The following is a 57671-nucleotide window of genomic DNA, read 5'->3' on the forward strand; positions in this document are numbered from 1 at the left end:
GTGGACGACCCTCTGGTGTTCCGGTTGTCACGCCAGTGGCATTGCCGGGTAGCTATGGTCGGACGGGATAACCGCTGAAAGCATCTAAGCGGGAAGCCCCCTTCAAGATGAGACATCCCTGAGACCTAGAGTCTCCTAAAGGGCCCAGCGAGACCAGCTGGTGGATAGGCACGGTGTGGAAGCGCTGCAAGGCGTTGAGCTAACGTGTACTAATGGCCCGTGAGGCTTGACCCTATAACACCCAAGGGGTCTGGTCGCGATGATAACGAACGAGTGTGAACGCACTCAAAACACCGGATACGCATCCGCCAGCCAAGGCGCTGACGGAAAGAGACGATCACACAACACGTCACGAACACATCAGCATGATATGCATTACCCGTTACGCCTGACGACCATAGCGAGCGTGAACCACCTGATCCCATGCCGAACTCAGCAGTGAAACCGCTTAGCGCCGATGGTAGTGTGGGGTCTCCCCATGCGAGAGTAGGTCATCGTCAGGCACTTATACCGCAAAAAACCCAGCCGTTTGGCTGGGTTTTTTGTTGCGCGCTCGATAAGCGCGCCATGACCCAAGCCCCGTGCACAACAGCGTGCACGGGGCTTTTTTGCTCTGCTTTTACCAGTCAATAGGTACACGGGCTTGAAAAGGCTTTGAGAGAGGAGTGTCCGTAGTGCCGGGATGGAGGCAGAGAACAATCGACTGTTTATTAAGCCTCTTAAGCTCAAATAGCGGCGGTTCTCAACAGCATATTATGCGCGGCTTTACTAGCACGATAGCTATACCAGCACCAGCCACCATACCCATTGTCAGTGATAGATCCGACACGAGCAGAAAGGCTGGCAATAATGGTAGCGTGCTTGCCTTGTAGAGAAGGCTTTAGAGCAGCGAGTAGCAGGGCTGGGGTTGCCGCATTAATATGCATCACCTGGGCAAATGATACTTCATCCAACTGCTTTGCGGAGATGAAAGCAGGCTTTGCAGTATGGCGCTTCCTATACCGCCATTTGCACCTGCCACAACGGCGGTGAAACCTTCTGGAAGATGAGGCAGCATAACAAACTCCGATGGTGAACGATGTTGTTCCCATTGAAGCGCTTTGTATAGTATTTGTCTATAATTGCTTGTTAAGCAGAGGCATTAATGCGGCCCGGCTGAGCACTATTGCGCCCGTTGGGCTTGTAGAGCGTTTTTTCTGCAATTTGGCGAATGTAGTCCAGCATTTCCTGGTTATGCTTCATACGCAATGAGAGCATTTGCCCGGTTAATGCATTCATTCGTGAAACTCGCTCACTTTTTTCTAGCAAGCTTTCCCAGGTTGCTAGGCAGTCAGCATCTGTGGCCGCCAGCTTCGCGCCAGGACCGCCTTCTGGATAGCCAAGTTTTGCCTGTACCCCGCGACGTAATACCTCCATGCGTTCTAGTTCTTCTAGAAGCGCCTGTTTCTTACCCGCGATATCAGTCAATATATCGCCGTCAATACTGCCTTTAGTCAACTGCTCTTGTTCGCTGGAGAGTAAAGCAATCAAATCCTCGAGGCGTTGCAACTGACTGGAGAGTAGGCGTGAAAGGCTCATAGGTAGATTTACTGATCTTTCAAGTTGGCAATTAGACCATCCGCAATACGGTCGGCACGCACTTCGAGCCGTCCCTCACGAATAGCATCACGAATTTCCTGTACCTTAGCCATGTCGATATCCTGGCTGCTATCGATGCTAGATTGGCTGAGCTGAGTCGCTTCACGGGTAGTATTACCCGTTTCAGGCTGCTTTGCTTCACTTACCTTCTGTGCGTCATCACGCTGCTGCGCTGGAGTATTGCGAAGCAGCGGATTAAGGTTATCAATTTTCACGTTGTTGGCCTCATCGTCAACGTTGGGGCGCCGCGCGCTGTATGACTATCTATCGGCCTAGATGCTAAACACTTTAGGTCTTAGGCTAAAAATCCACCATTAATGTGCCTTGGCCGATCACCCGCGCCGTCATTATTTCACGAGAACCAAAACGCACACGAATGGTTTCTCCTTGTGCCCCATCAGCCAGTGCCTCCCCCTCTCGAGAGACACGAAAGCCTGCTCCTTCTGCTATGACTGTTACGCGCTGCCCGCGTTCCACGAGGCTAGGTGCTTGCAGGAAATGCGCCTGAAACGTGCTGCCACTACGGATAGGCCGCTGAGCTACTTTGCCGACAATATCGGCCTGGTCGGTCAGCGTTTGGCTAGATAAATCGCTAAGGTTGCCTTCTCGCTGGTCGAGCATAGCTGCGGTAACCAACGTGCCTCTATCAATATCTTGGCTTGCCACAACGTAGCTGCCAATGACACCCACTTCTGCCTGAAGGTAGCGTACTTGACGCCCATCAGCTCCACACCTAACGCCTACAGAAACACGCCCAATAGGAGCTTGGTTAGGGTTAGTCAGAAAGGGCGTTGGCTGTATGCAGGTGGGTAAATGGGGGGATGGCGGTGCGATATTGATGACTGCCTCTTGTCCCAGGGCCTGTGCTTCTTGATAGAGAAATTGTTGGACGCTTTCAACAAGTGACTGATCGCTTGTTTCTGCCCAGGAGGGTTGGGATAAGCCAACACATAGCAGTAACAACAATGTCTTAACTGCTGAGTAGCGTGCAACAATGTGCAGCAAATAGCGCATGGGTAAAGTCGCCCAGTATAGAAAATCAGATGGTAAACATCAGCATGGGAGTGTAATGCAAAAGTATCCTACGCATCATGGGAAATGCTGGTGTAAACGGTAGCTGTTCCATGCTTTAAGGTGAAAGAGAGGGGCATATTATTCATCATCAACAATTTCCGATTTATTTTGGCCTCACGGCGAGCGAGGGTCGGCATGATTGATCAGCTTGAATCTGCCTTTAACTTCCACCAGCAGGCGCTGGGCCTGCGCCAAGCACGTCACCAAGTGCTAGCCGCTAACATTGCCAATGCGGATACGCCCAACTATAAGGCGCGCGACATTGACTTTGCTAGTGAGCTGAAAAAAGCCGTTGAAGGCGGACAGTCTCAACAGCAGCCAAATGGCGGCTTAGCGTTAGCGCGTACCTCCGAACAGCACTTGGCAGGAGAAGGCCCCGCATGGCGTGGTGCTGGAAACACCGAGCTGCTCTATCGTGTTCCTGATCAGCCGAGCCTGGATGGTAACACCGTTGACATGGACCGTGAGCGAACCCAGTTCGCGGATAACGCTGTGCGCTACCAGGCGGCGCTCACCATTATGAACCGTCGTATTCAGGGCCTGAAAAATGCGATGCAACCTGAATAACCTAGTAATAGGAGAGAAATAAGCGATGTCGATGTTTTCAGCGTTTGATATTGCCGGTTCTGCGATGAGCGCCCAAGCGCAGCGTATGAATGTAACGGCAAGCAACATGGCCAATGCCGATAGCGTGGCAGGGCCCGATGGTGAAACCTACCGCGCAAAGCAGGTGATGTTTGAAACCCAGGCACAGTCTAACCGCTACGGTGTCGGCGGCGTCCGGGTTACTGAGGTTGTGGAAAACGATTCACCGCTGCGCATGGAGTATATGCCGAACCACCCAGCGGCTGATGAAGATGGCTACGTTGCTAAGCCGAATGTTGAGCCGGTCCATGAGATGGTCAATATGATTTCGGCATCGCGCTCCTATCAGGCCAACGTCGAGGTTTTCAACACAACCAAACAGATGATGGTTCAAACGCTATCGCTCGGTGAGGGCTAACGATGAGCACAATTAACCCAGCAACGTTATCCAATATTAATGGTGGTGGCGTTCAACTACAGCAGAGCCAGTCAGAAGAGCTACGTAATAGTTTTATGACGCTGCTTATCACCCAGCTTCAGAATCAAGACCCTCTGAAGCCGATGGAAAACGCGGAGATGACGTCGCAGATTGCTCAAATCAACACCGTCAGTGGCATTGAGCAGCTCAACTCTACGTTGGAAAGTATTACCAGCCAAATGAATGCCAACCAGGCGCTGCAGGCGAGTGGGCTAATTGGCCAAGGCGTCATGGTGCCTGGTCGTCAGATCATGTTGGAGCAGGATGGTGAAGGCCAGCCTTACTCTACGCCCTTTGGCATTGAGCTAGCGCAACCAGCAGCAAATGTGCAGGCAACGATTTTGGGTCAAGGCGGCCAGGTAATCCGTCGCTACGACTTGGGGTCTGTTGAAGAGGGCGTGCAGTCTTTCCAGTGGGATGGAAAAAATGATCAGGGTGACGTTGTCGCCAGTAATCGCTATACAGTTCAGCTAGAAGCAACGGATGCCGAAGGCGAAGTGATTGAGTCTACTGCCCTTAACTACGCCATTGTTAATAGCGTGACACCCAACGATGGCAATGGCGGTGTTCGGTTGGACCTTGGGGCCATTTATGGGCAAATCAGTCTGAATGACGTAAAACAAATTCTTTGATGTATAGAATTTCCCATCTCTAGGAGAAAAAAATGAGCTTTTCTCAAGCATTAAGTGGCCTGAACGCCCAATCAGAAAACCTGAAGATTCTCGGCAACAATATTGCGAACTCGCAAACCGTCGGCTTCAAGAGCTCGGGCGCTATCTTTGCAGACGTGTTTGCAGGTGCTAATAGCCAAGTGGGCTTAGGTGTCAAGATTGCAAACGTGCGTCAAGACTTTACGGCTGGCGATTTAGAGGCAACTGGACGTACGCTGGACCTTGCTGTAGCGGGTGAAGGTTTTTACCGTGTTCAGCTTAATAGTGGTGAAGCTGCGTATACGCGCAATGGCCAGTTTAGCCAAGATAATCAAGGCTTTTTAGTAAATGCGGCCGGGCAACGACTGACGGGCTATGGGCTGTCAGAACCAAACGATCCTTTTTCGCCTGTTATTGCTGGGGGGGCACCGACACCCATCAATATTTCTTCTGCTGATATTCCAGCTAAAGCAACGGCTAACGCAGCGGCTACCTATAATCTAGATGCCAGTATCGTACCTGGGCAGAATCTACAGCAGTCTTCACTTCAGGCCGTTGACTCGACTGGAAATCTGCTCACCGTAGATGGCGATGGAGCTTACGATCCTGCAGGCGATCCTCTTGAAATAGATGTATCTTACCATTACTCCAACAGTTTCACGGCTTATGACTCTCTAGGTAATGAGCGCAATATAACGGTTTATTATGAGAAGGTAGCCGACAATACTTGGAAAGCGTTTCAGGCCGTGGACGGTAAGCTATCGTTCACAGGCGGCTCTGGTGCAGCATCGACCAATATGGATAACGCCTTTTGGTTAAAATTCAATGGTAATGGTCAATTGGCCACCTATGGTGATTTAGACACAGCGGCGAGTGGTGCCCGGGACGAAGATACCGTCGTTGGTGTTGCTGATGCAGGGTATGTTCTGACCTTTGGGTCACCGGGAATACCTCCAGCGATTAACGAAGATAGTGCTTCTACAAACGGAAGTGATCGTGCTGATGCTTTCGATGCGACAGCGATAGATAATCCCGGGGCTACCAAGGCCTTTGCTGAACTGGAATTTCTAGTTGGGGATGGCGCGGAAGCGTTGAGCTATGACTTCACGCTTACGGGGACAACACAGTTTAACAATAATTCCGTTCAAAATACGCTGACACAAGATGGCTATACGTCTGGCAGTTTGGCCGGTCTAGAGGTGACGCGTGAGGGGCGTGTGATTCGTATCTATACCAACGAGGAGCGCCGCGACGCCGGGCAAATCGTGTTGGCGAATTTTGCTAACAAAGAAGGTTTGCAGGCCATTGGTGATAACGCCTGGCGTGAAACTAATGCTTCAGGTATTGGCATTATCGGTACGGCGGGCACCGGTGTCTTTGGCACCATTGAGTCAGGCGTGTTGGAAAACTCCAACGTTGATCTCGCCAAGCAGCTAGTCGATACCATCGTAGCGCAGCGTGCCTACCAAGCGAACTCGACGTCGATCAGCACTCAGGACGAGCTCCTGCAGACCATTATTAATCTTTAATGATTGATTAAGGAGTTGATGCTGTGGATCGCATGCTATACACCGCCATGAGTGGCGCTAAACACACGATGGAACAGCAGTCGGTAGTGAGTAATAACCTATCGAATGTGTCCACCGCTGGTTTTCGTGCTCAGTTGCAGGCTGCGCGCTCGGTACCCATTGAAGGCGCGGGCACCCTGCCAACAAGGGTGGCGGCGGTGACAACCACGCCGGGTACTGATTTCTCACAAGGCCCCATCGAGCGCACTGGACGTATGTTAGATGTGGCCATGCAAGGAAACGCCTGGATGGCGGTGTTAGCAGAAGATGGTACAGAGACCTATACCCGTCGCGGTGATCTGCAGCTTGATAGTGACGGTGTTCTGTTGAGTGTAGGCCGCCCTGTAATGGGAGACGCTGGGCCGATTGCTGTTCCACAGGGCGCGCAAATCTCATTTGGGGCAGATGGGACGATTAGTGCCATTCCTCAAGGAGAGGGCCCTGAGGCAATGGTGGACGTTGGCCGCATCAAGCTCGTTACACCGGATGAACAGGCCCTGGAGCGTGGTGAGGATGGTTTGTTCAGGGCGCCTCCTGGCGATGATGGTGCGCCAGGCGTACTTCAGGCTGATGAAGAGGCGCGTCTGGTAAGCGGCGCTCTAGAGGGCAGTAACGTCAGCGCCGTGGATGCCATGGTCTCCATGATTGACGTGGCGCGCCGCTACGATATGCAGATGAAGATGCTAAGTACGGCGGATGAAAATGCTCAGCGAGCTAACAGTATTTTATCTATTCAGGGCTAATCGCAGCCACTCAGCCAAAGGAATATATGTATGATTAAGTCTTTGTGGACTGCCAAGACCGGGCTGGAGTCTCAGCAAACCAAACTAGATGTTATTTCGAACAACTTGGCGAACGTCGGCACCAATGGCTTTAAACGTTCGCGCCCGGTATTCGAAGACCTGCTCTACCAAAATATGCGCCAGCCTGGGGCCCAGAATAATATTCAGGACCGGCTACCGTCTGGGATGCAAGTAGGTACGGGTGTGCGTGCGGTTGCTACTGAGCGTTTACATACCCAGGGAAGCCTAGAAGAAACACAAAATTCTCGTGACTTGGCCATTGAAGGGAACGGTTTCTTTGAGGTGTTACTGCCTGACGGTACGGCGGGTTATACACGAGATGGTAGCTTTCAACTCAATGAAAATGGTCAGATGGTGACAGCAAACGGTTACCCAATTGAGCCAGCCATTTTCCTTCCTGTGAATGCACTTTCTGTCACTATTGGTGAAGACGGAATCGTCAGCGTTCGCCAGCCAGGGATTGCAACGGATACAGAAGTGGGGCAAATCTCACTCAGCACCTTTATTAATCCCGCTGGCCTCGAAAGTATTGGTGGCAACCTCTACCTTGAAACAGGCGCATCAGGCGCACCTAATCAAGACATCCCAGGCAACAACGGTGCCGGACGACTGTTCCAGGGATATGTGGAGACATCGAACGTGAACGTCGTCGAAGAGATGGTCAATATGATCCAAACGCAGCGTGCCTATGAGATCAATAGTCGTGCTATCTCTACCAGCGATGAAATGCTAGCGCGTCTAAGCCAGCTCTAATGTCAAAGTTCGTCAGGGCTTCTTAACAGGTCGCGCTATGCTGAAATCAAACTTTAAGTTACGCCGCATCGTGATGGTGAGCTTAGCACTGCTGGTGTTATTGACGGCAGGGTGCGCGCAAATCCCGCGTGCCTCTGTCGTCGGCGAACAAGAGCAAATCACTATCATCGACCGTCCGCCACCTGTTCCTAATGGCTCTATTTATCAGGCGCGTCGCGGCTATCAGCCTCTTTTTGAAGATCGTCGGCCGCGCACGATAGGAGACATTCTGACCATTGTGCTGGATGAAGAAGTCAGTGCTAGTAAGAACTCTCAGTCCAATGCCAACCGTTCGGGCAGTGCCAGCCTCAACTTGGCCCAACTTCCCGACGTGCTGGATACACTGGCGGAGTACGGTTTCGATGTTGAGGGGGCCAGTGATTTTGCGGGCGGCGGTGGCTCACAGGCCAACAATACGTTTACCGGTACGATCACCGTGTCCGTATTGGAAGTCATGAATAACGGGAACCTGCGCGTGCGCGGCGAGAAGCAGATCGCGATCAATCAGGGCACCGAGTTCATTCGTTTCTCCGGTGTCGTGAATCCTCGCACGATTACCGCGCAAAACACCGTGCCGTCGACTCAAGTCGCCGATGCGCGTATCGAGTACGTGGGCGATGGCTATATCAACGAAGCGCAGCATATGGGGTGGCTGCAGCGCTTTTTCTTGAATGTTTCGCCGTTCTAGGCGTGTCAACAAGCTCGACAACAGAGACCTGGTGAAATGGCTATGCAGTGGAAGGTGTATCAACGGATTCAAGCAACCGCGCGCTTTGCGACTCTGTTGGCTCTCTGTTTTGTGATGCTGCCAGCACACGCCGAGCGGGTGCGCGAGCTAGCGAGCTTTGCTGGTGTTCGTGATAACCAGCTTGTTGGTTATGGCTTGGTGGTGGGGTTAGATGGCAGCGGTGACCAAACCACCCAAGCGCCGTTCACCAGCCAAAGTTTAACCAACATGCTGTCGCAGTTAGGCGTGACCGTTCCGCCTGGAACCAACCTTCAGCTGCGCAACGTCGCTGCTGTGATGGTGACTGCAGATCTGCCACCATTCTCCCGTCCAGGGCAGCGTCTCGATATCGTTGTTTCTTCGATTGCCAACGCCAGTAGCCTGCGTGGTGGCACACTATTGATGACGCCACTGAAAGGTGCCGATGGCGATACCTATGCGATTGCCCAGGGCAATATGTTAGTGGGCGGCGCCGGTGCGCAGGCGGGTGGTAGTAGCGTACAGATTAACCAGCAGGCCTCTGGTCGCATTCCGAACGGGGCTCTTGTTGAGCGTGAAGTGCCGCTCAATCTTGGTGGCAACGGTGGGATGCTAGAGTTGCAGCTGAACGACGCTGATTTTGGCACCGTTCAGCGCATGGTAACGGCAATTAACAATGAGTTCGGCCAGTCTGTTGCCTATGCACGCAATGGCCGAGTCATTGCCCTCGATGGCCCAATGGATGCCAACGCTCGGGTTAATTTTATGGCTCGGGTTGAGAATGTTCAGCTAACACCAGCTGAGGCGCCCGCCAAAGTGGTGCTCAATGCACGTACAGGCTCTGTGGTTATGAACAGCGCGGTTACCCTGCGTAGAGCTGCAGTAGCCCACGGTAATCTGTCGATTATGATTGATACCCAATTTGGTGTTAGCCAGCCTAACCCACTCGGGGAGGGTGAAACCGTTGTAGTGCCTGATGCGGATATCAATATTGAGCAGCAGGAAGCCTACCTGCAAATTGTTGAAGGAGCAGACTTGGCAGACGTGGTGAATGCACTGAATGCATTAGGTGCGACACCTCAGGATTTAATGTCGATTCTGGAAGCGTTAAGAGCATCAGGCTCTTTGCGTGCTGAGCTGGAGATCATCTGATGAGCATGGGCGATATGACCAGTCAGTTCGCGCTGGATATGAACGGCTTCCAGCGGCTGCAGCACAATGCGCGCGTTGATCCTGAAGCGGGCGTGCAGGGCGCGGCGCAGCAGTTCGAAGCGCTCTTCATTCAGATGATGGTCAAAAGCATGCGGGATGCCACGCCGACCTCGGGGCTGCTGGAGAGTCGCGATACGACCTTCTATCAGTCCATGCTCGATCAGCAGTGGTCTCAGGTTATGGCTTCCCGGGGTATCGGCTTGGCCGATGCGTTGGTGGAACAACTGCATCGTCAGGGCGTGGTGGGGCAGCCAGCCTCCAATTCTGACCAGGAGCTTCAGGCGCTGATTGCTGGCATTCCCCGCGGCACACCGCGCGTTCTGGACAACCCCCTGCAGCCCGATAGTGGCCAGGCTCCCGCGTCGGGCAGCGGCCGTTTTTACGATGAGTTGGATGCCATTCGGCAACAGCCAGCGAGCAGCAGCGCTTCCGCTTCGCTTGTAGAAGCCCCGCGTACAGCAGCCTCTGGGCATGACCATGTCACGCGTTTCATGCAAACGCTGGCCATGCCTGCCCAAGCGGCGAGCGCAGCCACGGGCGTGCCTGCTGAACTCATTTTGGCGCAGGCCGCGCTCGAAACCGGCTGGGGACGCCATGAAATCGCGACCCAGCAGGGGCATAACAGCTATAACGTGTTTGGCATCAAGGCAGGTAGCCAGTGGCAGGGTAAGACCACCGACATCGTAACCCACGAATACGTGAACGGTCGCCGTACGCAGGTCGTCGACACCTTCCGTGTCTACGACTCGTTCGAGCATGCCTTTACCGATTATGCCAACCTAATTGGCAACAATCCGCGTTACGCCGGTGTTTTGCAGGCGTCTAACGCAGAGCAAGCAGCGCGTGAGTTACAGCGTGGCGGCTATGCCACCGACCCGCGCTATGCCGATAAGCTGGTATCGGTAATGAATACGATGGGGCCGCTGAGTTCTGCGGGTAGCCTGTTGGCGGATTCTCGCTAGGTAACTACTCAAGTTTTTCTGCGCACTGCCGATAAGTAGAGAATCGGCCTAAGGAATTGAACCATGAGCATGTTTTCGATCGGCTTAAGCGGCCTCAATGCGGCGCAGAATGCCCTCAATACAACGAGCAACAACATTAGTAACGTCTATACTCCTGGCTACAATCGAGAGATTACGGTACTCAATGAAAGCCGGAACAATGCCGGTGTCCGCGTTGCAGATATTGAGCGTCAGTTCAATACGTTCGTTGCCGCGCAATTGAACAATGCCAAGTCGCAATCAACAGCCCTAGAGACCTACAATACGCAAATCTCTCAAATCGATAACTTGCTTGCAGATCGTGAAGCAGGTCTCTCTCCTTTGATGCAGAATTTCTTTTCCGCTCTTGAGGATTTAGCAAGTGCTCCTTCGGATCCTGCCGCCCGGCAGGGCGTGCTTGGCACTGCGGATACGCTAACGGCTCAATTCCGTTCGTTTGATGGATATCTGCAGGATTTACAATCAGGCGTTAACGGCCAAATTAAAGACGAAATTACCCAAATAAATAACACCACAAGCCAGATTGCTAATATTAACCGTGAAATAGCACTTTCGCGTGCACAGCTTGGTGAGGCACCAAATAGCTTGCTGAATCAGCGCGACCAGCTGATCTCCGAGTTGAATGAAAAGATGAACTTGCGTCTTAATATTCAAGATGGCAAGACTTACAATCTTTCTCTTCCTAATGGGCAGCCGCTCGTCACGGGGGATACTGCCTATAAACTCGAAGCTGTTACATCACCGAATGATCCACAACGGATCGTCGTTGGCTACCGTGAAGGGGCTCGTGGTAATGGCAACCTTGTCAGCCTAGATGAAGGTTTAATTACAGGTGGCTCATTAGGTGGCTTAATGAGCTTTCGATCTGAGACATTAGATAAAACTCAGAACCAGATAGGGCAGTTGGCGGCTTCTATTGCACTCGAATTTAATGCGCAACACCAAAAAGGTGTTGACCTGAACGGTGAGCAGGGCCAAGAGTTTTTTAGTATTGGTCAATCTAACGCTTACTATAATACAGATAATAAGGGATCCGCAGAGGTCAGTGCTACGATCGACTCTGCGAATACTAGCGCATTACGAGCAACCGACTATACGGTGCGTGTTATTAATGCATCGACTGAAGAGTTTGAAGTGATTAGAAAAGATACCGGTGAGGCGCTAGAGGCGGATGAATGGTCATTTAGCGACAATGTTCTAAGTTTTGCCGGTGTTGATGTCAATTTCAACGATTTTGATCTTGCCCAAAATGGCGATAGCTTTGAAATTCAACCACTACGACGTGCTGCTGGTGGAATGGAAGCCATTGTTTCAGACTTAGATAAAATTGCTGCAGGTAGCTTAGTTGAGCAGAGTGGAGACCTAGAGGTGAGCAATGTTCGCTATGAGAATGCGCTTGCCAATACGTCGGAATCACTGGAAATTGAACTTAATGCCAATCAGCACTTATCTGTCAGTGGGTATGCTGGTCAGGTCTCTGTTAACGGCGAAGCGCGAATCTTAGATCCTAATGGAGTCGTTCAAGATTCGGCAGGTACAGTCGCAGCTGTATTGGCTGAGGACGATGAAATCACTATTGATGGTGTCTCATTTGTATTAGCTGATGTATCTACAGAAGGGACTCTAACATTTCAGCAAGGGAGCGCTGCTGCAGGCGACAATCGCAATGCCTTAGCGCTCCAAGATCTCCAGAGTAAGGATATCGTAGGTGGTTCTGCCTCATTGAGTGGCGCTTATGGGGCGCTGGTCAGCGATGTGGGAAATCGTACCAACATTATTCAGGTCAACCTTGATGCACGCCAAGGCTTAACTGATCAGCTGCGTGCAGTGCAGCAGTCGGAGTCTGGTGTTAACCTGGATGAAGAAGCGGCAAATCTGATTCGCTTTCAGCAGTTTTATCAAGCCAATGCCCGCGTCATCGATACGGCCTCTACTATTTTTGACACTATTTTAGGCTTACGTAGCTAACGGTTAGGAGTCTGCCTCATGCGTATTAGCAGCGTTACCATGTATGAACAAAGTACGGCTTCAATTAACCGTCAGCAGAATGACTTTCTAAAAATTAGTCAACAGATTGCTAGCGGGCGCCGTGTGGTTAACCCTTCGGACGACCCACAGTCAGCAGCGCGCGCCGTGCGTGTTGATCAATCTAAGGCGATTACCCAACAGTTTGAAGACTCTCGCGTATCTGCACGTAACTCTCTAGCACAGACAGAAAGTATACTTAATAGCATCAGTGACTCTGTTATTAGTGCAAAGACAAGACTAGTTCAAGCATCAAGCGATACCTTAAGCGATGTTGACCGAGAGTCGATCGCCAGCGAGTTAAAAGGTATTTACGAAACCATGATCGGCCAAGCAAACGCGACTGATGGTAACGGACGTTACTTATTTGGTGGCTATGCTGATAATGCACCTCCCTTTGTTAAAAATAGTGAAGGCAATATTGAGTATAAAGGGGATGATAACGCTCGCCAGCAGCGTATCGATGCCTCACGTTTAATGCCGGTCACGGAGAACGGTATCTCGATATTCCAAAGTGTACCGAGCGGTGCAGGCTATGTCGCCGAGGCTGTGAAGAGCGGTTTAGATGGGCAGCCAATTCCGGGTGAGGCGGGTAGAAATACTGGTAGCGTGACGTTTAGTGGCCCACAGGTGAGTAATGTCAATGACCCTGGGTATGGCGACAGCTACCGTGTTGTATTTAATGAAGACACGACAGTGGATAGCGGCGTTAGCTACCAAGTGCAGCGTTTTAGTGAAGGCGAGTGGCAGGAAGATCCTGCTGACTTGGTGGTGACAGGAGAATATGTCGGTGAAGGTCAGCAGCTTAGTTTTGGGGGTGTTAATGTCACACTCACTGGCAGCGCTGAGCCTGACGACGAGATTCTTGTTGCCCAGTCAGGTAGCGAGCAGCGCCCTGCGGATCTGTTCCGCACCATGGAAGCAGCAATACGTGTTTTAGAAAATCCCGCCACTACCGGTGCGGAAAAAGCAGAACTGCGCAATACGCTAAACACATCTATGCGAGATCTAGATAATGCCCTTGATAATGTTCTAACAGTGCGCGCTTCGGCTGGGGCAAAACTAAACGAGCTAGACGTGGTGGATGCTGTAGGTAGTAACCGGATGCTCAATTATGAGCAGACGCTTTCTGACTTGGTGGATCTGGACTACGCTGATGCTATTTCAGAATATAGCTTGCGTCAGGTTGGTCTGCAGGCTTCTCAAAAAGCGTTTGTGGATATTAAGGGGATGTCGCTATTTGACTTTATGTAATGTCTTAGCGAGCAGTCACTCTTTTGCTATGCCCTGGCCATGTGCCGGGGCATTAATTTAAGGGCGCCATGGTCTCAATCAGGCTTTGCGTAAAGCTAATTCCCTGGCTAAACAGTTGCTGAAGAAAGCTGCCGATATCGCTCATTAGCACCATGAGCAACACTATGCCAATGGTGAGCGAGGTAGGAAAGCCAATATTAAACACGGTTAGCTGCGGTGCTGAACGGTTTAGGATGCCTAGCGCCAGATTAATAATGAGCAACGAGGCTACCAGAGGCAAAGCGAGCAGCATACCGGAAGCAAAGATAGTACCTGCGTAGCGTGCCAGTAGTTCAAACGCATTAGGATTAAGGCTGCCAATTCCAATTGGAAGTGTTTCAAAGCTCATCACTAGTGTTTCTAACACCATCAGGTGGCCATTAAAGGCGAGAAACATGAGCAGGGTGACCATATAGAGAATGCGTGATAGCACCATAATGTTGGTGCCACTAGACATGTCAAAGAAGCTCGCAAAGGCGAGCCCCATCTGAAGGCCGATAAACTCACCGGCCGCTTGGACAACGGCAAACATAATGTGCATCACCAGCCCAATCGCAATACCGATCAGCATTTGCTCAATGATGATGCCCAGACCTGCCCAAGACATGAGCGGTACACTGGGCATCGGTGGGAGAACGGGAGCAATGACGACGGCGATCACTGCGGCAAGCGCTACTTTAGCTTGATTGGGAATGCTGGAGTGGCCCCATAAAGGCGTCGCTGTCATAAAGGCCGTAATACGCACAAAGGGCCAAAAAAAGGCCACCAGCCACCCCTGAAGCTGGGTAAATGTTACTTCAACCACAGGCTACATCACCATTGCGGGTATGTTGGCAAATAGCCGCGTCGTGAAGTCGGTAATTAAGCCGATGAGCCAGGGGCCCGCTAGTACCAGAACGGCAAACACCGCTAAGATTTTCGGGATAAATGTCAGCGTCATCTCGTTTATTTGGGTAGCGGCCTGGAACAGGCTAATAATCAGACCTGTAAAAAGTGCTGCTAACAGCATAGGACCAGCTAGAAAAAGTGTCACGCGCATACCCTGATAAGCGACGCTCATCACCATCTCGGGTGTCATGATTACGCTCCTCGTCGCCCCGCGACGTTAAATCATATAAAAGCTCTCTGCCAACGAACCAATAATGAGCTGCCAGCCGTCAACCAATACAAAAAGCATGAGCTTAAATGGCAGCGAAATAGTGATCGGTGGAACCATCATCATCCCCAACGCCATTAGCGTACTGGCCACTACAAGGTCAATGATCAAAAAAGGGATAAAGATGGTAAAGCCAATTTGAAAGGCCGTCTTGAGCTCGCTGGTGACAAAGGCAGGTAGCAAGACGCGCATTGGTAGTTCTTCTGGCCCTTGCAAGGGGCCCACATCGGCTAAACGAACAAATAGGGCCAGGTCTGGCTCCCGTGTTTGAGCCAGCATAAACTCTCGGAAAGGTAGCTGCGCGCGAAGCAGGAACTCTTCAAAATTGATCACCTCATCCGTCAACGGCACCCAGGCGGTGTCATATACTTGGTTAAGTACTGGCGACATAATAAAAAACGTTAAAAAGAGCGCGATCCCCAACAGTACCTGGTTAGGCGGCGTAGCTTGAGTACCCATCGCTGTCCTTAGCAGGCTGAGTACAATGATGATGCGGGTAAAGCTGGTCATCATCAGCAGCATTGCTGGCAAGAACGCCAACGAGCTTAAGAGCAGCAGTGTTTGTAGAGAGAGAGACCACTGCTGACCACCACCTTCCGTTGGTTGCGAGACTAACCCCGGTAGTTGCTGGGCGTGGCTAGGAAAAGCCACGAGGCAGCCGATGATGAGAATACTCATCAGCCACCAGTGACGCGAATAGAGCCAGGCAAAATGCTGAGCGTATTTCATGAGGTATGCTGAGAGTCTGAGGAAGTACTGTCGCCCTTGCCGCGACTATTAGCTATAGCGTTAGCTAAACGCTGTGAGAAGCGGGTCGGCGGACGGGGGGGAGTGGATGATGTACGATCAGTAGGCGCTGGACGTTCGTGTAGTTTACTAATGCGGCCACCACTAACGCCCAGAACGAGCCATGTGTCTTCAATTTCGACGACCACAATTCGCTCGCGATTGCCTACTGCGGTGGTACCTACGATGCGTAAACGTGCACCATGGTCATAGCGATGATGCTGCCAGCGTTTGAGCAGCGATGTACACAGCAAAATAATGGCAATCACCAACGCTAGTGCGGCGGCTGTTTTGCCTAATGCCGCCATGCCGATTAATGCATCACCGCCACTTAATGCCTCAAGGGGGGCTTGCGCACTAGAGGTCGCAACACTCATCGGTTTAGTTTATGAATGCGCTCGGATGGTGTAATAATCTCAGTAATACGGATACCGTATTTATCTTCGATAACTACTACTTCCCCCTGAGCAATTAGGTAGCCATTGATCAGGATATCCATTGGCTCACCCGCTAACCCCTCCAGCTCAATGACAGATCCTTGAGCGAGCTCTAATAGCTGCTTAATCGTCAGTTTGGTGCGCCCTAACTCAACGGTAAGCTTAACCGGAATATCCATGATCATCTCAAGATCACGGGAGGGAGTCGCACTTTTTTCTGCGCTCAGCGGGCGAAATACATCGTCGCTGGCTGGCTTGGCTTGAGGTGCCTCTGATTCAGGCTCATCTTCCGTATCGGCCTGCTCTGCAGCCTCCTGCTCTGCCATGGCAGCTGCCCAGGGGTCATCATCATCGCTTGCGGCATCAGCACTAGACGACGGCTCTTCTTGCTCAGACATGGCTTCCGCCCAATCGTCATCAGAGACTTTTTGATCGGGTTTATTAGGGTCAGTCATGCTTTGGGTTCCTTGGCTTTCTGTCGCGTTGAACCTTTAATAAAGTCCTTGGACGATACGTTATTCATAGCAGCATGGTCGATCATACGCACAACACGCAGGGCGCGCTGCTGGCGTTGACTGCCGTATTCACACTCCATCACAGGGACGCCGTCAACGCTGGCGGTGATCGTACTGGGAATGTCCATCGGCAAAACATCCCCCTTTTTTAGCCCCATGACGTGAGCAATTCGACTCGGAATCTGCGCAAAGTCAGCGACCAACTCAACTTCAGATTGGCGCAGCTCGCTGGCCATGCGACGTGACCAAGAGCTATCACTGTCATGATTGCTATCGTTGATCGGGTTAACCAATAGATCGCGCAGCGGCTCAATCATTGCGTAGGGCATGCAAATCTGAAAGCTACTGGATAGGTTGCCTACCTCAATATTGAATTTGGTATTGACCACAATCTCATTAGGTGAATTAGTAATATTGGCGAATTTAGACTGGACTTCGGAGCGCAGAAAGTGGACATCTATCGGGTATACTACCTTCCAAGCTTCTTGATAGGCATCAATCGCAAGATTGAGCAGGCGCTGGATAATACGTTGTTCGGTATTGGTAAATTCGCGCCCATCTGATTTCGTAACGAATCGCCCGTCTCCACCGAACAGGTTGTCTACTACCATAAACACGAGATTTGGTGGAAATACCACCAATGCAGAGCCCCGCATCGGCTTCATCGACACGATGTTAAGGTTGGTCGGCACCGGAACGTTACGTGAGAAGTCGCTAAAGCTTTGATAGCGCACGGACTCGACAGTGATGTCTGAGCTGCGACGAATTAGGTTAAATAGCCCGTTGCGGAAATAACGAGCAAAACGCTCATTAATAAAATCAAGCGCATGCAGACGTTCGCGTATGACCCGATGTTGAGTCGACGGGTCATACGGTCGAATTTTTGTTTCGTCCTGAGACTTGGACGACGCCGGAGAGGGCTCTTCGTCTCCACTGACACCCTTTAGTAAGGCGTCAATTTCTTCCTGGGACAGTAGATCGTCCTGTGACATGAACGGCTCCAGTTCCCGAGGTTATTGCACAATAAATTCGGTAAACAGCACTTCCCTTAGATCTAGGGGGGGCTGATTTTCGCTGAGGGGTACGTTCAAACGACTAATAATTGCCTGTGCCAGCTCCTCTTTCCCCTCTGTCGAGGTGAGTTCGTTGGCTTGTTTGCCCGATAATAGAATTAGTAAGCGGCTGCGCACTTGCGGCATATGCTCTTCGATAATTGTTTTACTCTGTTCGTTACCCACTCGCAGCGTAATACCCGTATAGAGCAGGCGTGAACCATAGCGGTCATCAGCTAAATTAACAGTGAATGGCTCAATGCGTGTAAACACAGGGGGGGTAAGCTCGACCGTTTGCTGTTGAACCTCGCCACTGTCGCGCTGATCCAGCACTAGATAAATGGCCGCTGCTGCCCCTGCAGAGGAAAGCAGTACGAGAATGATCATTACCCAGAGCAGTTTTTTAGATCCGCCGCTTGATTCTGCCATTGTTGTTCCCATGATGTTCGCACATGACGCTAGCCAAGCATTATGCCTGACGCGGGTGATAATGAAGAAACGAACAGGCTCTCTTGGAGAGCCTATCTTTTGGTTTAGCTAGTTAACACGGTACTCACAATTAAACCATACTTACAGCGTGGCTATGTTTTAAGCATAAAGGTCCACACGCCCATCGAGTGCGATGGAGGAACCCACAGATGCAGGCGTCCCGGTTTCACCCTCAACGCTAGTGACCCCGCTTTCACCACCAGCGCTTGAGCCTGTGCTTTGCTGAGCAAACGCTTCCTGTTGATTAGAAAAGCCTTGCTCACCCACTGATGTGTCACTTAGTGAAATTCCTTGTTCCGCCAGTGCTTCACGCAGTTGAGGAATCGCTTGTTCAATCACTTGTCGAACCTGAGCGTGAGCGGATAAAAATTGAGCTTGTGCGCCGTGTTCTGTCATTTTTAACGAGATAGAAAGTGGCCCAAGCTCAGCAGGATGTAGTTTCATTTGAACATGCTGCTCCCCCCCTCGCTGGACAAGCTGAATGAGCTGTTGGCCTAGCTGTGACGGCCAGGCGGGGTGAGAGACAGGGGTGGCGATAGAGGAGGGCAGTGAGGCTCCCGTTGCTGCAGCAATAGGCTGTGGTGCGGGCAGGTTAAATGCTAGCTCGTTACCACCGCTAATGCGCGCTGCTGTTTCTCCAGAGGCACCGCTAACCGCCAGAGCGCTAGCCATGGCTTCACTGCTGACGTGCACACTGGTGGCCATTGTTTGCATGGTTGGTGCGGCAAGCGTATTTGAGGTTGTCTGCTGAGTGCTCGTATCTGTATTAGCAAAATTACCCAATGAAAGCGCTGCTATTTGCTGGCTGAGCGTTTCAGGGCGCTGAGCAGACCCATTAGACCCTGTGCTACCCGATAGCTGTTGGTAAGCATTGATGAGAGCTATCGCGTCTTTTTTGCCAATCGCTAACTGTTCGGCGATAGCGGCGACAGACGTTGTTTGGATAGTAGTGGGGGACGGTAGGCCTGTGTCATCAGTAAAGGCAGCGACTAATGTCAGCCGACTGGAAATTTCCTGTAGAGCAGGTGATGGCATGTCCAACGTGTTGTCGGTAGCCGCCGCAGCTAATGCTATTAGCGGTTCTGGGGTGCCTTGTTCAGCCGTTTGTAGCTGAGCAAAAAGCTCTGCAATCTCCTCTTGATTGAGTTTAATATCAAGTGACTCAAGTTGCTTGACTAAGCCATTCATCGTTTGAGCAGTTGTCTCAGCAGTTACTTGTTGATTACTAAGTGCTCCAAGACTTTGACTGCTTAATTTTTGCTGCATAGTCTGAGTAGCCAATTGCAACTGTCCAAATAGATCGGCAAGTGCACTTTCATCTAGCTCAATACCCAGCGATTCTAGGAGCGAGGTAAAATCACGCAGCGCCTGTTCTCCACCGGTGGATGGAGCGTTAGAAAGTGCGCCCATTGGGCGTTGGGGGTCTGTCGCCTGCAGCATGGCTTGGCGGAATAGCCCAGTGGGAAAGCCTTGAGCCTCCGTCGCTTGTGAGGCTGATGCGCCACTGCCCTGGCTGGGGTTCGCAGAAAGTAACAGTTGAATATTCATGGATAGGCTTCCTGACCCGGCGCTAAAGTGGTTTATCAGACTGTTGGCGAGCTACACGACTAGTGACAAAGTCATCGGCTGCTTTTTGCTCGTAACGCGCTTGGCGGCGATGCTCTTCTAATAGCCTACGTGAGGCCAGTGTATCGTAAGAAGAGAGCTTGCGCTGCTCTTGTTGCCAATGCTGCTGGCTCTGTTGTACGCGTTTTTGCTGTGCAGTCAGCGCTTGCCTAGCACGTACAAGGGCGGCATCCAACGAGGCTAAGAACTGCTGATAATTATACATGGTAGCGGGGTCAATGCCGTCACGCATGGCGTGCTGCAAACGCTCCGCATACTCTACTCGGTAGCGGTTGAGTGACTGCAGCTGGGCTTCCGTTTGCTGTTGGTTTTGACGCTCTTGGGCCAGTAGCTTTCCTGCTTGGTCACGAGCATCACGGGCCAGGTCCGTCAGCATATCAAGCTGGTTATGACTCATTTAGCCTCCCACTACCGTGTGCAGGGCCTGGTAGGACTCCTCAAGCGTTGCACACTCGTCAATGTTCTGTTGAAGAAACCGCTCTAAGGCTGGGAAGCGATTCACCGCTTCATCCAGCCGCGGATCATGGCCTGGGCTGTAGGCCCCTACGCTGATCAGGTCGCGGTTACGCTGATAGCGTGAAAAAATCTGTTTAAAGGTGCGCGCTTTTTGCTGCTGCTCCTGCGTCACGATGGCGGTCATTGCACGGCTGATAGAGGCTTCTATATCGATAGCAGGATAGTGCCCGGCTTCTGCCAGTGTCCGCGACAGGACGATATGACCATCCAAAATGGCCCTGGCGGAGTCAGCAATCGGGTCCTGCTGGTCATCGCCTTCTGTTAGCACGGTGTAGAACGCGGTAATGGAGCCACCGCCTCGCTCAGCATTGCCCGCCCGCTCTACCAAGCTGGGTAGCTTGGCAAAGACGGAGGGCGGATACCCTTTAGTGGCAGGGGGTTCGCCAATAGCTAACGCGATCTCTCGCTGTGCCATGGCATAGCGTGTTAGGGAGTCCATTATCAGCAGCACGTTGCGGCCAGAGTCCCGAAACCCTTCGGCGATACGTGTGGCATAAGCGGCCCCTTGCAAGCGTTGCAGCGGCGAGGTATCTGCAGGCGCGGCGACAACAACAGCGCGTCGGCGCCCTTCTGGCCCCAAGATATTGTCAATAAAGTCCTGTACTTCACGGCCACGCTCACCAATCAAGCCAACGACGATCACATCGGCCTGGGTATAGCGTGCCATCATGCCTAACAGTACTGACTTACCGACGCCTGAGCCGGCAAATAGGCCCATGCGCTGGCCTCGGCCAACGCTTAGTAGGGCATTAATAGCACGAATGCCGACATCGATTTGAGCATCAATGGGCGCCCGGGACAGCGGGTTAAGTGGCCTGGATTGCAAGGTGGTGCGCTGGGCATCCTCAACACCCTCACGATCATCTAGCGGGTTACCATTACCATCCAGTACGCGGCCTAAAAGCTCGTCGCCTATTGGGAAGCGCCGGGCACTGTGGCCATTGCCATCAACAAGAGGGGTAACCCGTGCTCCTGGCATCAGGCCAGAGATTTCTTCTAGCGGCATTAAGAACAGCTTTTCACCGGAAAAGCCGACGACTTCAGCTTCTGCATGCTTGTGGCTATCGTTTAGCCGGCCATCTGCTCCTGGCAGTTCAATGTGGCAAGCGCTACCTACCGCCACTCGTAAGCCAACCACCTCAATCACCATGCCTGTCGCGCGCACAACCCGCCCACTGGTTCGGTAGTGGGGGAGTCGGCTCACACGCTGGCTGGTGCGCTGCAGTGTCTTACGCCAGCGGTGTTGGTGAGGGCAAGTGGAGTGATTCATCGCGTTACTCGGACGGCGTCGCGTTGTTGCTATGTCGTTTGCGCAGTTGTGCATTAATATTTTGCCAGCGGCTCTCAAACGTCGCGTCCAGTTCGCCTTGGGCACTGGTAACGCGACAGCCGCCACGGGCCAACTGATCGTCGGGTTGCAGTACCCAGCCAGCAGCCTCTAGCTCGCCACCAAGATGCTCTTCAACCAAGTCGTGGTCGTTTGGGTTAAGCCATAAACGCTGTTTGCCGACTAACGGTGGCTCGGTATGCAGCAGCTCGCGAACGATGGACAAAATATGCTCAGGATGCTCAGTTAGCGCGTCTCCTGCTAGCTGTTTGCCTGTTGCCAGGGCAAGTTCAGCAAGATCATGGGCGATTGTGTCATCAAGACGCTCAAGGGCATCTGAAAACTGCTTTGCCAATGATCCTAGCGGTGCGACCGTTTGACGAATTTGCTCTTTAAGCTCTTCGGCTGCTTGGTCGCGTCCCTCGCTCAGGCCTTTAGTAAGGCCCTCTTCGTGCCCGCGTTTCAGGCCCGCTTGATAGCCTTCTTCTTCGGCTGCTTGGCGAAGTTGCTCATAAACCTCTTGCCGCTGTTTTTCCTCGCGTGCCCTTGCTTCTGCGGCGGCGCGTTGGGCAGCTTCCACTTTGCGCTGGTGAGCCGTGGGGCCTGAGGCATTTTGTGGAGATTTATCACTAGCAGGCGTTACCAGCTCATCCATTTGCCAGCGTCGCCACTCGCCGTGGCGATCAAATTCGGGCGAATGAGTATTAGACATACTCGTCGTCTCCGCCCGCCAGGACGATCTCTCCGGAATCCGCTAAGCGCCGCACAATTTGTAGAATCGCTTTCTGCTCGGTTTCCACTTGCGAGATGCGGATAGGGCCGCGGGCCTCCATGTCTTCGCGAACCAAGTCGGCAGCGCGCTGCGACATGTTGCGTAGGAATTTGTCCACCAGGGCATCTTGAGCGCCTTTGAGCGCCACCACCAACGAGTTGGTCTCCACTTCCTGAAGTACCATCTGAATCGCGCGGTTGTCCAGGTCGAGTAGGTTCTCGAATAGGAACATCTCGTCGATGATCTTCTGGGCAAGGTCTTCGCTGTGCGAGCGGACGGTTTCGATGGCCACCTCTTCCTGAGCAGAGTTCATCAAATTGAGGATCTCTGCTGCGGTTCTTACGCCGCCCATTTTGCTGCGCTTGAGGTTTTGGCCATCCAACATGCTGGTAAGCACTTCGGTAAGCTCCTGAAGCGCGGCTGGTTGCACGCCGCTAAAGGTGGCGATCCGAAGCACCACGTCGTTACGCAGTTTCTCTTCGAAGAGCTCGAGAATATCAGCAGCCTGATGGCGATCCAGGTGAACTAGGATGGTGGCGATGATCTGCGGATGCTCGTCGCGAATCAGCTCCGACACCATGGAGGCTTCCATCAGGTTGAGTGCATCAATACCTGAATTCTCGCCCGTGGTTTCGAGAATATCCTCAATTAGGCTAGTAGCTCGTTCACTGCCCAGCGCCTTAGTCAGTACTGAACGAATATGCTCACTAGAGTTAAGGTTAAGCGCCACGAACTCTTCGGTTTCTTGATGGAAGGCTTCTAGCACGGCTTTCATATCATCATGGGAGACTTGCTGAAGCCGTGTCATTTCCATACTGATCTCTTGCACTTCGCTGGCGCTAAGGAACTTAAAAACCTCAGCGGCGCTGTCTTCGTCCAGGGCCAGCAGAAGAATGGCGCTTTTACGCGCGCCACCCATTTCAGCAATGCTAGTCATTAGCGTTCATCCAGCTGCGAATAATCATCGCGACCATACGGGGGTCTTCTTGGGCCATTTCTCGCAGGTCGTTAAGATTGTGTTCGTAAAGCGACGTTTTGCGACGACGCTTGGGCTTGTTGCTATAGGTGGCCTCATCATCGCCCTCGCCTTCACCCTCGCTTTCCTGGTCATCTTCGTCGCTACCAACACGGGTGCTCAACGTGCTTCCAGGCACAGCAGCGGCCATTACGGGCGGCTGGGTGTAGCGCTTGATTAATGGGCGCAAAATCAGCAGGTAGAGTAGCAATGCGGCTAGCGCAACTAGTAAGTAGCGCCCCAAATTGGCAGCTATCGCTAGGTTGTCGGGATGTTGCCACCAGACCGGTTCGACGCGGGTATCATCATCGCCAGCGAAGGGGGTGTTAACCACTTCCACTTGATCGCCGCGCAGATCCGAAAACCCCATTGCTTGTTGCACCAAACGCTCAATTTGGGTGATCTCTTCATCGCTGAGCGCGACTTGTTCAACCTCGCCTTCTTCATTAGTGACGTCGCGAAAGTTAACAACAACAGCCGCTGAGAGGCGTTGTATCTGGCCAAGGCGGTGCTGAATATGCTCAATACTACGATCTACTTCGTAATTAACGACATCTTCTTGGCGCAGGTTGCGCAAAGCGCCTGGTTCGGTACCTGCATCGTCCGCAACATCACCCTCTTCCGGGTCTAGCTGGTTGATGGGGGAGGGAGCTACCCCGGGAGGAGTATTGCTTAACGCCCCAGGAATGCCGGTGGCCAATGGATCTTCGCCATCGTAAGAGAGGCTAAGCTGACGGCTGCGGACTGCTGATTCGTTAGGCGCTTGGTTTGGGCTGTAACGCTCGGAGGTTTGCTCGCGGCGTGAAAAATCGATCTGTGCCGCTACCTGGGCGCGAACATTGTTGCGGCCAACAATGGGCGAAAGAATGTTCTCAATACGCTGCTGATAGGAGCGCTCCACTTCGCTGATGTATGCTAACTGCGTACCATCCAGGTCATTACCCTGGGCGCTATTGGCAGTGAGTAGGCGGCCGTTCTGATCAACCACCGTCACATCTTCAGCAGCAAGCTCAGGCACACTGCTGGATACCATGTGCACAATGGCGCTAACTTGCCCCTCGCCAAGGACGCGACCTGGCAAGAGATTCAACACCACAGAGGCCTTGGCAGGTTCGCGGTCACGGATAAAGACGGACGGCTTTGCCATCGATAGGTGCACGCGCACACTTTCGACGGGGCCTAGTGATTCGATAGAGCGTGAAAGCTCGCCTTCCAGGCCACGCTGAAAGTTCACCTGCTCAGCAAATTGGCTAATCCCAAAAGCTTGGGTTTCCATAAGCTCTAGGCCAAGGTTGCCGCCGCGGGGCAAGCCTTGCTCGGCTAACTGGAGCCTGAGGGTATGCACCTGCTCGCCGGGCACCAGCAGTGCCTGGCCCCCCTGGCTAAACTGATAGGGTACGCCGCGGCTATCAAGCTCCGAAATAATTCGTCCACCATCCGCTTCGCTCAGGTTGCTGTAAAGCACACGGTACTCGGGGCTGCTAGCCCACATAAATAAAGCAGCCACAACGGCGATAGAGGCCGCTGCCGCAATCAATACAACCACTAACGGATTGCCGCGCAGCTGTTTCATGGTGCGCGCCAAGGCAGAGGGGTTGCTGGATTCGTTTTCCGCCGCTCCACTGCGAGAGGCGTTTGGTGTCGTGCTGTTTTGACGGCCTGCCGTAGCACCAGTTTCGCTCATGCGTCCCTCCAGAAGGGCAGGCAAAACGGGTGTCGGCCCAGGCGCATCACCAAAGAAGGCATAGGCTATATCCGTCAATCGCGGTTATCCGCTAAAAAAATGAAGCGGAATTGTGATGAACGCCATTATCCGGGGGTGTGTCGACCATAAATGAACGAAAAGCTTGGCTTTTTATACTCATTTGTACGTATGACGCTACTCCTACCAATGGTAGGCTTTTTGTACTAATTGATTTTCCGCAAAAATGAGGCCTGAGTATGAGTTCACCTTCTATACAGTCTGCGCTGCAACAGATGCAGGGGCTAGCGGCACAAGCGGCTCAGCCTATTAAAGGGGAGCATGTGGCAACCGCTGTTGGTCAAGGTGGCTTTGGAAGTGAGCTGCAGTCCTCTATACAGCGAATTAATCGGTTGCAGCAAGCGGCTAGTACCAAGGCGATGGCGTTTCAGGCAGGCGAGCCAAACATTGAGTTAAACGATGTGATGGTAGATATGCAAAAAGCCAGTGTGGCCTTTCAAATGGGCATGCAAGTGCGCAACCGCCTAGTAACTGCCTATCGTGATGTGATGAATATGCAGGTATAGGGGGCGTAAAGTAGTTATGCGGCTAGCTGGGTGGGTAGTGGGAAGGCGAACGCTTAGGCTGGTACGTTATCGCTTTTCAAGGCGCCCGCAGCGTTCGCTTGGTTTCTATGCTTTAAGAGAGATCAGTTTTCCTTGCAGTTCTTCTAGCCGCTCGGCCAGTAGCAGCACTTCTTCTGCTGGTATTTGACGTATGACGTCACCCGTTTCTCGATCAATGACCCTTGTAATGATGCGAGCCGATTGTTCGCTAATATCAAATTCCAACCCACGGGGACGCATGACATCGTTAATGCGCTGTATCGGTTCAACAAGCGCTTCTTTTGTGGCCTTATTGCCATCTGCTGCTGCTTCATCGCCGCTTGGGGTGACTGGAGGTAGGGGATCGATAGCGGGGCGCGTAGAGCGTTCCTGCGATAAAGCGGCTGTTATTGCTGGTGTGGCTGAGTCAATGGATAGTGGGCTCATGTACAACGTTCCTCTATTAAATAAGCCCGCCGGGGGGCTAGGCAACGTAACCGAGTAAAGGCATTGAGGCCGTTTACCGTCTTCTGGTGATGAGCCTCTTTTTCAATCTATCGGCGCGGTTGTCACAAACTTTACCCTTTTACTATAGATGAAAAGAAAAGTGTTATGAGTCCTATGGCGGACATGCGGCTCGATAAAGGCTTCTGTTATGCTCTGCTGCTTTGTGGTGAGCGTTAACGTATAACGCGTCTGGGAAAGCGAGGCACGCATGGCAGTCCAACAAGATGAGTACGAGAGCGTCACTAGTCCATCGGTAATCAGCTCTCTTCTGAATACTATGATAGAGAACGGTGGGGTGACTCTCTGCTTGGCCACTCCTGATGCGCGTCCAGAGCCAGTGGTCTTGATGGAGCAGCACGCTGGCGAAACGCTGGTAATGGATCTGTCATCGGTTGACTACCTGCTAAGTCGTTTACAGCAGGGAGAGCAATTTTTTTTGCGGGGTCAGTCACAGGGAAAAGTGGTGCGGACACCGCTGTTATCTTTGACGGAGACCCGTCGTTCTGGTGGTCGTTTTCTTTGTTGTAGTAATTACCCAAGTTCGGTCGAAGTGCTGCAACGACGCGAGTCATATCGTGCTGAATTGCGCATGGGAATGGTGGTGTCTGCACTGGTTGTTGGTGAGAGTGGTGAGAGTGCCCAGGGGGAGCTCCGTGACCTCTCCCAGGATGGGTGCCAGCTTGAGTTGCCACTAACAGCAAGCGGTATTTTGGCTGAAACGCAATACTCGCTCAAACTTGCGTTTACCTTTCCAAACGGCACTTACTTTGAAGTGAATGGCGTTGCCCGCCATCAGAAAACTGATCCCGAGCGGCACATGCTACGCGTTGGCTTTCGCTTTGCAGGGTGCACTTCCGAGCAGGAACGGCAGATTTGGTATTTTGTCTGCGAGATTGAGCGTGAAGCGGCGCGTTATAAAAAGGAGGTGCAGGAGGAGCGGCAGCCATCGCCTCTGTTTGAGCAGCCAGGCAAGCGCATTCCAGATACTGAGCGCATAGGACGGCGCGATATACGCCGCTATGCCACACCGATGGCAAGGCGTTTGGTTAAGGTAGCTGCTTATCTTGATGCACAGTTGCTCATGCTTCAGCAAGGCAGTGATATTGATTCAAGGCAGCTCTCTCGTAATGCGGACCGCTTACTGATGCTGCATGAAGAAGATCGAGAGGGGCTGCTGTTTGCCACCCGCTGTTTGTCTTTAGAGCCGCTGCTGGTAAGGCACGGGATTGCTGTTGCAGTCCATTTGCTGGATTTAGTGGGAGCCAATATGCCGCGGGATGTGCGCAAGGCGATCGTTGCCAGCGGGCTGGTACATGATTTGGGTAAGGCGCTTATTCCTCAGGTCGTGTTCAAAGCGCCCAATTTTGAAGCGACACATCGGCAGGCATTAAGTGAGCATGTTTCCCTCTTGATGGCTCGGCTACATACCTGCCAATGGCTGTCTGCTACGGTGGCGCAAGCGGTCATTGGGGGGATCAACGAGCGGCTTGATGGTAGTGGCTATCCGGCAGGAATCACCGGGGATGATATTAACGAGTTGGCGAAAGCCAGTGCAGTGGTTGACGTTGTTGAGGCGATGCGGCGAGATCGCCCAGATCGACCGGCCCGCACGGCGCAGCAAATTTACCGCCACTTGCTGGCTCATCCGCATCAGTTTGATCGCCGTTGGATGAGGCGTTATGTCGAACATTTCAAGGTCCTGCCGGTGGGGTCGTTAGCGCTTTTCTCTAGTGATCAGCTTGCCTGGATTTTGCGCCTTGATGATAGTGGGGCACCAGCAGAGGTGGTGCTGGCCCAAGCAGCTGAGCCGCCAATGCGCGATAATTTAGGGAGTGTGTTGCGTGGCGATGTTTTTGAGCGACTAGGCAAGCCTGTCAGAGAAGTGGCGGTTTCTACATAGGGCGCCGAATTCAGGCACGCAGCTAAATTAAAAAGTAATCAGGCATTAAAGTCTGCTGTGGCTTCGCCGATATATTTAATAGCTGAGCATATATGCTCAACCTTGAATGATGAACAGCACGACTGGCTTTTTTCCCTAGCTGTTGTTACACCCTATAAAGGAGTGCCCACTAATGACCTACACTCGCGGTGGCACCGCTAACGGACGAGGCGCTAATGCTTATGCCCGTGTCGGTGTTGAAAGTGGTGTCATGTCAGCTGATCCTCACCAACTGATCGTGATGCTATTTGATGGCGCTCAGGCGGCCATCCGCGCAGCGCGAATTCACATGCAAGCTGGCAACCGAGCTGAAAAAGGCAAGTCAATTTCCAAAGCGTTGGATATTGTTAATAACGGTTTAGCGGCCGCCCTTGATCAAGAGCAAGGGGGTGTCATTGCAGAGAGGCTCGCCTCACTTTACGATTATATCGCCCGCTTGCTATTAACAGCTAACTTGCGAAACGACGAAGAGAGCCTCAACCAAGCTGAGCGGTTACTTGAGGATATCGCCTCAGCATGGCGTGAAATCGGTCAACAGCAGAGTGCGTGAGGCAGGCATGGCAGCTCCCGAAGCAGTTCGTGATATTTCTCAGCAAACGCTGCTCGATGCATACGAAAAGCTGTTGGTGCGTGTGAATGACATGCATGAGCTTGCAGATGCTGAACAGTGGGCCGAGTTGATCGAGCAACGCAGTAATTATGTGATGCTCGTAGAAGAGCTCCGTGAGCTGGATGCACACATCACGCTTGACGCTGCAGGTAAGCAGCGTAAAACAGAGTTAATAGAACATATCTTAGAGCATGATGTGGAGATTCGTCGTCGCCTGGTGGCACGACGCGATGAGCTTGGCAGGCTGATTGGCGTCACCCAGCGCCAGCGGGACCTGCACCGAGCTTATGCTCCCCAGCAGGGAGCTTATAGCGCCTTTGATGTCGATGCTTCTCAGAATAAGGGGGCATCGTGAGTGGCATTACGCCGCTTATTGATACCCTCTTACATCAAGTGCTTGGGCGCCAGGGAGGGGTGTCCTCTCAGCGTGTATTAAATGCGCCAGTACAGCCAGTTTTACCGGGGGAGGGGCCACGTGCCTTGCAAGGCGATGCAGGGTTGGATGGCCGTCCGCTTGCTCCCCTGCTTGGTGACCTAAAGCGGTTGCCAGGTGCGTCTGAGGGGGCGCGTCAGTCTCAGCCTGGAAGTCCTCCCACTGGTAATGGCGCACCCACCTCAACACAGACACACTTCAGCCCTGCTGCTCGCACGATTGCGGATGTATTACTGCGTTTCCCGGCACCTCCAGCGGTAATGAAGCCCCAGGCCCCGCTGATGTCGGCTCAAGACGCACCATCGGCGCAAGTGCTGGCAAGTCGTTTAGAAGCAAGCATCCGCGATAGTGGATTATTTTATGAGTCCCACCTGAAGCGTTGGTTTCAAGGTGAAACTCCACTCCAGCAACTACTGCGTGAACCACAAATGCAACCTGGGCCTCGCCCGGCTGCTCCTTTTTTACCAAATTTTGCTTCTGCGGTATTAGCCACAACCCCCTCAATAGCCGCTTTACGCTCAAGCGCCACCCCCGGTATTTTGCCTAATACGCCCCTAGTGCCTATGAATGGCGATAATAAACTGCTCTTAGAGCGCCCTGTTGTCATGCTCCCGGCCTCGACTTCGCCGACGCCAGCTGCTGCGGAGCGTCGAGAGATTAATCCAGCCTCGTTGACATTGCCGACTGCCAGCGAGCCGGAAGCGCTTAGCCGTGGCTCACGAGAGGTCGTTCATGAGAGCTTACAGGGGTTGGTGCGTCAGCAGTTGGAGATGTTGGTGATGCCAACGCTCCGCTGGGAAGGTGATGTGTGGGCTGGGATTTTTATGGCGTTAGTGATCAACCTGCCTGGGCGTGAAGGGGGGCAAGGAGGTTCATCGGAAGAGGAGGGTGCGGAGGAGAGCTGGCGCTCCGAAATGCAGCTTGATGTGCCTAACTTAGGTAGCTTCAGCGTTGCACTATGGCTTCATCAAAAGACGCTGAGTATTGATTTGACCACTGATAATGCTGGCACGCACCAGCGTCTTGAGGAAGGGGTTAGCTCATTGGAGCAGCGTTTAAACGCCCTTGATTTTCATAAAGTTCAGATCAAGGCTAGGTATGTAACATTGGAGCGCCATCATGATGACATCGGGTGATCGGCGACGGCAAGCGGTTGCACTTGCGTATCAAGAAGGGGAGCAGGCTCCACGTGTAGTAGCCAAAGGGTATGGTGAGCTGGCTGAGCGAATTATGGCCGAAGCCCAACGCCAGGGTATTTATGTTCACGATGCACCAGAGCTTGTGGCGCTGCTCATGCAGTTAGATTTGGATGCCGAGATCCCGGCGAGCCTATATCAAGTGGTCGCTGAGCTGCTTGTTTGGGTGTTTGAGCTATCTGAGAATGGGATAAGTCATCGTGAAACGCTCAAGTAGCCAATATAAGCGCTGTATGCAACCATGGTGCTGGGTAAAGAAAAAAGTCATCAATGGCGCCAGTATAACGGTCACAATGTCGCGCCTGTGTCGTTCGATGGGACACTATGAGTCAAACAAGCTTTCTCGATGAAATTCAAGAAATTAACTTAGCGTACTTGCTTCTTGCGCAGCGTTTGCTGAGCGAGGATCGCGAAGCAGCTATGTTTCGCCTGAAAATAGACAGCGAACTTGCCGATTTATTGGTATCACTGAATGCCTGGCAACTCACTAAGCTGGCGCGCAGCAACCAGTTAGTCTGCCGATTTAGCCATTCGAGTGGGCGACGTTTGCGCGAAATTTTAGAAAACCCCAGAGATCAAGGGTTATCTGGGTTACATGCATCACTGCTTTCGGCTTGCGAGCCCTTGGAGTCTTTGTCGTCGGGAGAGTCGGAGTGAGCCAGAAGAGCTTGGTTGATGAGATGCACCAAGTGCAGCTGGCCATTGAGCTGATTGAGTTGGGTGCACGGCTACAGGTGCTGGAGACAGAAACAGAGCTTAGCCGTACCCGGTTGATTAAGCTCTACAAGGAAGTGCGTGGTATGTCTCCACCGAAAGGGATGCTGCCATTCTCTGCGGATTGGTTCGTCACTTGGCTGCCCAACGTGCACTCCTCGTTCTTCTACAACATTTATGTCGGGCTGCTGAAAGGCGCTGGCTGCGAGCGCATCGACGCCTTCGTTAAGGCTTATCGACTGTACGAGGAGCAGATTTCACTGGAAGGCGTGGAGCCGGTGCTGGGGCTTACTCGTGCTTGGACGTTGGTGCGCTTTTTTGAAAGTGATTTGTTGCAGCTAACGACTTGTACAAGATGTGAAGGTCGCTTTGTTGCCCATGCTCATAGTCCGACACATGATTATGTGTGTGGTATTTGTCAGCCGCCTTCGCGTGCAGGGAAAACCCGTAAAGCACAGCGTTGAACGTATAAAATTGTCACGTTACTAGCAGCAGGGTATAGAACGAATACACTACCTCTTTAACGTTTAGATAGCGGTAAAAGACGCTGGTAATTTCTCATTAAACATTGCATGCGCCTTAGTATGATATTGCTAAGTTGCACTTGGGGTGGAGCTGCTCATGCCTTCTTGGTGAAGAAATGGGTGTGGCTTCGTCGATAAAAAACTGATATCGCAAGGACACTGCTTGTGCTGATTCCCTTAGGTTATGTCGTCGTACTGCTATCTGTATTTGGCGGGTATGTGTTAGCAGGTGGTAGCTTGGGGCCGCTGTATCAGCCGACGGAGTTGCTCATGATTGGCGGCGCAGGGGTCGGTGCTTTTATTGCTGCCAATAATGGCAAAGCCATTAAAGCTACTTTTAAGATACTGCCCAAGCTCAAGCGAACCAAAAAATATAATAAAGCGCTGTACATGGAGCTAATGGCATTGCAGTACAAGATTCTTTCCAAGGTGCGCCGTGAGGGCATGCTAGGGATTGAGCGCGATATCGATAACCCTCAAGAGAGTCCTTTATTTCAAGAGCACCCAGCCGTGCTGGCGGACCCACACATCATGGATTTCTTAACTGACTATTTGCGCCTCATGGTCAGTGGCGGCATGGAGCCAATGGAAATTGATGAGCTTATGCTGCATGAAATCGAGGCATTCGAACAGGAAGCTCATATTCCAGTTGATGCGATCTCTAAAGTGGGGGATGCGATGCCTGCATTCGGTATCGTTGCTGCTGTTATGGGGGTAATTAAGGCTTTGACCTACGCTGATGCCACACCCGCTCAGATGGGTGAAATGATTGCGCTAGCGCTAGTAGGTACCTTTTTAGGCATTTTGTTGGGGTACGGGTTTATAAGTCCAGTGGCCAGCTACGCCGAGCGACAAGCAAAAGAAGCAGAAAAAATGTTGCAGTGTATCCGCGTCACCTTACTAGCAAGCTTGCACGGTTATGCGCCTCAATTAGCTGTTGAGTTTGGTCGCAAGGCACTGCATACCGCAGAGCGTCCCAGTTTCACTGAGCTTGAAGAGTACGTTCGTGACGCCAAAAAAGGCGGTAGTGCATGAGTAAGGGTGGGGATAAGCGTCCGATCATTATTCGGCGTAAAAAAGTCGTCCATGCTCACCACGGGGGAGCTTGGAAGATTGCCCTAGCGGATTTTATGACCGCGTTGATGGCGCTATTCCTAGTGATGTGGATTTTGAGTGTCTCCAGCGAAGAGACCCGCCGAGGTGTGGCGGAGTATTTCAGTACGCCCCTGGTTACTGCAATTACAGGCGGCGACATGTCAGGTAGTACCAGCGTGATTCCTGGTGGTGGCCCTGATCCTACTCATAGTGATGGTGAACGCGCTCGTATTGATGTAATGCAGCATACACGCCCTAGTGCTCAAGAGCGGCGCTTCTTTAATGATTTGCAGGAGCGCATTGAACGTGTGATTGAGCGTGACCCGGAGCTGCGTGAGCTGCGCAACCAAATGCGTTTTGATCTAACCCGTGAAGGGTTACGGATCCAACTCTTGGATACCGAACAGCGACCCATGTTTGAGCTTGGTAGTGATCAGGTCGCTCCCTATATGCGTAGTTTGCTACGCACCATAGCTCCTCTTCTCAATGAGTTGCCTAACGATTTAAGTATTAGTGGGCATACTGATAGTGTGCCGTATGCTGGAGGATATCGTGGCTACAGCAACTGGGAGCTCTCAAATGATCGAGCGAACGCCTCGCGCCGAGAGCTTGTTGCCGGCGGGCTTGATCCAGATCAATTGTTGCGCGTATCGGGCTTTGCTGATCGTGTGTTGTTGGCTGACACTGCGCCAACCGATCCGATCAATCGGCGTATTGAGTTGGTTGTGTTGTTACCTGAAATTGCCGAAGCCATTCGTAACCCTGGTGTTCTAGCGCCTGATGCTCAGTTTTCTGAGGAAGAGGTGCCGAAAGAGCTAGTGCCACAAAACACCCCACAAGCCAACGACGACCAGTAAGCGCGGCTTGTCACAAAAAATATGACGTTCACGTGGAGCGGTGCATGGATATAGCGGATTTTTTTGACACCTTTTTTGAAGAGGCTGAAGAGCTGCTCGCTGATATGGAGCAGCACTTATTGGAACTGGATGTCGATGATCCGGATAGCGAGCAGTTGAACGCTATCTTCCGCGCAGCCCACTCTATCAAAGGTGGCGCAGGAACCTTCGGTTTTAGCGTGCTACAAAAAACCACGCATATTTTCGAAAACCTGCTGGATCACGCGCGCAAAGGGGAACTCACCCTGCGTGCTGACCTCGTGGATACCTTTTTAGAGGCCAAAGACATCATGCACGAGCAACTCGATGCCTATCGCAACGAGGAAGAACCCAATCAAGAAGCGTATGAGCGTATCTGCCAAACGCTGCAGCAAATTGCCCTCGAAGAGATTGGCAAAACACTTGATGCCCCTGCGGAGGCACCGGCCCCTCAAAAATCAGCGCCTGCAGAGGACGACAAAGAAGCATCGGCAGCCGCTAGCTCCAGCGAGCACACCCTCAAAGTGGTGCTTCTCAATGTGGGCGATAAAGATCGTGGGCTGCTGGTAGAAGAGTTAGAGCAGCTAGGCGATATTCAATCCCAGTCGGGGGATGAAAAGCGCTATGAGGTCACCCTAAAAGGGGGCGTCAGCGCCGATGATATTGAAGCCGTAATGTGCTTCATTATTGAGCCAGAACAAATTGAAATCACCACGGTAGCTGTGGAGGAGGCTGCTTCGGCAGCAGAGCCCGCAACACCTGTACCCAGCACACCGGCTGAGCCCTCTGCGTCAGAAGAGAAGCCAGCCGCGCCAGTGGCCGAAAAAGCACACGCCAGCAAGTCGCCTGCTAGCAGTAAACCAGGTAAAGCGGCTCCGAAAAAGGCAGCAGCAGAGTCCTCCTCTATTCGGGTGTCCGTGGATAAGGTCGACCAGATTATTAACTTGGTGGGCGAGCTGATCATCACTCAGTCGATGCTGGACCAAACAGTGAGTGATCTTGGTGACCAGTCGGTCGGCAACAGTTCGCTACAGAATGGCATGAGCCTATTGCAGCGTAATGCCCGCGATCTTCAGGAAGCGGTCATGTCGATTCGCATGATCCCCATGGAGTTCGTATTTAGCCGTTTTCCGCGTGTAGTGCGTGATACCGCTGGCAAACTAGGCAAAGAGATTGAACTGATCACCGAAGGTAAATCCACAGAGCTTGATAAAAGCTTGGTCGAGCGTATCACCGACCCGCTAACGCACTTGGTGCGTAATAGTCTGGACCACGGTGTTGAAATGCCCGACGAGCGTGAAGCCCTGGGCAAGCCGCGTACGGGTAAGTTAGTTCTGTCTGCCCGGCATCAAGGTGGCAATATTTTGATTGAAGTGCGTGATGACGGCGCCGGAATGGATCGTGAACGCCTGCTAGCGAAAGCCCGTGAGAATGGTCTTAACGTCTCCGATACCATGTCGGATGAAGATGTTTTTCAGCTGATTTTTGCCCCCGGTTTCTCGACTGCTAAAGAGGTTACCGATGTCTCTGGACGTGGCGTGGGCATGGATGTTGTCAAACGGAATATTCAAGGCATGGGCGGCCGGGTTGAGATCCAGTCGAAAAAAGGTGAAGGCACTAATACACGTATCGTGCTGCCGCTAACTCTGGCAATTCTCGACGGTATGTCGATTAAAGTCGGAAAGGAAACCTTTATTCTGCCCCTGTCTACCGTACTTGAGTCACTGCAGCCCGCCAAAGGCGATATGTATGCCATGGCAGGGGACGACGTGGTACTAAAAGTACGCGATGAGTACCTGCCCGTAATAGCCATTCATGAAGTGCTCGATGTGGAGAACGCCATTACGGACCCCACTAAGAGCATCGCTGTAATTGTGCAGGGCGAAGGGCGTCGCTATGCCATGCTGGTCGATGAATTGATTGGCCAGCAACAGGTCGTGGTTAAAAACCTCGAAGATAATTACCGCAAAGTGCCCGGGGTATCGGCCGCTACCATCTTGGGAGATGGCAGTGTTGCGTTAATTCTGGATATCACAGGCTTGCATCGCTTAAGCCGTGCCAAAAAAGAAGCAGGAAAAGCCGCTAACCAACCATATCTCTCTTATTACAAGGAGGCTGAGCCGTCATGAGTCAAGCATCTAATGAGGCGGTGCTAGCCGCAGCAGAAGCGGAAAATCGCGAGTTCCTGGTGTTCTCTTTAGGTGATGAAGAGTACGCCATTGATATCTTAAAGGTTCAGGAAATTCGTGGTTACGAAAACGTCACACGTATTGCGAATGCACCCGACTTCATTAAGGGAGTAACGAACCTGCGTGGCGTGATTGTGCCGATTGTGGATCTGCGCATTAAGTTTCACCTGGATAACGTTGAGTACGGTGGCCAAACTGTGGTGATCGTCGTCAACGTGGCAGATCGTATCGTAGGTATCGTGGTAGATGGCGTTTCTGACGTAATGACCTTGACGCCGGATCAAATCAAGCCTGCGCCAGAGTTTGGCGTAACGCTCTCCTCTGATTTCCTAAGTGGCCTCGGTAGCCTGGATGACCGAATGCTGGTGCTGGTCGATATCGATAAGCTGCTGACGAGCGAAGAGATGGCGCTGGTAGATAGCACCAGTAACCGCTAACGACCTGCCACGGGGCACAGGGAGACGTGCCCATCTTGAGCCAAAAAACAACCCACTCTGGCGCGATGGATGGCGCTGGCTAGTACGGTTGTGTTTGGAGAAATGCGTGTGACACAGCTAGTACGTCAACTGATGAGTAATATGACCGTCCGTCTGAGTTGGGGGCTAGTATTGGCCACCTTCTCGCTGCTGGTGCTCATTGCCTGTGGTATCGGTCTTTATGCGCTGCATCACGGGGCGACCATTGTACAAAGTGCCAGCGACCCACAAGTCCAGCAGTTGGCCTTTACTTCCTTTGCCACCCGCATCCGCTGGGTATTGATCGGCGTTGTGGCCATGACCGTTTTAACGGTAGTGGTAGTGGTATGGGGCGTCAGTGCCAACGTACTGCGCCCGCTGGATCGGCTGGTCGGCTATTTTGAGCGCATGGCGCAGGGTGACCTCAGTCAGCAGATCCAGTCACCTGGCAACAATGAGATCGGCAAGCTCTATAGCGCGATGGCCCATATGCAAGGTTCCTTGTCGGAAACTGTTGGCGTGGTCAGGCGTAGCGGCACCACGATTTTTGAGCGCTCCCAGCACATTGCCAGCGGCAACAACGACCTCTCCTCTCGCACAGAACAGCAGGCTTCATCGCTAGAAGAGACGGCATCGAGCATGGAGCAACTCGCGTCGACCGTTAGCCACAATGCCGACAATGCTCGGCAGGCAAGCCAGTTGGCAGGAGACGCGACGCTCACGGCGCGTCGCAGTGGGGAAGAAGTCAGTAACATTGTTGAGACCATGCAGGAGATTAGCGCCAGTTCTCATCAAGTCGCTGACATTATCACCCTGATCGACAATATCGCTTTCCAAACCAATATCTTAGCGCTTAACGCTTCTGTAGAGGCGGCGCGTGCGGGCGAGCATGGCAAGGGCTTTGCCGTGGTAGCACAAGAAGTTCGCAGCCTTGCCAGCCGCAGTGCCAATGCTGCCAAAGAGATTCGTACGCTGATTGATGCGTCGCTCGGTAAAGTAGACGCTGGCACACATCGCGTGAATCAGGCGGGCCAAACCATGCAGGATCTCGTCGCGGCGGTACAGCGCGTTAGCGACATCATGGATGAGATTGCCTCCGCTTCAGAAGAGCAGAGCAACGGTATTGGCCAAGTTAACCAAGCGGTTGCGCAAATGGATCAAGTCGTTCAGCAGAATGCTCAGCTGGTGCAGCAAGCCGCGCGGAGCGCCAATGAGCTAGAGAGCGAGGCAGCACGCCTGCGTGAAGCCGTGGAACGGTTCCGTGTAGCAGGTGGTGGGCAGCCCGACACACAAAAACGTGTCATCAGCGCCCCTTCGCACTCGCCAACGACAACGCAGCGCCTACCGGCCACTAAAACACAAGCGCTGACCGAAGAGTGGGAAGAGTTCTAACTCAGCGCTCTCTGCTCTGGCCATGGAATGAACCAAGCTATTACCGCGTTAAAACATAAACAATAACATAAACAATGAGGCAGCATGATGCGTAATAACCAGCCAGTGACTCAACGGGAAGTTGAGCTTAAACAAGACGATTTTCTCGTTTCGCGTACTGATCTAAAAGGGCGTATAACCTACGCAAATCCAGCATTTATCGAGATTAGCGGCTATCAGCATGAAGAGCTGATAGGAGCGCCTCATAACCTAATACGTCATCCAGACATGCCGTCGCCTGCGTTTGAGAACCTCTGGAAAACCGTTCAGGCGGGGGAGACATGGCGAGGGCTGGTGAAAAATCGCTGTAAGAATGGAGACCACTACTGGGTAGACGCCAGCGTCACACCGATTGTAGAGAACGACCAAGTAATTGGTTACACCTCTGTGCGGGTGCAAGCGACCCGCAAGGCGATTGCTCAGGCTGAACAGCGTTATGCAGAGATACGAGAAGGGCGCAATAAGCGCCTCTACTTGGATAAAGGGCGCGTGCGCCAAAAGGGCTTGTTACAGCGCATTAAGCGCATTCGTCTCGACACAATACGTGCCAAATTAGTTGGCATGGTGGTCGTGGCAGGGGCCCTGCTAGTAGCGAGCGGTGGCGTGGGGCTTTATGGCCTTAATGTGGCAGGCGAACGATTGGGTGAGCTAAATAACGATGGCTTAAGGGATGTTATTCGCCTTCAGCAAATTGATCAAACGATTGCGCAAACACGTCAGGCGCTGATTGAGCCTGAGCGCATGGAGCTGATTAACCAGCGTTTCGAGATGGGGGAGGCGATAGAGGGAAGTGCTACACAAATCGTTGATATCTGGCAGGCATACTTCAGTCGCGATGTGAATACGACGCCGTTGGCCACTTCGTTCAACGAGCGGCTACAAGCTTTTTTGTCTGAAGGCATGAACCAAGCGGCTAGCGTGCTACAGGCTGAAGAGACTTACCAAGCGTTCACCGGCCTGGATGCTGTTATCAGTGTGATGAACGAGGAGGGGCGGGAGCTATCCGCTATGGTCAATCAACTGATCGCTCAAAAGCAGGAAGCTGCGGAGGCAATGGCAGCAGAGGCCGAGCGTGGTCAAACCGCCATGCTTAGCGTACAAGCTGGTGTATTAGGCGCAGGACTATTGTTACTGGTACTGATTAGTGTCCTAACGCTGCGCTCTATTATTACGCCACTGAAGCGCGCGTCACGTTTTACGTTGCAAATCGCAGGCGGCAATTTAGCGGCACATGTACCGCCCAAACGCCGTGATGAAATTGGTCAGTTGATGGACTCTCTCAACACCATGCGTAAAAGCCTGAGCAACATCATTAGTGATGTAAAAAGTGGCATTGACGTAGTCACCCCAGCAGCTAAAGACATTGCCAGTGGCAACGAAGCGCTCTCCACGCGAACTGAACAGCAGGCAGCTTCGCTTCAGCAAACGGCCTCCAGTATGGAAGAAATGACTACTACAGTTAGACAGAACAGTGATAACGCTCAAGAAGCGCGTCGACTGGCCGATAATAATGCAACAAGGGTTACACAAACCGGGGAATTGATGACACAACTGGTCGCTAATATGCAGCGGATAACACAAAGCTCGCAGAAAATGACCGACATTATCAACGTCATCGATTCGATTGCGTTTCAGACCAATATCTTGGCTCTGAATGCCTCGGTGGAAGCCGCCAGGGCGGGAGAGCATGGTCGTGGCTTCGCTGTGGTGGCCGAAGAGGTGCGTAAGCTTGCTGGGCGTAGTGCTGGAGCAGCGCAGGAAATTCGCACACTTATTGACGATTCGAGCCAGGAAGTGAGCGTAGGCGCTGGCTTAGTCGAAAAAGCTGAGGCAGCGATTAGTGAGGTTGCCGAAGCCGCACGCAGCGTTACTCATATTATGCACGACATCTCGGCGGCTTCTGCGGAACAAAGCAGCGGTATTACGGAAGTCAACCAAGCCGTTGCGGAAATGGATCAAGCAACACAGCAAAATGCTCTGCGCGTTCAAGAAACTGCACGGGCAGCTGTTGCCCTAGAGCAACAAGCAGGACTGTTGTCGCTTTCCGTTGAAGCGTTTCGACTTAACCAAAGCCCGCTAGCGGCCACTGGCTTGCAGCCGCCTGTGACCGCAACTCCAAAGGCAAACGTGTTGCCAGCGGGGTCTGCACATAACAGCAGTGCCACATCGCCTGTGCCGACTAAGAAACGGCAAATGGCCTCTGTAGAGGAGTGGGAAGAGTTTTGACAGACCAACGCGAACGGGGTAGCGACGCAGGCCAATGGGCGTCCAGTGGACAGATCGAACGCGATCTGGTGCTGACCGATGCTGATTTTGCGCGCATTCGAGAGCTGATTTACCAGCGCGCTGGTATTGTATTAGCTGAGCATAAGCGCGAAATGGTCTATAGCCGCTTAGCTAAGCGGCTGCGCCATCATGGCATGACGCGCTTTACTGACTACCTGTCGCGGCTGGAGCGTCAACCCGACGCGAAAGAGTGGGAGGCGTTTACCAACGCCTTGACTACCAATCTAACTGCTTTCTTTCGTGAATCGCATCACTTCCCATTATTGGCGGAACATATTAGGCATAAGCAAGATCCGGTAACGATCTGGTGTTCAGCCGCTTCGACAGGGGAAGAGCCCTACTCGATTGCCATGACGCTGCTAGAGACACTTGGCGCGAAAGCCTCCCAAGCCAAAGTGATTGCTACCGACATTGATACCGATGCACTGGCGAAAGCACGTAAGGGGATTTATCCCCAGGAGCAAGTGCGCAAACTGGACGAAGCGCGAGTGAAGCGGTTCTTTCAAAAAGGTACCGGCAATCACATCGGGCTTGCCCGCGTGCGCCCAGAAGTCTCGGCACTTGTTGAGTTTATGCCACTGAACTTGCTGGCCCCTCAGTGGCCTATCAAAGGCCCTTTTGATGCAATATTTTGTCGTAATGTCATGATTTATTTCGACAAAGAGACGCAAGCTAAGATTTTGAAGCGGTTTGCGCCGCTGATGAAACAGGATGGTCTGCTATTTGCGGGACACTCCGAAAACTTCTCGTATATCAGCGATGCGTTTAAGTTGCGCGGGCAAACGGTTTATACCCTCGCGAATAAGTGAACAATAGACGTGAGCTAAGCTCCGGCGAGGGCGTTTGCCAGCAGGGAGTGATGCCGCGGTGGATACCGTAAGAGGAGGCGTGCTTTGAGCGCTGCCAAGATCAAAGTGTTGTGCGTCGATGACTCGGCGCTGATTCGTGATTTGCTGACCGAAATCATTAACTCACAGCCAGACATGGAAGTTGTCGCCGTTGCGCCTGACCCCATTGCTGCCCGAGATCTGATCAAGCAGCATAACCCAGATGTACTGACGCTTGATGTCGAGATGCCGAGGATGGACGGCCTCGATTTTCTTGAGCGGCTGATGCGATTGCGCCCTATGCCGGTGCTGATGGTGTCGTCGCTAACCCAAAGCGGCTCTGAAATTACCCTGCGCGCCCTGGAGCTCGGTGCGCTGGATTTTGTAGCGAAGCCAAGCCTGGGTATTCGCAGCGGTATGATGGAGTATGCTAACGAAATTGCTGAAAAATTGCGTGCTGCAGCTCGTTCGCGTCCGCGTCAGGCACGCCATAAAAACACGCCGCCGCCCACTCGGCTTAAAGCACCCATGATATCCAGCGAGAAGCTCATTATTATTGGTGCTTCTACTGGCGGCACTGAAGCAATCCGTGCCGTATTAGAACCTTTACCTGCCAATGCGCCTGCCATTTTAATTACCCAGCATATGCCCGGTGGCTTCACGCGCTCTTTTGCAGAACGCCTGGATCGACTGTGTAGTATTACCGTGAAGGAAGCCACGGACGGTGAGCGGGTTCTGCCAGGCCATGCCTATATTGCCCCTGGCGACCAGCACTTAGAGCTTGCCCGCAGTGGCGCCAACTACGTAGCCCGCCTAAATGATGGACCGCCGGTTAACCGCCATCGCCCCTCGGTAGATGTGTTGTTTCACTCTGCTTCTAAGCATGCTGGCAAAAACGCCATCGGCGTCATTCTGACCGGTATGGGGAAAGATGGCGCGGCAGGCCTATTAGAAATGCGTCAAGCAGGTGCGCCGACGATCGCACAAAATGAAGAGACCTGTGTGGTTTTTGGTATGCCGCGAGAGGCGATTGCCGTTGGGGGAGCAGTCGAGGTCGTTGCACTCGACGATATACCGTCGCGTCTTATGGCGCTGGTTGCTGCTTCAGGGCGCGCGCAGCGCGTTTAAGTACCAAGAAATGTCAAACCCTTCTTGGTTCATGCATTAATAAGGGGAGCCATAACAATGACGCGTTTACTGCGCAATTTAAGTATTCATTCGACCGTGGTAACGGCGCTAACCTGCCTCGTCACGCTGATGTTGGTTGTGGGTGGGCTTGGCGTCGTGGCTGACCGTAATGCTCAGAGTAACTTAGCGACGCTGAATCTTATTGGAAATGAACAGCTTAACGAGCTGAACCGCGCCGACTCTCTACTCAACCAAGCCATGCTAGCCATGGAGACTGCCTCTAATTTACTGATGGTGGGGCAGACTCGCCAATCTAATGAGCAGGTAGAGGTGGCGGCAAATCGTATCGAACGGGCCGAGCGTCGCTTTGAGAAGTATCAGGCCGCGCCGCGTACAGCACGGGATGAAGTTTTGGGAAGCGCTGTCGATGAAAACTTCCGCGCTGTGCTTGATCTGGTAAAGCAGCAACACGCTAGCTTTGAGTTCATGGATATCAATACGTTTAACCAGCTACGAGGCGAACTGGCCGAGCCACTAAACGCACTCTCCGAAAGTATTGATGCCTTCGTCGATTATGGTTTTGGGCGTGTTGATACAATCCGTGTGGATGCTGAGTCTCAGGGAGAGCTGTTTACCTTAATCAACGCGCTAGCGGTAGGCCTTGCGCTGATAGTGACGCTGGCCATTTATATCGGTTTACGCCGCACAGTCATTGCGCCACTTAACAATGCCGTTCAGCGGCTTGATCGCATTGCCGAGGCAGACTTAACGCAGCCGCTGCCAGAGGCCGGTAAAAACGAAATTGGCCGTTTATTTTCGGCTATGGCCACCATGCAGCAAAACCTTAGCGCAACGGTGGCACGCGTGCGCGAGGGGAGTCGAGAGATTCACCACGGCACCCGAGAAATCGCCAGCGGCAATGCTGATCTTTCATCGCGTACTGAGCAGCAGGCAGCGTCCATTGAGCAAACGGCGGCCAGTATGGAGCAGATGACAGCCACCGTGAAACAGAATGCTGACAACGCTCGACAGGCCAGTACGCTAGCCGCTGATGCTTCCACCACAGCAGAGCAGGGTGGTCAAGTCGTTGAACAAGTGGTGCAAACCATGCACGGTATCTCCACCAGCTCTCAAAAAGTGGCAGATATCACTAATGTGATCGATTCCATCGCGTTTCAGACCAATATTCTGGCACTGAATGCTTCGGTTGAGGCAGCGCGGGCTGGCGAGCAAGGGCGCGGGTTTGCGGTGGTGGCCGGGGAAGTGCGTAACCTCGCTAGCCGCAGTGCGGATGCGGCAAAAGAGATTAAAACGCTGATTGAGGCGTCTGTTAGTCAGATCAACCAGGGTTCATCTCTGGTAGAAAAGGCGGGCCAGACAATGACGGAAGTCGTCACCGCGGTGCGCCGGGTTACAGATATCATGGATGAGATTTCAGCGGCGTCCCAAGAGCAGAGCGACGGTATTGAGCAGGTGAGTCAGGCAGTGGGGCAAATGGACCAGGTGACTCAGCAAAATGCCGCGTTAGTCCAGCAGGCAACCGCAGCGGCCGCTTCACTAGAAGAGCAAGCAAATCGCTTAGAAGAGGCGGTCGCGGTCTTTCAGGTGCTAAGTGCTCAGCAGGCATCACATGCGTTACCTACGCGTGTATCAGCATCGCACACGTCGGTTCCTAAGGCGTCTGCTGCTCAGTCAACGGCTTTACCGCCGAATCGTCGAGCAACTGCCCAGCAGCACCACGAAGAGTGGGAAGAATTTTAACCCTGACTGAATTCCCAGTCACCCTATAGATGTCGTTATTGAGAGGATGACCAATGGCTGATAAGAACATGAGTTTCTTGGTAGTAGACGATTTTCCCACTATGCGCCGGATCGTACGTAGCCTGCTGAAAGAGCTGGGCTTCACTAATGTTGAAGAAGCCGAAGATGGTCAAGATGCGCTTAATAAATTGCGCGCGGGCAATTTTGAGTTTGTGGTTTCCGACTGGAACATGCCCAACCTAGATGGCCTGGAAATGCTGAAAGAGATTCGTCAGGACAATGCGCTAAAAGACTTGCCGGTACTGATGGTAACGGCCGAAGCGAAAAAAGAGAATATTATTGCTGCCGCACAAGCGGGTGCCAATGGTTATGTCGTCAAACCGTTCACTGCCGCGACCCTAGAAGAGAAGCTGAATAAAATCTTCGAGAAAATGGGTAAATGACGCGGCTGAGCCAAGGCGCTCGGTTAACGAGGAGACAACACAATGAGTCAGAATGAGCAGGGTGGTTCTGCCCAACTGTCTGAAGAAGCCGCAGAAGACCTTATCTTTCGCATTGGTAAGCTTACCCGCATGCTGCGTGACAATATGCGCGAGTTGGGCTTAGACAAAGAGATTGAAAAGGCCGCTGAAGCGATCCCCGACGCCCGTGACCGGCTGCACTACGTGGCGACGATGACCGAGCAGGCTGCAGACAGGGCGTTGAACGCCATTGATCGTGCGCAGCCGCTGCAAGATCAGCTCTCTGAGCGTGCGGAAGCACTCGACAAGCGTTGGGCCGAGTGGTTCGAAGCACCAAAAGAGCTAGACGACGCAAAGGTGTTGGTAAAAGAGACGCGCACCTACCTGAGCGACGTGCCAGAAATTACCTCAGCGACCAACAAGGAGCTGATGGACATTATGATGGCACAGGATTTCCAGGATCTTACCGGTCAAGTCATCAAGAAAATGATGGATGTGATCCGTGAGATCGAACATCAGCTGGTACAGGTACTCATCGACAATGTTCCTGGTGTTGAAGCTCGTGAAACGATGCAGCGCAAGGCCGAAGATCAGTGGAAAAATGAGAAAGCTCGCCGCAATGAAGATCTTCTTAATGGGCCGCAGGTGAAAGAGAGCGCCCCTGATATCGTTACCGGCCAGGATCAGGTAGACGACTTATTGGACGAATTAGGCTTTTAATGCTGGGTTATTAGCTCATTGTAAGCCGCTGCATCTGGCAAAATAGGTAGACTGTTCAGCCGTCCTTTAGGGCGGCTGAGTTTATGGTATGCCTTATTTTGGTCAACTGGCCACTCGTCAGCCGGATAACAGCATGGCAGATAACGACAGCGATCAGGAAAAAACCGAAGAGGCCACGCCCAGGCGACTAGATAAAGCCCGCGAAGAGGGTCAGGTGCCTCGATCCCGCGAATTAACTACCTTCATGATGCTGTTGGGTGGGGTGATAGGGTTGTGGGGTATGGGGCAAATGCTCTATGACCAGCTTGGGATGGTGATGGAGCAGGCGTTTTTATTTGAGCGCCGCCATGCCATGGAAAGCACGCCTATGTTGGTGAATGCGCTGGATCTTGGCCAGCGAACCCTCATCGCTATGCTTCCCTTATTTTTACTGCTCACGGTGATTGCACTGGTTGCACCGGCACTGCTAGGTGGCTGGTTAATCTCTTCAAAATCGTTGCAGCCTAAATTTTCAAAATTAAACCCAGTGAAAGGGTTAAAAAGGATATTTTCTGCTCAGGCCCTTGCTGAGCTGGCTAAGGCGATTGCTAAGTCCATCTTGGTGGGCAGTGTGGCAGCTGGCTTTTTATATTTTAATATTGGCAAATTTATGGGGCTAATGGACCAGCCCGTGCAGCAGGGACTGGTCAGTGCGCTGAATATGGCAGCGCTGGTGGCGGGCCTCATCGTCCTGTCACTGATCGTGGTTATTCTCATTGATGTCCCATTTCAGCTGTGGAATAACGCCAAACAGCTGCGTATGACCAAAGAAGAGGTGAAGCAAGAGCATAAAGACTCTGAGGGCGACCCCCATGTGAAGGGCCGTATTCGCCAGCAGCAGCAGGCCATGGCCCGCGGGCGCATGATGAGCAAAGTACCTGAAGCTGATGTCATTATTACCAACCCAACCCACTATGCGGTGGCGCTGGTTTACCAGGAGGGGCGTATGGGGGCTCCTCGGTTGGTGGCCAAAGGGGCCGATGCTGTTGCCGCTCGAATCCGTGAGATTGGCGAGGAAGCAGGTGTTCCGCGCTTGGAGGCAGCACCTCTGGCGCGCGCCCTGTATCATCATGTCGACTTAGAAGCTGAAGTGCCCGCCGAACTGTACACTGCCGTGGCCGAAGTGATGGCCTGGGCCTACCGCCTGAAACATGTTGCACAACAAGGAGGCGAGGTGCCCCCCACACCCGATAATTTACCGGTACCCCCGGAAATGGATAGTCCCGGCCGTCGTGCCGATGGCAATGAGGCGCAACCATGAAAGGCTTAAGCCAGTTGATCAATCAGCGTAACTGGATGAACGATGTGAGCATGAAGCTGCTCGCCGGTCCGCTGCTGATTTTAATGATTCTGGGCATGATGATTCTGCCCCTTCCGCCGTTCGCGCTGGATCTGCTGTTCACTTTTAATATTGCGCTATCGATCATGGTGCTGCTGGTCAGTATGTTTGCCGAGAAACCGCTGGATTTTGCCGCGTTTCCGGCCGTTCTACTGTTTACCACACTGCTGCGACTCTCCCTTAACGTGGCTTCGACTCGTGTGGTATTGATGGAAGGCCATGAAGGGGGAGATGCGGCGGGCAAGGTCATTGAGGCCTTTGGCACGTTTCTGGTAGGCGGTAACTTTGCGGTAGGCTTGGTGGTCTTCTTAATCCTGGTCATCATCAACTTCATGGTGATCACCAAGGGTGCCGGCCGTATTGCCGAAGTGGGCGCTCGCTTCGTGCTTGATGGCATGCCCGGTAAACAGATGGCAATTGATGCCGACTTGAATGCCGGCCTGATTGGCGAAGATGATGCGAAAAAGCGCCGCGCCGAAGTTGCTCAAGAAGCTGACTTTTATGGCTCAATGGACGGTGCCAGTAAGTTCGTCCGTGGTGATGCCGTGGCAGGCTTGGTCATCATGGTGGTTAATATCATTGGCGGCCTGCTGATTGGCATGATGCAGCACGATCTGGGATTTGCCGATGCTGCCCGCACTTATACGCTGCTAACGATAGGTGATGGCTTGGTTGCCCAGATTCCGGCGCTGGTGATCTCCACGGCGGCAGGTGTGACTGTTTCACGCGTCAACACCGAGCAGGATGTTGGTCAGCAGATGATCAGCCAACTGTTTGTGAACCCTCAAGTAATGATCTTGGCGGCCATGGTAATGGGCCTGTTAGGCCTAGTACCTGGTATGCCCAACTTCGTGTTCCTGCTATTTACAGTGCTGCTGGGTGGTTTAGCCTGGTACCTGATCCGTCGAAAAGAGCAGACCTTGGTGAAGGAGGAAGTCTCCGCTGCACCGCCTCAAATACAGGAAACCCCTGAAGCCAGCTGGGAAGATGTTCAGCTGGTAGACATGCTTGGTTTAGAGGTGGGGCATCGCTTGATCCCCTTGGTGGATTCCCGGCAGAAGGGTGAACTGCTGGACCGTATTAAAAGCGTACGCAAGAAGTTTGCCCAGGAAGTGGGCTTCCTGCCGCCCGTGGTGCACATTCGCGATAACTTAGAACTACCACCCAATACCTATGTGCTCTCCATGAAGGGAGCGGAAATTGGCCGCGCTGAGGCGCAGGCCGGTAAATGGCTAGCCATTGATCCTGGTCAGGTCTCGGGGGAGCTTCAGGGTACACCGACCCAAGACCCTGCCTTTGGCTTGCCAGCAGTATGGATTGACGCTAACCAACGGGAGCATGCTCAGGTATACGGGTACACGGTCGTGGATGCCAGTACGGTCATCGCCACGCACCTTAACCATCTGCTGCACCGCCACTCGCCTGAACTGCTGGGCCGCCAGGAGGTTCAAAAGCTGCTGGACAAGTTGGGCGAAGATCAAAAATCGCTGGTCGAAGAAGTAGTGCCGAAGTCCATCTCCCTCACCGTGCTGCAGCGCATTTTGCAGAACCTACTGGATGAGGATGTCTCGATTCGTGATATGCGTACCGTGCTGGACACCTTGGCAGAGCATGCGGGTCAGCAGAAAGATCCCAACGAGCTAACGGCTCTGGTGCGTATTGCGCTGGGCAGGGCCATTACCCAGCAGTGGTTCGCGGGCCAAGATACGCTGCATGTGATGGGGCTGGATGCGCAGTTAGAGCAAGTGTTGTTGCAAGCAATGAACGGCAATGGTGCGATGGAGCCAGGGCTGGCGGATACCTTGATGAATCAAGCGCAGCAAGCGTTAGAGAAACATGAAGGCAGTGGTGAAGCGCCTGTGCTGGTGGTTCAGCACTCGCTACGGGCCGTGTTGTCGCGCTTCCTGCGCCGCCGCATGCGCCACTTAGTGGTGATGTCTCAAGCGGAAATTCCCGACGACCGCACCCTGCGCGTTACCACGCTGGTGGGTGGTCGCTAATGGCCACACTTCGAGCGGTAATAGCCTTTTACGTTTTGGCAACAGGTGAAACATGAGCGTTAGACGTTTTGTCGGAGCAAATAGCCGCGACGTAATGCGCCAAGTGCGCGAAGTGTTAGGTGATGATGCACTTATTGTCGCCAACCGTCGCACCGAAGGCGGCGTTGAAATTCTCGCCATGGCGGATGACGCCGTTGACCAGTTCGACCCGTCGCCGACGACGCCAGCGGAGGAGCCGAAGGCTAGCCCCGCGCCAGCGCCTGTCTTTTCACTGCCAAAGCAACCAGACCCCCTAGAGGCGATGAGTGAGCGTCTGCTTCGGGAAATGCAAGATATGCGCGAACTACTGGCCCGCCGCCAGCCGTTGCCAACGACTCAAAGCGGTGCAGACACCGCCTACGAGCACCTACGGCAGTTGATGGCCCGGGTTGGCTTCAGTACAGAGCTGAGCGAAGAGGTGCTGGAAGCATTGCCAGATGAGTTGAGCGCGCTCGAGGCTACTAACGACGCGCCGCTTAACTGGCTGCGTGAGCAGTTAATGGCACGGCTTAACGTGCTGCAGCACGAAGAGAGCTTCTTTGATCAAACGGGCATCGTCGCATTGGTTGGCCCCACTGGGGTGGGTAAAACGACCACTACTGCGAAGCTTGCGGCACGCTTTGTGATGCGCCACGGCACTCGCCCAGTGGCGCTAGTGACCACCGATAGCTTCCGTATCGGCGCTCATGAGCAGCTGCGCATTTATGCACGGCTCTTGGATACGCCCATGTATGCCCTAGACGCTGAACAGCCGATTGATGAATTGGTTGGTCGGCTACAAGGTAAGCAGTGGGTGATTATTGATACCGTGGGGATGAGCCAGCGGGATCAGCGGGTGATTGAACAGATCGCCCATTTACAGGGTGGGAAGTCCACCGTGCGTCTGGTGCTGTTGCTCAACGCCGCCAGTCAGCCGGAAACGCTAGAAGAAGTCGTATTGCGCTACCGCCAAGCGGCGAGAGCTGCAGGTGCCGAGTTAGACGACTGTATCATCACGAAGCAAGACGAAGCTGGGCGGCTTGCGCCGGTATTAGACATCGTCATGCGCCACGGTATGAGGGTGCTGTTTGGCTCCTATGGCCAGCAGGTGCCAGAAGATATGGTGGTCGCGACACCACCCGCACTGATTGATCAAGCACTGTCGGCCAACGTTTCGAGTAGCGCGCGTGCTGAAACAGCCCCACTCAGCTTGCCACGCTGGTCGCGGGATGTGTTAGGGCAGGGGCGCAGGCTCTCCTCGGTGTTAACCCGCTTGCGTCAGCGGGTCGTCGATTTTCACCGCTTGGAAGCCGCCTGGGACATCGCAGCGCTGCCGGGGGTGATACAAGACCAGCGCCTAGATGAGCTGTTAGCCGGAGCCTCCACCACTCGTGACGCGTTAGGGGTGGTTTGGTCGCCCCGCCGCAACGAGCGAGGTTGTGACTGGTCGATGCCAGATGTTGCCCTGAATGAGCAAGGTGCTTGGCTGGCACTGACTCGCCTTCAGCACCGTCAGCTAGCGGGCTGGCAGCCACGTTTGGTGCGTTGTGCAGGAGATGTTGCGGTTCATCTGCTGCCTACCCTGCCAGACGCTGAGGCGCTGGCTTGGCTAAACGCTCAGCATCTGACGTGGGTCAGCATGGTGCCCGCGAGCCAGCGGGTATACTGCCAGGGCGAGCGCTATACCCTGCGTTCCCTGTTCCAAGAAAGCACCTTAACCCATAGCGTGGGCATCCGTTTCCGCGGGCAAAGCATGCAGCTTTCCAGCGCCTATGTTGAAGCGCAGGACGTATCAGGTAACCCCGTATTGGCGTGGGTCGGTGAGGTAAGCGACCCTGAAAGCACTAAGCGAATCGTGCGCCGCTACTGGCTAACGCCTGCACGTTTGGGCAGCGATGTGTTAACGCTTTTAATCACTCAACTGCAGAGTGACGGACTGGCATCGCTCACCAAGCGTGCTTGGCAGCAGCTTAAAGAGGCCGATGGGGGTGATGTCAGCAGCGAGCTGCGCCTGCTGATGGCCAGCGGCGCGGCTGCAGTAGCTGGCCATCTAGATATCGTTGACGATGAGGACGCTCAGGCCCTGCGAGCCGATTTGCTGCGCTTGTTAGGAACCCAGCGCAAGCGGCGTGATACGGCACTGCTTGATGCATTAGTACACGTTCTGATGGCGCGCGATGCCATTCGTCAGCTAGGTAGCGTCAGTCGTGAGGGCGTGGTATGAGTGGCCAGGATCAGGCGGCTGGCCTGCGCAAATGGGCCGATTTACAGCGCCAGCAGCGCGGTGCTGATGAAGTCGGCCATAACGTGGAAAGTGACGAGGCAGTGCCTGCCGCACCCGTTAACGAAGAGAAAGCCGCCGCGCATACCCAGGAGGCCATGGCACCGACGGTAGCTGCTGCTGCCGAGCCTGCCACCGTGGCGCCTCCAAGACCGAAAAAAACGTTAGTGGTAGTAGGCTTACCTCATGCTGGCGCAGCGCAGGTGGACAAAGTGCGAGGTCGGCTGGGGCAATGGTCGGCCCTTGGAAGGCAATGGGCAGGAGACCCACATGATTGGGATGTTCATATTGTCATGCCTGACAGCGCCTCGCTGACTGACTTAGCCGAGCGTTACTCACGCTGGGCGTTGTGGATCAACAGTGATGCTGACGCCTTTGCCACCATGTACCGAGTGTTGCGCCAATTACGCGAGCATGGTGGTCCGCAGCGTCTTCTAGCCCTTCATGAACCCCACCTGCCGCGCCGGGGGTTGCTGGATAATTTGGGCAATGCTTCCGCTCGTTATTTAGATATTGAGCTTCTGCTGCTGGCGCGCTAGCGGCGGGCCAGGGTGCATGTGTCGCTCAAGGGGAGAGTTATGCAGAGTTTGGCGAGTTGGGTAAGTAACGCTAAGCAGATGGCTATTGAGGCGTTGATAAAACCTGCAAAGTTGTTAACAGTAAGAAAAATGGGCTGTTTAGGGCTAGTAGCAGGGTTATGGCTTTTCGCGTTGAATACGCAGGCCGCAACCGGCAGTTGGAGCAGCCAAGTGCCTAGTGTGATGGTAGCAATGAGCGACCGTACCAGCAGCAGCCAGGCGATAACCCCGCCAGCGGGCGTCCCACTGCGTAATGCTGTGCTGTCGCGAATTCAATGGCGCTTTGAATCACCGCCGGGAACGCCTGTGAACGCTTGGCTATGTCATCCTGAACGCTGTGTTGCACTATCAGGCATGCGCGGTAGCACGACCGCTCTATCGGGAATGTTGGCGAGCGCACCGCTGTACTTTCGGTTTACGCTGCAGCCAGGGCAACGCCCTGTGCGAGTACAGGGGTTACAAGTGATCGTGAACTATCAGTAAAGGTTGTTAAGCCGCGAGGCACGAGGATGTATACAGCACAAGGCAGGATCAAACAGAGTGAGCTGTTAACTCAATACATGCCACTGGTGAGACGTCAGGCCTTAACGCTGCAGGTAAGGTTGCCCGCGAGTATTGAGCTGGATGATCTGATCCAGGCGGGTATGGTGGGCTTGTTAGAGGCATTAGGGCGCTTTGATGCTGCCCAAGGAGCAACATTTGCTACCTTTGCAAGCCAGCGCATCCGTGGCGCGATGATGGACGAGCTGCGCACTCGTGACTGGCTGCCCCGCAGCGTACGCCGCTCGGCACGGGCGGTAGATGATGCTGTGCGTCGTTTAGAGCAGCAGCTGGGGCGCCCCCCGGAAGAGGGGGAGATTGCCCGTGAACTGGAGATGCCGCTAAGTGATTACCAGCAACTGCTCAACGATACCAATAGCGGGAAATTATTGCCGTTCGAAGAGCTCATTGCGGATGGCGGCGAGCCTGCGGGGGACGACACTCACCGACAGCCGTTTGAACAATTATTGGATGAACAGCAGCGGCAAACGCTGATCGACGCCATTGAAGCACTGCCCGAGCGCGAGAAGCTGCTAATGGCGCTGTATTACCAAGAAGAGATGAATCTAAAAGAAGTGGGCGCTGTGCTCGGTGTCACCGAATCACGGGTTTCACAGCTTCACAGCCAGGCGGTGAGTCGGCTGCGTGCTCGCCTACATGAGACTAATTAACCCTCTCACTCACTAACCATAACCGGCGAGGAGCCGTTGATGAATCCATCTACGCTGATCGGTATATTTGCCAGCATGCTGTTGTTGGTAAGCGTTTTATTTTTTACCGCAGAGTCTCCCGAGAGCTTTATTAACTTACCGGGGCTTGCCATTGTGGTCACTGGCACGCTGGCGGCCACGTTTATCAGCTATCCGCTGAAAGAAGTGCTGCGTGTGGTGCGTCTGGTTGGTTTAGTTTTCCGCCGTGAAAACACCTATGTGCGAGATGACATCAATGAGTTGGTTTCCATGTCGCGCCTTTGGTTTAAGGGGGATGTTAGAGCGGTTGAGAAAGAACTGGAACATACCCGTAATCCGTTTTTGCGCACCGGTATTCAACTGGTCATTGCGAATACAAAAGAGGATGAAATCTTCGACATGCTGCGCTGGCGTATTGCGCGGCTGAAAGCCCGCGAGCATGCTGAAGCCCAAATTTTCCGCACCATGGCCACCTATGCACCGGCCTTTGGCATGATTGGTACTTTGGTAGGCTTGGTCAACATGCTCGAAGTGATGGATGCGGGTGACCTGGAAGTAATTGGGCCCCGGATGGCAGTGGCGCTGTTGACTACTTTCTATGGCATCCTGTTGGCCAATTTGGTGTTTAAACCGATTGCCGTGAAGCTAGAGCGGCGTACGGAAGAGCGCCTTATCACTATGAACATGGTGCTGGAAGGCATTTCGCTAATTACCAAGCGCCGTCTGCCATCGTTTATTGAAGAGACGCTTAACTCCTTCGTAGCGAATTACCACGACGAAATTCGTGACTCGAACGTTAAGCCTCGGCCCGATATGGGTGCCGCATTAAAAGGGTAGCGCCATGCTCGACCGCGACTCACGGCATGCTTTGGAGCTTCCCGCCGAAGTGGGGGAGAGTGACGAGAGCTGGCTGACCAGTTACCTGGATGTATTGACGCTGCTGATTACCCTGTTTGTACTGCTGTTGGCGCTTACGCCATCCGGCGGTGGCGAAGGGAGTGAAAGCAGTATCATGGATCCCTCGAATGCCGTTACGTCACTGCCATTGGCTAGCCTAGCCACAGGAATACTTCCCCGCCACGATGGCTTACATCCCCAAATGGCAGGGCTTGATATCCCTGGAGTGAGTGTCTCCCAGGGGCAAGAGGGCGTTACGCTACGTATTGACGATAGCCTTTTATTTCCCAGTGGCAATGATGTGCTAACGCCCCAGGGGCAAGTTGTGTTAGAACGGCTCTCTCCGGTGCTACAGGCTTTTGATGGTCAAATTTCCGTTGAGGGCCACACCGATAATGTGCCGATCGCGACCGCTCGGTTTCCGTCTAACTGGGAACTCTCAGTGGGACGAGCTATCGCAGTGGTACGCCAGTTAGAGCGGCAAGGTATTGCCATTTCACGTATGCGGGCCGTCGGCTATGCCGACACCCAACCCATGGAAAGTAATGCTACTGCGGAAGGGCGAGCTGCCAACCGACGCGTTGAGCTGTTGCTGAAGCAACAGGTCAAGGGGTAAAGAGATATCTCGAGGCTATCTTCGTGTCGAAGCATCATTCGCTACTGACAGCTGTAAAACGCTGATGGCCCGGGCCGATGCCGCTATGTATCAAGCCAAGCACAGCGGCCGTAATCGAGTAGAGGTTGCGGAAGAGCGTGCGCTTAACCCGGAGGAGCAGGTGCCTCTGTGATAGAGGCGCCGCTACACAGCGACTGCATGCGTTGAATGGCATCGCCAGCACCTTCCAAACTAAAGGTCATGTACCACGGTTCCTGCTCACCCTGGTCAAATCCTAAAAACAGCTGCTCGCCCGACTGCATCTCAGCGATCAGCGTCTCCATATCGCTCAAATAAAAATGGGCATAAAAGCCGTCATCGCCCCGCTCGGTAATAAACTCCGCCATGGTATCGACAATCGGGTTGTCACCAATCCGCAGCCGAGTGGGTACCAGATTCACCGCTCGGCTCTCACCCTGCTGCTGCGCTAGGGTGACGCGCATCTCCAGCCACGGTAAATCACAGACTCCTTGAGTAGCATTTATGCTTAGCGTGGCATCGGAGTAGCTGTGGGTCTCTACAGCACGAAAGTGGCGCTCTTCTCCTAGGGTCAGCGCCATGGATTGCCAGTGCCCATGGGTAGCCACTGTTTCCACATTAAATGTAGCGGCCAATGAAAGGGGAGCTGTGACAAGCAGCATGGCGGTGACGGCGAAAGTTGATGTTTTCAGGAAGTTCATAGGTCGTATCGTCATCGAAAACTTTAAGCCTATAGCGTGTTGGGAATAAGCAAAAGGGCAAGGTGCTGATTTTTCTATATCTAGTGTTGTTGGCATCAAAAAAACGGCCCATATAGTAGAAATTCGGGGCTATACTCCCCTACGATGCCGCGTATAATCGGCCCGTTTTTTAGCGCGATCGCTACCCATCGTGAAGGAGTTTCGTGAACATGAGTACCGCAGCCAAGGCGATGAAGACATCCAGTGAAGTCCCTATGCAGGCTCCATCTAGGGAAATCTGGGATGCCAAATATCGGTTAAAAGATCGTCATGGCCAACCGGTGGATCAAGATGTCGCAGCGACCTTTGAGCGCGTGGCTCGCGCCCTAGCCGCCGTAGAAGGTGAAAAGGCCGATGAGTGGCTACCCAAATTTCGCTGGGCGCTGGAAAATGGTGCTATTCCCGCTGGGCGAATTCTCTCTAATGCGGGAGCCGAAGCCTACAAGCCCGCCGTCAGTCTGATTAATTGCACCGTTTCTCGCACTATTCGTGACTCCATGCGCGATATCCTCGACTCCGTGGTCGATGCGGGTATGACATTGAAGTCGGGCGCCGGTATTGGCTACGACTTCTCGACCCTGCGCCATAAAGGTGCCTTTGTGTTTGGCGCAGGAGCGGGCACCAATGGCCCGCTGGCGTTTATGGATATCTACGACAAGATGTGCTTCACCGTGGCCTCGGCCGGAGGCCGTCGCGGTGCCCAGATGGGTACCTTCGATGTGGGGCACCCGGACGTGCGCGAGTTTATTCAAGCCAAGCGCGAAGCAGGGCGGCTGCGTCAATTTAACCTGAGCCTACTCATTACCGATGAGTTTATGGAAGCGGTGAAGCACAACGCCGATTGGCCGCTGGCCTTCCCACTGCATCCTGGTGAGAAAGAGGATGTGAGCGTCGAAGAGGTGATTTACCGCGACTGGCCGGTGGTGGAAGAGGGCTACACGGTGGATGCCGAAGGGCGCGTGGCCTGCCGTGTTGTCGAGGTGATTAAAGCTCGCGAGTTGTGGGACACGATTATGTCCTCCACCTACGACTACGCCGAGCCGGGCTTTATCCTGATCGATCAAGTCAACCGCATGAACAACAACTGGTTCTGCGAAGATATCCGCGCCACTAACCCCTGCGGCGAGCAGCCACTACCGCCAGAGGGCGCTTGCCTGCTGGGCTCGGTCAACCTGACCAAGTTTGTGATCGAGCCGTTTAGCGCCGAGCCGCGGTTTGATTGGGAGCGCTACCGTAAAGTCGTGGCGATTTTCACCCGTATGCTCGACAACGTGGTGGAAATTGCTGGCCTGCCGCTCCCCCAGCAACAGCGCGAAATTGAAGCCAAACGCCGCCACGGCATGGGCTTTTTAGGTCTTGGTTCGACCCTGACCATGCTGAAAATTCCCTACGGCTCTCAGGCGTCGCTGACGTTCACTGAAGAGGTCAGTCGTCATTTGGCGTTGGAAGGGTGGAAGCAGGCGCTGGAGCTTTCTAAAGAGAAGGGCATGGCGCCAGTGCTTGAAGAGGAGCACACCATTACGCCCAAGATGATGCGCGAGCGCCCTCAGCTCGCCAGCGACGGCTACGAGGTAGGCGACAAGGTGCCGGGGCGGATTCTGCACGCCCGCTATAGCCAATACATGGCCAAAGTGGCCGAGCTTGAGCCGGAGCTGGTAGCGCAGCTCGCCGAGCACGGTGCTCGCTTTACTCACCATAGTTCGATTGCCCCCACAGGCACTATCTCGCTCTCCATGGGCAACAACGCCTCTAACGGGATCGAGCCGTCGTTCTCCCATCGCTATTTCCGCAACATCATTCAGTCCGGTAAAAAGACCAAGGAGCAGGTGGAGGTAGTGTCGTTTGAGCTAGCGGCCTACCGCCACTTTATCGCTGCCGATGCGGTAGAGAGCGATCTGCCGGATTACTTTATTACCGCTGACGCGGTCACTCCCGAGCAGCACGTCGCCGTTCAAGCGGCAGCTCAGCAGTGGGTGGACTCGGCGATTTCCAAAACGGTCAATGTACCCACCGAGTTCCCCTTTGAGCAGTTCCAAGACCTCTATCTGCAGGCCTACGAGAGCCGTTTGAAAGGTTGCACTACCTTCCGCTTTAACCCGGAAGCCTTCCAAGGCGTATTGGTACGTGAGGATGACCTGAAAAACACCACCTACGTCTTTGAGCTGGAAAATGGTGAAACCCTTGAGCTAACCGGCGATGAGAAGGTGCTTTACGACGGTGAAGAGCATAACGCCGCTAACCTGTTTGATGCCTTGAAAGAGGGCACCTACGGCAAATGGTAATCGTAAGCGCAAGCAAGGCTTAGCTTGATGAGCTGTCTAAAGAACTGGGGAGAACGTTATGGCGGTTGAAATTACGTCGAAAATTGTCGGTTACCGTATTAAGCAACAAGGGCAGCCCGCGCCTGCACCGGAGCTACCAGATGAAGACCCATTAACGGTCCGCATTCCATCGCGCCCGGAAGGCACACTGGAAGCAGTGTCTGAAAAAATCTCTTATGTGGGGGCTGAAGGGCGCAAGAAGGTCTACTTGCTGGTCTCGTTTATGCCAGTGGAAGGCGTGATTGGCGGCCAGCGTGTGGTGATTGAGCGTCCGGTGGAGTTCTTCTTTCCCTCGGGCCAGCTCTCCAGCGAGCACCAGTGGATTACTGCGACCATGCGCAGCCTGTCGCTTGCAGCGCGTGGGGGCTATGTCACTCAAGCCGTGGCAGACCTGCGCAAAGTCGCCTGGGACAAAGGCTTGGTACGCTGTGGCATGAATCGCTGGAACAAGCCTATGTTTCACGACTCGGAAGTGGCGGCGATTGCTTGGTCGATTCAGCGGATTCTCTATCGGCGCGGTTTTTTAGATCAGGAGGGCAACCAAGTGCCGGTGGAGACGTTGGTTGCACGCTATGCGCACCGCATGCAGCATGGACATGCCTGGCAGCCGGAGGAGCCCCCGGCGGCTGAAGACTCTGCCGG

General features: G+C 53.3%; 58 protein-coding genes and 2 rRNA genes (1 of these 60 running past the window's edge). 42 read left to right on the forward strand and 18 right to left on the reverse strand.

What is annotated here, in order from left to right:
- A 23S ribosomal RNA gene (locus tag L1249_RS01320) occupies window positions 1-234 on the forward strand; the annotation flags it as partial.
- A gap of 153 nt (window positions 235-387) precedes the next feature.
- Window positions 388-503, forward strand: a 5S ribosomal RNA gene (gene rrf / locus L1249_RS01325).
- Window positions 504-1128: 625 nt separating this feature from the next.
- On the opposite strand, the gene L1249_RS01335 is transcribed toward rrf, so the two are convergent.
- The 3 genes from L1249_RS01335 to flgA form a co-directional block, all read right to left on the reverse strand.
- Window positions 1129-1578 (reverse strand): flagella synthesis protein FlgN, encoded by a 450-nt coding sequence (locus tag L1249_RS01335; RefSeq protein WP_058576987.1) that lies wholly within the window; start codon window positions 1576-1578, stop codon window positions 1129-1131.
- A gap of 8 nt (window positions 1579-1586) precedes the next feature.
- On the reverse strand, window positions 1587-1853 hold the full coding sequence (gene flgM / locus L1249_RS01340) for a flagellar biosynthesis anti-sigma factor FlgM (protein ID WP_044629596.1): 267 nt from the start codon (window positions 1851-1853) through the stop codon (window positions 1587-1589).
- Between the two features lie 85 nt (window positions 1854-1938).
- Window positions 1939-2652: a flagellar basal body P-ring formation chaperone FlgA gene (gene flgA / locus L1249_RS01345; RefSeq protein WP_172415807.1), complete on the reverse strand. Its 714-nt coding sequence runs from the start codon at window positions 2650-2652 to the stop codon at window positions 1939-1941.
- A 195-nt stretch (window positions 2653-2847) separates the two neighbouring features.
- On the opposite strand from flgA, the gene flgB reads away from it, so the two are divergent.
- The 11 genes from flgB (at window position 2848) to flgL (ending at window position 13786) form a co-directional block, all read left to right on the forward strand.
- On the forward strand, window positions 2848-3279 hold the full coding sequence (gene flgB, locus L1249_RS01350) for a flagellar basal body rod protein FlgB (protein WP_172415808.1): 432 nt from the start codon (window positions 2848-2850) through the stop codon (window positions 3277-3279).
- Between the two features lie 25 nt (window positions 3280-3304).
- Window positions 3305-3715 (forward strand): flagellar basal body rod protein FlgC, encoded by a 411-nt coding sequence (flgC, locus tag L1249_RS01355; RefSeq protein WP_058576990.1) that lies wholly within the window; start codon window positions 3305-3307, stop codon window positions 3713-3715.
- A 2-nt stretch (window positions 3716-3717) separates the two neighbouring features.
- Complete coding sequence (locus L1249_RS01360) at window positions 3718-4407, forward strand: flagellar hook assembly protein FlgD (RefSeq protein WP_089675591.1); 690 nt, start codon at window positions 3718-3720, stop codon at window positions 4405-4407.
- Window positions 4408-4439: 32 nt separating this feature from the next.
- Window positions 4440-5954 (forward strand): flagellar hook protein FlgE, encoded by a 1515-nt coding sequence (gene flgE, locus L1249_RS01365; RefSeq protein WP_058576992.1) that lies wholly within the window; start codon window positions 4440-4442, stop codon window positions 5952-5954.
- 23 nt (window positions 5955-5977) lie between these two features.
- Window positions 5978-6736, forward strand: coding sequence for a flagellar basal-body rod protein FlgF (gene flgF / locus L1249_RS01370; protein WP_058576993.1), 759 nt, complete (start codon window positions 5978-5980; stop codon window positions 6734-6736).
- 30 nt (window positions 6737-6766) lie between these two features.
- Complete coding sequence (gene flgG, locus L1249_RS01375) at window positions 6767-7549, forward strand: flagellar basal-body rod protein FlgG (protein WP_058576994.1); 783 nt, start codon at window positions 6767-6769, stop codon at window positions 7547-7549.
- Between the two features lie 37 nt (window positions 7550-7586).
- On the forward strand, window positions 7587-8276 hold the full coding sequence (locus tag L1249_RS01380) for a flagellar basal body L-ring protein FlgH (protein WP_058576995.1): 690 nt from the start codon (window positions 7587-7589) through the stop codon (window positions 8274-8276).
- 114 nt (window positions 8277-8390) lie between these two features.
- The gene (locus L1249_RS01385; RefSeq protein WP_232059501.1) at window positions 8391-9446 is read left to right on the forward strand and encodes a flagellar basal body P-ring protein FlgI; all 1056 of its coding nucleotides are present in this window, start codon (window positions 8391-8393) and stop codon (window positions 9444-9446) included.
- On the forward strand, window positions 9446-10468 hold the full coding sequence (gene flgJ / locus L1249_RS01390; RefSeq protein WP_058576996.1) for a flagellar assembly peptidoglycan hydrolase FlgJ: 1023 nt from the start codon (window positions 9446-9448) through the stop codon (window positions 10466-10468). Before L1249_RS01385 ends, flgJ begins: the two co-directional genes overlap by 1 nt.
- A 63-nt stretch (window positions 10469-10531) precedes the next feature.
- Complete coding sequence (gene flgK / locus L1249_RS01395) at window positions 10532-12475, forward strand: flagellar hook-associated protein FlgK (RefSeq protein WP_058576997.1); 1944 nt, start codon at window positions 10532-10534, stop codon at window positions 12473-12475.
- 18 nt (window positions 12476-12493) lie between these two features.
- Window positions 12494-13786: a flagellar hook-associated protein FlgL gene (flgL, locus tag L1249_RS01400; RefSeq protein ID WP_228168810.1), complete on the forward strand. Its 1293-nt coding sequence runs from the start codon at window positions 12494-12496 to the stop codon at window positions 13784-13786.
- A 52-nt stretch (window positions 13787-13838) separates the two neighbouring features.
- On the opposite strand, the gene fliR is transcribed toward flgL, so the two are convergent.
- The 13 genes from fliR to fliF form a co-directional block, all read right to left on the reverse strand.
- Window positions 13839-14630, reverse strand: coding sequence for a flagellar biosynthetic protein FliR (fliR, locus tag L1249_RS01405; RefSeq protein WP_228168809.1), 792 nt, complete (start codon window positions 14628-14630; stop codon window positions 13839-13841).
- Window positions 14631-14633: 3 nt separating this feature from the next.
- Window positions 14634-14903 carry a flagellar biosynthesis protein FliQ gene (gene fliQ / locus L1249_RS01410; protein ID WP_228168808.1) on the reverse strand — a complete coding sequence of 90 codons (270 nt, stop codon included), beginning with the start codon at window positions 14901-14903 and terminating at the stop codon, window positions 14634-14636.
- A gap of 27 nt (window positions 14904-14930) precedes the next feature.
- Window positions 14931-15659, reverse strand: a complete 729-nt coding sequence (gene fliP, locus L1249_RS01415; protein ID WP_089675601.1) for a flagellar type III secretion system pore protein FliP — start codon at window positions 15657-15659, stop codon at window positions 14931-14933.
- A 47-nt stretch (window positions 15660-15706) separates the two neighbouring features.
- Window positions 15707-16144 carry a flagellar biosynthetic protein FliO gene (gene fliO / locus L1249_RS01420; protein ID WP_054641148.1) on the reverse strand — a complete coding sequence of 146 codons (438 nt, stop codon included), beginning with the start codon at window positions 16142-16144 and terminating at the stop codon, window positions 15707-15709.
- Complete coding sequence (gene fliN, locus L1249_RS01425) at window positions 16141-16659, reverse strand: flagellar motor switch protein FliN (protein WP_044629581.1); 519 nt, start codon at window positions 16657-16659, stop codon at window positions 16141-16143. The genes fliO and fliN overlap by 4 nt, the downstream gene beginning before the upstream one ends.
- Window positions 16656-17711: a flagellar motor switch protein FliM gene (fliM, locus tag L1249_RS01430; RefSeq protein WP_058577001.1), complete on the reverse strand. Its 1056-nt coding sequence runs from the start codon at window positions 17709-17711 to the stop codon at window positions 16656-16658. The genes fliN and fliM overlap by 4 nt, the downstream gene beginning before the upstream one ends.
- Window positions 17712-17732: 21 nt before the next feature.
- The gene (gene fliL / locus L1249_RS01435; protein WP_058577002.1) at window positions 17733-18200 is read right to left on the reverse strand and encodes a flagellar basal body-associated protein FliL; all 468 of its coding nucleotides are present in this window, start codon (window positions 18198-18200) and stop codon (window positions 17733-17735) included.
- A gap of 159 nt (window positions 18201-18359) precedes the next feature.
- Window positions 18360-19670, reverse strand: a complete 1311-nt coding sequence (locus L1249_RS01440; protein ID WP_228168807.1) for a flagellar hook-length control protein FliK — start codon at window positions 19668-19670, stop codon at window positions 18360-18362.
- Between the two features lie 160 nt (window positions 19671-19830).
- Window positions 19831-20283, reverse strand: coding sequence for a flagellar export protein FliJ (gene fliJ / locus L1249_RS01445; RefSeq protein WP_058577004.1), 453 nt, complete (start codon window positions 20281-20283; stop codon window positions 19831-19833).
- Window positions 20284-21672 (reverse strand): flagellar protein export ATPase FliI, encoded by a 1389-nt coding sequence (fliI, locus tag L1249_RS01450; protein ID WP_058577005.1) that lies wholly within the window; start codon window positions 21670-21672, stop codon window positions 20284-20286.
- 4 nt (window positions 21673-21676) lie between these two features.
- A complete protein-coding gene (locus L1249_RS01455; protein WP_044629576.1) occupies window positions 21677-22441 on the reverse strand; it encodes a flagellar assembly protein FliH in 765 nt (254 codons plus the stop codon).
- A complete protein-coding gene (gene fliG, locus L1249_RS01460) occupies window positions 22434-23438 on the reverse strand; it encodes a flagellar motor switch protein FliG (protein WP_044629575.1) in 1005 nt (334 codons plus the stop codon). The genes L1249_RS01455 and fliG overlap by 8 nt, the downstream gene beginning before the upstream one ends.
- Window positions 23431-25200, reverse strand: a complete 1770-nt coding sequence (gene fliF, locus L1249_RS01465) for a flagellar basal-body MS-ring/collar protein FliF (RefSeq protein WP_058577006.1) — start codon at window positions 25198-25200, stop codon at window positions 23431-23433. Before fliF ends, fliG begins: the two co-directional genes overlap by 8 nt.
- A gap of 257 nt (window positions 25201-25457) precedes the next feature.
- Between fliF and fliE the strand changes: the two genes are divergently transcribed.
- On the forward strand, window positions 25458-25784 hold the full coding sequence (fliE, locus tag L1249_RS01470; RefSeq protein WP_044629573.1) for a flagellar hook-basal body complex protein FliE: 327 nt from the start codon (window positions 25458-25460) through the stop codon (window positions 25782-25784).
- A gap of 105 nt (window positions 25785-25889) precedes the next feature.
- On the opposite strand, the gene L1249_RS01475 is transcribed toward fliE, so the two are convergent.
- Window positions 25890-26249 (reverse strand): flagellar protein FlaG, encoded by a 360-nt coding sequence (locus tag L1249_RS01475; RefSeq protein WP_052509943.1) that lies wholly within the window; start codon window positions 26247-26249, stop codon window positions 25890-25892.
- A 268-nt stretch (window positions 26250-26517) separates the two neighbouring features.
- Between L1249_RS01475 and L1249_RS01480 the strand changes: the two genes are divergently transcribed.
- The 26 genes from L1249_RS01480 to L1249_RS01605 all read left to right on the forward strand — a co-directional run bounded on the left by L1249_RS01480 (window position 26518) and on the right by L1249_RS01605 (window position 53950).
- Window positions 26518-28209: an HD domain-containing phosphohydrolase gene (locus tag L1249_RS01480; RefSeq protein ID WP_235252992.1), complete on the forward strand. Its 1692-nt coding sequence runs from the start codon at window positions 26518-26520 to the stop codon at window positions 28207-28209.
- Window positions 28210-28381: 172 nt separating this feature from the next.
- A complete protein-coding gene (fliS, locus tag L1249_RS01485) occupies window positions 28382-28798 on the forward strand; it encodes a flagellar export chaperone FliS (RefSeq protein ID WP_044629570.1) in 417 nt (138 codons plus the stop codon).
- 7 nt (window positions 28799-28805) lie between these two features.
- The gene (fliT, locus tag L1249_RS01490) at window positions 28806-29213 is read left to right on the forward strand and encodes a flagellar protein FliT (RefSeq protein WP_235252993.1); all 408 of its coding nucleotides are present in this window, start codon (window positions 28806-28808) and stop codon (window positions 29211-29213) included.
- Window positions 29210-30427: a flagellar hook-length control protein FliK gene (locus L1249_RS17525; protein WP_235252994.1), complete on the forward strand. Its 1218-nt coding sequence runs from the start codon at window positions 29210-29212 to the stop codon at window positions 30425-30427. The genes fliT and L1249_RS17525 overlap by 4 nt, the downstream gene beginning before the upstream one ends.
- On the forward strand, window positions 30411-30704 hold the full coding sequence (locus L1249_RS01500; protein WP_044629567.1) for an EscU/YscU/HrcU family type III secretion system export apparatus switch protein: 294 nt from the start codon (window positions 30411-30413) through the stop codon (window positions 30702-30704). Before L1249_RS17525 ends, L1249_RS01500 begins: the two co-directional genes overlap by 17 nt.
- Before the next feature lie 107 nt (window positions 30705-30811).
- Complete coding sequence (gene flhD, locus L1249_RS01505) at window positions 30812-31144, forward strand: flagellar transcriptional regulator FlhD (protein ID WP_044629566.1); 333 nt, start codon at window positions 30812-30814, stop codon at window positions 31142-31144.
- On the forward strand, window positions 31141-31665 hold the full coding sequence (flhC, locus tag L1249_RS01510) for a flagellar transcriptional regulator FlhC (RefSeq protein ID WP_044629565.1): 525 nt from the start codon (window positions 31141-31143) through the stop codon (window positions 31663-31665). The genes flhD and flhC overlap by 4 nt, the downstream gene beginning before the upstream one ends.
- A 225-nt stretch (window positions 31666-31890) precedes the next feature.
- Window positions 31891-32760, forward strand: coding sequence for a flagellar motor stator protein MotA (gene motA, locus L1249_RS01515; protein WP_044629564.1), 870 nt, complete (start codon window positions 31891-31893; stop codon window positions 32758-32760).
- Window positions 32757-33677, forward strand: coding sequence for a flagellar motor protein MotB (gene motB / locus L1249_RS01520; RefSeq protein WP_044629563.1), 921 nt, complete (start codon window positions 32757-32759; stop codon window positions 33675-33677). The genes motA and motB overlap by 4 nt, the downstream gene beginning before the upstream one ends.
- A 44-nt stretch (window positions 33678-33721) precedes the next feature.
- A complete protein-coding gene (gene cheA / locus L1249_RS01525; protein WP_044629562.1) occupies window positions 33722-35824 on the forward strand; it encodes a chemotaxis protein CheA in 2103 nt (700 codons plus the stop codon).
- Window positions 35821-36321: a chemotaxis protein CheW gene (gene cheW, locus L1249_RS01530; protein ID WP_044629561.1), complete on the forward strand. Its 501-nt coding sequence runs from the start codon at window positions 35821-35823 to the stop codon at window positions 36319-36321. Before cheA ends, cheW begins: the two co-directional genes overlap by 4 nt.
- A 102-nt stretch (window positions 36322-36423) precedes the next feature.
- Complete coding sequence (locus L1249_RS01535; protein WP_063610139.1) at window positions 36424-37731, forward strand: methyl-accepting chemotaxis protein; 1308 nt, start codon at window positions 36424-36426, stop codon at window positions 37729-37731.
- Between the two features lie 87 nt (window positions 37732-37818).
- A complete protein-coding gene (locus L1249_RS01540; protein WP_044629599.1) occupies window positions 37819-39996 on the forward strand; it encodes a methyl-accepting chemotaxis protein in 2178 nt (725 codons plus the stop codon).
- Window positions 39993-40865, forward strand: coding sequence for a CheR family methyltransferase (locus L1249_RS01545; protein ID WP_044629560.1), 873 nt, complete (start codon window positions 39993-39995; stop codon window positions 40863-40865). Before L1249_RS01540 ends, L1249_RS01545 begins: the two co-directional genes overlap by 4 nt.
- Before the next feature lie 84 nt (window positions 40866-40949).
- The gene (locus L1249_RS01550; RefSeq protein WP_058577009.1) at window positions 40950-42011 is read left to right on the forward strand and encodes a protein-glutamate methylesterase/protein-glutamine glutaminase; all 1062 of its coding nucleotides are present in this window, start codon (window positions 40950-40952) and stop codon (window positions 42009-42011) included.
- A gap of 57 nt (window positions 42012-42068) precedes the next feature.
- The gene (locus L1249_RS01555) at window positions 42069-43772 is read left to right on the forward strand and encodes a methyl-accepting chemotaxis protein (protein ID WP_054641153.1); all 1704 of its coding nucleotides are present in this window, start codon (window positions 42069-42071) and stop codon (window positions 43770-43772) included.
- 53 nt (window positions 43773-43825) lie between these two features.
- On the forward strand, window positions 43826-44215 hold the full coding sequence (gene cheY / locus L1249_RS01560) for a chemotaxis response regulator CheY (protein ID WP_044629557.1): 390 nt from the start codon (window positions 43826-43828) through the stop codon (window positions 44213-44215).
- A gap of 42 nt (window positions 44216-44257) precedes the next feature.
- Window positions 44258-44953 (forward strand): protein phosphatase CheZ, encoded by a 696-nt coding sequence (gene cheZ / locus L1249_RS01565; RefSeq protein ID WP_044629556.1) that lies wholly within the window; start codon window positions 44258-44260, stop codon window positions 44951-44953.
- A gap of 133 nt (window positions 44954-45086) precedes the next feature.
- Window positions 45087-46253 (forward strand): flagellar biosynthesis protein FlhB, encoded by a 1167-nt coding sequence (gene flhB / locus L1249_RS01570; protein WP_228168811.1) that lies wholly within the window; start codon window positions 45087-45089, stop codon window positions 46251-46253.
- Window positions 46250-48331 (forward strand): flagellar biosynthesis protein FlhA, encoded by a 2082-nt coding sequence (gene flhA / locus L1249_RS01575; protein WP_228168805.1) that lies wholly within the window; start codon window positions 46250-46252, stop codon window positions 48329-48331. Before flhB ends, flhA begins: the two co-directional genes overlap by 4 nt.
- A gap of 52 nt (window positions 48332-48383) precedes the next feature.
- On the forward strand, window positions 48384-50573 hold the full coding sequence (flhF, locus tag L1249_RS01580) for a flagellar biosynthesis protein FlhF (protein ID WP_063610138.1): 2190 nt from the start codon (window positions 48384-48386) through the stop codon (window positions 50571-50573).
- Complete coding sequence (locus L1249_RS01585; RefSeq protein WP_228168804.1) at window positions 50570-51169, forward strand: hypothetical protein; 600 nt, start codon at window positions 50570-50572, stop codon at window positions 51167-51169. Before flhF ends, L1249_RS01585 begins: the two co-directional genes overlap by 4 nt.
- 171 nt (window positions 51170-51340) lie before the next feature.
- Window positions 51341-51691 carry a flagellar protein FlhE gene (locus L1249_RS01590; RefSeq protein WP_228219021.1) on the forward strand — a complete coding sequence of 117 codons (351 nt, stop codon included), beginning with the start codon at window positions 51341-51343 and terminating at the stop codon, window positions 51689-51691.
- 26 nt (window positions 51692-51717) lie between these two features.
- Window positions 51718-52419: an RNA polymerase sigma factor FliA gene (locus L1249_RS01595; RefSeq protein ID WP_044629552.1), complete on the forward strand. Its 702-nt coding sequence runs from the start codon at window positions 51718-51720 to the stop codon at window positions 52417-52419.
- A gap of 39 nt (window positions 52420-52458) precedes the next feature.
- A complete protein-coding gene (locus tag L1249_RS01600; protein WP_058577012.1) occupies window positions 52459-53274 on the forward strand; it encodes a motility protein A in 816 nt (271 codons plus the stop codon).
- Between the two features lie 4 nt (window positions 53275-53278).
- Window positions 53279-53950, forward strand: a complete 672-nt coding sequence (locus L1249_RS01605) for an OmpA/MotB family protein (RefSeq protein ID WP_062360456.1) — start codon at window positions 53279-53281, stop codon at window positions 53948-53950.
- Between the two features lie 143 nt (window positions 53951-54093).
- Here L1249_RS01605 and L1249_RS01610 read toward each other — a convergent pair whose 3' ends face one another.
- Window positions 54094-54669: a hypothetical protein gene (locus L1249_RS01610; RefSeq protein WP_084354588.1), complete on the reverse strand. Its 576-nt coding sequence runs from the start codon at window positions 54667-54669 to the stop codon at window positions 54094-54096.
- 209 nt (window positions 54670-54878) lie between these two features.
- Here L1249_RS01610 and L1249_RS01615 point away from each other — a divergent pair, with 209 nt between their 5' ends.
- Both L1249_RS01615 and L1249_RS01620 read left to right on the forward strand, forming a co-directional pair.
- Window positions 54879-56990: an adenosylcobalamin-dependent ribonucleoside-diphosphate reductase gene (locus L1249_RS01615; protein ID WP_054641156.1), complete on the forward strand. Its 2112-nt coding sequence runs from the start codon at window positions 54879-54881 to the stop codon at window positions 56988-56990.
- A gap of 58 nt (window positions 56991-57048) precedes the next feature.
- Window positions 57049-57671 carry the 5' portion of a hypothetical protein gene (locus L1249_RS01620; RefSeq protein ID WP_058577015.1) on the forward strand. Its footprint extends 133 nt past the window's final position, so the window shows 623 of its 756 coding nt (coding positions 1-623); it begins with the start codon at window positions 57049-57051; its stop codon lies beyond the right edge, outside the window.

It is taken from the genome of Halomonas sp. Cn5-12 (genome assembly GCF_021532545.1).
GTDB lineage: Bacteria > Pseudomonadota > Gammaproteobacteria > Pseudomonadales > Halomonadaceae > Vreelandella > Vreelandella aquamarina.

Coding starts and splice junctions, on each gene's coding strand:
- L1249_RS01335 (WP_058576987.1), bottom strand. CDS start 1,578: ATGAGCCTTTCACGCCTACTCTCCAGTCAGTTGCAACGCCTCGAGGAT.
- flgA (WP_172415807.1), bottom strand. CDS start 2,652: ATGCGCTATTTGCTGCACATTGTTGCACGCTACTCAGCAGTTAAGACA.
- flgB (WP_172415808.1), top strand. CDS start 2,848: ATGATTGATCAGCTTGAATCTGCCTTTAACTTCCACCAGCAGGCGCTG.
- flgC (WP_058576990.1), top strand. CDS start 3,305: ATGTCGATGTTTTCAGCGTTTGATATTGCCGGTTCTGCGATGAGCGCC.
- L1249_RS01360 (WP_089675591.1), top strand. CDS start 3,718: ATGAGCACAATTAACCCAGCAACGTTATCCAATATTAATGGTGGTGGC.
- flgE (WP_058576992.1), top strand. CDS start 4,440: ATGAGCTTTTCTCAAGCATTAAGTGGCCTGAACGCCCAATCAGAAAAC.
- flgG (WP_058576994.1), top strand. CDS start 6,767: ATGATTAAGTCTTTGTGGACTGCCAAGACCGGGCTGGAGTCTCAGCAA.
- L1249_RS01380 (WP_058576995.1), top strand. CDS start 7,587: ATGCTGAAATCAAACTTTAAGTTACGCCGCATCGTGATGGTGAGCTTA.
- L1249_RS01385 (WP_232059501.1), top strand. CDS start 8,391: ATGCTGCCAGCACACGCCGAGCGGGTGCGCGAGCTAGCGAGCTTTGCT.
- flgJ (WP_058576996.1), top strand. CDS start 9,446: ATGAGCATGGGCGATATGACCAGTCAGTTCGCGCTGGATATGAACGGC.
- flgK (WP_058576997.1), top strand. CDS start 10,532: ATGAGCATGTTTTCGATCGGCTTAAGCGGCCTCAATGCGGCGCAGAAT.
- flgL (WP_228168810.1), top strand. CDS start 12,494: ATGCGTATTAGCAGCGTTACCATGTATGAACAAAGTACGGCTTCAATT.
- fliQ (WP_228168808.1), bottom strand. CDS start 14,903: ATGACACCCGAGATGGTGATGAGCGTCGCTTATCAGGGTATGCGCGTG.
- fliP (WP_089675601.1), bottom strand. CDS start 15,659: ATGAGTATTCTCATCATCGGCTGCCTCGTGGCTTTTCCTAGCCACGCC.
- fliO (WP_054641148.1), bottom strand. CDS start 16,144: ATGAGTGTTGCGACCTCTAGTGCGCAAGCCCCCCTTGAGGCATTAAGT.
- fliN (WP_044629581.1), bottom strand. CDS start 16,659: ATGACTGACCCTAATAAACCCGATCAAAAAGTCTCTGATGACGATTGG.
- fliM (WP_058577001.1), bottom strand. CDS start 17,711: ATGTCACAGGACGATCTACTGTCCCAGGAAGAAATTGACGCCTTACTA.
- fliL (WP_058577002.1), bottom strand. CDS start 18,200: ATGGCAGAATCAAGCGGCGGATCTAAAAAACTGCTCTGGGTAATGATC.
- L1249_RS01440 (WP_228168807.1), bottom strand. CDS start 19,670: ATGGGCGCACTTTCTAACGCTCCATCCACCGGTGGAGAACAGGCGCTG.
- fliJ (WP_058577004.1), bottom strand. CDS start 20,283: ATGAGTCATAACCAGCTTGATATGCTGACGGACCTGGCCCGTGATGCT.
- fliI (WP_058577005.1), bottom strand. CDS start 21,672: ATGAATCACTCCACTTGCCCTCACCAACACCGCTGGCGTAAGACACTG.
- L1249_RS01455 (WP_044629576.1), bottom strand. CDS start 22,441: ATGTCTAATACTCATTCGCCCGAATTTGATCGCCACGGCGAGTGGCGA.
- fliG (WP_044629575.1), bottom strand. CDS start 23,438: ATGACTAGCATTGCTGAAATGGGTGGCGCGCGTAAAAGCGCCATTCTT.
- fliF (WP_058577006.1), bottom strand. CDS start 25,200: ATGAGCGAAACTGGTGCTACGGCAGGCCGTCAAAACAGCACGACACCA.
- fliE (WP_044629573.1), top strand. CDS start 25,458: ATGAGTTCACCTTCTATACAGTCTGCGCTGCAACAGATGCAGGGGCTA.
- L1249_RS01475 (WP_052509943.1), bottom strand. CDS start 26,249: ATGAGCCCACTATCCATTGACTCAGCCACACCAGCAATAACAGCCGCT.
- L1249_RS01480 (WP_235252992.1), top strand. CDS start 26,518: ATGGCAGTCCAACAAGATGAGTACGAGAGCGTCACTAGTCCATCGGTA.
- fliS (WP_044629570.1), top strand. CDS start 28,382: ATGACCTACACTCGCGGTGGCACCGCTAACGGACGAGGCGCTAATGCT.
- fliT (WP_235252993.1), top strand. CDS start 28,806: ATGGCAGCTCCCGAAGCAGTTCGTGATATTTCTCAGCAAACGCTGCTC.
- L1249_RS01500 (WP_044629567.1), top strand. CDS start 30,411: ATGATGACATCGGGTGATCGGCGACGGCAAGCGGTTGCACTTGCGTAT.
- flhD (WP_044629566.1), top strand. CDS start 30,812: ATGAGTCAAACAAGCTTTCTCGATGAAATTCAAGAAATTAACTTAGCG.
- motB (WP_044629563.1), top strand. CDS start 32,757: ATGAGTAAGGGTGGGGATAAGCGTCCGATCATTATTCGGCGTAAAAAA.
- cheA (WP_044629562.1), top strand. CDS start 33,722: ATGGATATAGCGGATTTTTTTGACACCTTTTTTGAAGAGGCTGAAGAG.
- cheW (WP_044629561.1), top strand. CDS start 35,821: ATGAGTCAAGCATCTAATGAGGCGGTGCTAGCCGCAGCAGAAGCGGAA.
- L1249_RS01535 (WP_063610139.1), top strand. CDS start 36,424: ATGCGTGTGACACAGCTAGTACGTCAACTGATGAGTAATATGACCGTC.
- L1249_RS01540 (WP_044629599.1), top strand. CDS start 37,819: ATGCGTAATAACCAGCCAGTGACTCAACGGGAAGTTGAGCTTAAACAA.
- L1249_RS01555 (WP_054641153.1), top strand. CDS start 42,069: ATGACGCGTTTACTGCGCAATTTAAGTATTCATTCGACCGTGGTAACG.
- cheY (WP_044629557.1), top strand. CDS start 43,826: ATGGCTGATAAGAACATGAGTTTCTTGGTAGTAGACGATTTTCCCACT.
- cheZ (WP_044629556.1), top strand. CDS start 44,258: ATGAGTCAGAATGAGCAGGGTGGTTCTGCCCAACTGTCTGAAGAAGCC.
- flhB (WP_228168811.1), top strand. CDS start 45,087: ATGGCAGATAACGACAGCGATCAGGAAAAAACCGAAGAGGCCACGCCC.
- flhA (WP_228168805.1), top strand. CDS start 46,250: ATGAAAGGCTTAAGCCAGTTGATCAATCAGCGTAACTGGATGAACGAT.
- flhF (WP_063610138.1), top strand. CDS start 48,384: ATGAGCGTTAGACGTTTTGTCGGAGCAAATAGCCGCGACGTAATGCGC.
- L1249_RS01585 (WP_228168804.1), top strand. CDS start 50,570: ATGAGTGGCCAGGATCAGGCGGCTGGCCTGCGCAAATGGGCCGATTTA.
- L1249_RS01595 (WP_044629552.1), top strand. CDS start 51,718: ATGTATACAGCACAAGGCAGGATCAAACAGAGTGAGCTGTTAACTCAA.
- L1249_RS01600 (WP_058577012.1), top strand. CDS start 52,459: ATGAATCCATCTACGCTGATCGGTATATTTGCCAGCATGCTGTTGTTG.
- L1249_RS01605 (WP_062360456.1), top strand. CDS start 53,279: ATGCTCGACCGCGACTCACGGCATGCTTTGGAGCTTCCCGCCGAAGTG.
- L1249_RS01610 (WP_084354588.1), bottom strand. CDS start 54,669: ATGAACTTCCTGAAAACATCAACTTTCGCCGTCACCGCCATGCTGCTT.
- L1249_RS01615 (WP_054641156.1), top strand. CDS start 54,879: ATGAGTACCGCAGCCAAGGCGATGAAGACATCCAGTGAAGTCCCTATG.